The organism is Mycetocola sp. Y719 (assembly GCF_056713205.1).
In genome coordinates, this window is the sequence record NZ_JBWYGY010000001.1 from 684711 (window position 1) to 741461 (window position 56751).

Annotated in this window: 52 protein-coding genes, 2 tRNA genes and 1 riboswitch (2 of these 55 running past the window's edge); of the genes, 21 read left to right on the top strand and 33 right to left on the bottom strand. The window is 66.8% G+C overall.

Going from position 1 to position 56751, the window contains the following annotated elements:
- On the bottom strand, nt 1-216 hold the 5' end (the start) of the coding sequence (locus AC1M0F_RS03135) for a mycothiol-dependent nitroreductase Rv2466c family protein (protein WP_480236738.1). The gene continues 411 nt to the left of window position 1, outside the view; only the first 216 of its 627 coding nucleotides appear in the window; its start codon is at nt 214-216; its stop codon lies beyond the left edge, outside the window.
- Nucleotides 217-351: 135 nt separating this feature from the next.
- Here AC1M0F_RS03135 and pepN point away from each other — a divergent pair, with 135 nt between their 5' ends.
- The 6 genes from pepN (at nt 352) to AC1M0F_RS03165 (ending at nt 9398) form a co-directional block, all read left to right on the top strand.
- On the top strand, nt 352-2898 hold the full coding sequence (gene pepN / locus AC1M0F_RS03140) for an aminopeptidase N (RefSeq protein WP_480236739.1): 2547 nt from the start codon (nt 352-354) through the stop codon (nt 2896-2898).
- 129 nt (nt 2899-3027) lie between these two features.
- A complete protein-coding gene (locus AC1M0F_RS03145; protein ID WP_480236740.1) occupies nt 3028-4044 on the top strand; it encodes a mechanosensitive ion channel family protein in 1017 nt (338 codons plus the stop codon).
- The gene (locus tag AC1M0F_RS03150; RefSeq protein WP_480236741.1) at nt 4041-4436 is read left to right on the top strand and encodes a globin; all 396 of its coding nucleotides are present in this window, start codon (nt 4041-4043) and stop codon (nt 4434-4436) included. The genes AC1M0F_RS03145 and AC1M0F_RS03150 overlap by 4 nt, the downstream gene beginning before the upstream one ends.
- Nucleotides 4437-4514: 78 nt before the next feature.
- Nucleotides 4515-6182 (top strand): FAD-binding dehydrogenase, encoded by a 1668-nt coding sequence (locus AC1M0F_RS03155; protein WP_480236742.1) that lies wholly within the window; start codon nt 4515-4517, stop codon nt 6180-6182.
- Between the two features lie 124 nt (nt 6183-6306).
- Entirely contained in the window at nt 6307-8466 is a 2160-nt protein-coding gene (locus AC1M0F_RS03160) for an elongation factor G-like protein EF-G2 (protein WP_480236743.1), read from the top strand.
- 44 nt (nt 8467-8510) lie between these two features.
- Nucleotides 8511-9398, top strand: a complete 888-nt coding sequence (locus AC1M0F_RS03165) for an aminoglycoside phosphotransferase family protein (RefSeq protein WP_480236744.1) — start codon at nt 8511-8513, stop codon at nt 9396-9398.
- Nucleotides 9399-9416: 18 nt separating this feature from the next.
- Here the strand turns inward: AC1M0F_RS03165 and AC1M0F_RS03170 are convergent, their stop codons facing one another.
- Complete coding sequence (locus AC1M0F_RS03170; RefSeq protein ID WP_480236745.1) at nt 9417-10154, bottom strand: VOC family protein; 738 nt, start codon at nt 10152-10154, stop codon at nt 9417-9419.
- 49 nt (nt 10155-10203) lie between these two features.
- The gene (locus AC1M0F_RS03175; protein WP_480236746.1) at nt 10204-10860 is read right to left on the bottom strand and encodes a DUF8185 domain-containing protein; all 657 of its coding nucleotides are present in this window, start codon (nt 10858-10860) and stop codon (nt 10204-10206) included.
- Between the two features lie 69 nt (nt 10861-10929).
- Here AC1M0F_RS03175 and AC1M0F_RS03180 point away from each other — a divergent pair, with 69 nt between their 5' ends.
- The gene (locus tag AC1M0F_RS03180; protein ID WP_480236747.1) at nt 10930-11832 is read left to right on the top strand and encodes an acyl-CoA thioesterase; all 903 of its coding nucleotides are present in this window, start codon (nt 10930-10932) and stop codon (nt 11830-11832) included.
- Here the strand turns inward: AC1M0F_RS03180 and AC1M0F_RS03185 are convergent.
- From AC1M0F_RS03185 to AC1M0F_RS03200, 4 genes are all read right to left on the bottom strand, one after another.
- Nucleotides 11816-12289 carry an acyl-CoA thioesterase gene (locus tag AC1M0F_RS03185; RefSeq protein ID WP_480236748.1) on the bottom strand — a complete coding sequence of 158 codons (474 nt, stop codon included), beginning with the start codon at nt 12287-12289 and terminating at the stop codon, nt 11816-11818. The genes AC1M0F_RS03180 and AC1M0F_RS03185 overlap by 17 nt on opposite strands.
- Entirely contained in the window at nt 12289-13971 is a 1683-nt protein-coding gene (gene ettA / locus AC1M0F_RS03190) for an energy-dependent translational throttle protein EttA (protein WP_480236749.1), read from the bottom strand. The genes AC1M0F_RS03185 and ettA overlap by 1 nt, the downstream gene beginning before the upstream one ends.
- A gap of 4 nt (nt 13972-13975) precedes the next feature.
- The gene (locus AC1M0F_RS03195) at nt 13976-14449 is read right to left on the bottom strand and encodes a DUF6993 domain-containing protein (protein ID WP_480236750.1); all 474 of its coding nucleotides are present in this window, start codon (nt 14447-14449) and stop codon (nt 13976-13978) included.
- A gap of 81 nt (nt 14450-14530) precedes the next feature.
- A complete protein-coding gene (locus tag AC1M0F_RS03200) occupies nt 14531-15088 on the bottom strand; it encodes a single-stranded DNA-binding protein (protein ID WP_480236751.1) in 558 nt (185 codons plus the stop codon).
- A gap of 243 nt (nt 15089-15331) precedes the next feature.
- Between AC1M0F_RS03200 and mgrA the strand changes: the two genes are divergently transcribed.
- The 3 genes from mgrA (at nt 15332) to AC1M0F_RS03215 (ending at nt 17612) form a co-directional block, all read left to right on the top strand.
- Nucleotides 15332-16339 (top strand): L-glyceraldehyde 3-phosphate reductase, encoded by a 1008-nt coding sequence (gene mgrA, locus AC1M0F_RS03205; RefSeq protein WP_480236752.1) that lies wholly within the window; start codon nt 15332-15334, stop codon nt 16337-16339.
- Nucleotides 16340-16522: 183 nt separating this feature from the next.
- Nucleotides 16523-16819 (top strand): hypothetical protein, encoded by a 297-nt coding sequence (locus tag AC1M0F_RS03210; protein ID WP_480236753.1) that lies wholly within the window; start codon nt 16523-16525, stop codon nt 16817-16819.
- Between the two features lie 76 nt (nt 16820-16895).
- Nucleotides 16896-17612, top strand: a complete 717-nt coding sequence (locus AC1M0F_RS03215; protein ID WP_480236754.1) for a hypothetical protein — start codon at nt 16896-16898, stop codon at nt 17610-17612.
- Between the two features lie 80 nt (nt 17613-17692).
- Here the strand turns inward: AC1M0F_RS03215 and nadE are convergent, their stop codons facing one another.
- The 3 genes from nadE to AC1M0F_RS03230 form a co-directional block, all read right to left on the bottom strand.
- Nucleotides 17693-18517, bottom strand: a complete 825-nt coding sequence (nadE, locus tag AC1M0F_RS03220; RefSeq protein WP_480236755.1) for an ammonia-dependent NAD(+) synthetase — start codon at nt 18515-18517, stop codon at nt 17693-17695.
- A 63-nt stretch (nt 18518-18580) separates the two neighbouring features.
- Entirely contained in the window at nt 18581-19090 is a 510-nt protein-coding gene (locus AC1M0F_RS03225) for a DUF427 domain-containing protein (RefSeq protein WP_480236756.1), read from the bottom strand.
- Between the two features lie 168 nt (nt 19091-19258).
- Nucleotides 19259-19334 (bottom strand) — tRNA-Arg (locus tag AC1M0F_RS03230).
- Between the two features lie 112 nt (nt 19335-19446).
- Here AC1M0F_RS03230 and orn point away from each other — a divergent pair.
- The 4 genes from orn to AC1M0F_RS03250 all read left to right on the top strand — a co-directional run bounded on the left by orn (nt 19447) and on the right by AC1M0F_RS03250 (nt 21891).
- Nucleotides 19447-20067, top strand: a complete 621-nt coding sequence (gene orn / locus AC1M0F_RS03235; protein ID WP_480236757.1) for an oligoribonuclease — start codon at nt 19447-19449, stop codon at nt 20065-20067.
- 49 nt (nt 20068-20116) lie between these two features.
- Nucleotides 20117-20192: transfer RNA gene (locus AC1M0F_RS03240), tRNA-His, on the top strand.
- Between the two features lie 58 nt (nt 20193-20250).
- Nucleotides 20251-20601: a metallopeptidase family protein gene (locus AC1M0F_RS03245; protein WP_480236758.1), complete on the top strand. Its 351-nt coding sequence runs from the start codon at nt 20251-20253 to the stop codon at nt 20599-20601.
- Nucleotides 20602-20658: 57 nt separating this feature from the next.
- Nucleotides 20659-21891, top strand: coding sequence for a D-alanyl-D-alanine carboxypeptidase family protein (locus tag AC1M0F_RS03250; RefSeq protein WP_480236759.1), 1233 nt, complete (start codon nt 20659-20661; stop codon nt 21889-21891).
- Between the two features lie 18 nt (nt 21892-21909).
- Here the strand turns inward: AC1M0F_RS03250 and AC1M0F_RS03255 are convergent, their stop codons facing one another.
- From AC1M0F_RS03255 to AC1M0F_RS03285, 7 genes are all read right to left on the bottom strand, one after another.
- A complete protein-coding gene (locus AC1M0F_RS03255) occupies nt 21910-22479 on the bottom strand; it encodes a nucleoside/nucleotide kinase family protein (RefSeq protein WP_480236760.1) in 570 nt (189 codons plus the stop codon).
- Nucleotides 22472-23254 (bottom strand): energy-coupling factor transporter transmembrane component T family protein, encoded by a 783-nt coding sequence (locus AC1M0F_RS03260; RefSeq protein WP_480236761.1) that lies wholly within the window; start codon nt 23252-23254, stop codon nt 22472-22474. The genes AC1M0F_RS03255 and AC1M0F_RS03260 overlap by 8 nt, the downstream gene beginning before the upstream one ends.
- A complete protein-coding gene (locus AC1M0F_RS03265) occupies nt 23251-24753 on the bottom strand; it encodes an ABC transporter ATP-binding protein (protein WP_480236762.1) in 1503 nt (500 codons plus the stop codon). Before AC1M0F_RS03265 ends, AC1M0F_RS03260 begins: the two co-directional genes overlap by 4 nt.
- Complete coding sequence (locus AC1M0F_RS03270; protein ID WP_480236763.1) at nt 24750-25400, bottom strand: ECF transporter S component; 651 nt, start codon at nt 25398-25400, stop codon at nt 24750-24752. Before AC1M0F_RS03270 ends, AC1M0F_RS03265 begins: the two co-directional genes overlap by 4 nt.
- A 26-nt stretch (nt 25401-25426) precedes the next feature.
- Nucleotides 25427-25537: riboswitch (TPP riboswitch) on the bottom strand.
- Nucleotides 25538-25554: 17 nt separating this feature from the next.
- Nucleotides 25555-25914, bottom strand: coding sequence for a hypothetical protein (locus tag AC1M0F_RS03275; RefSeq protein WP_480236764.1), 360 nt, complete (start codon nt 25912-25914; stop codon nt 25555-25557).
- Between the two features lie 51 nt (nt 25915-25965).
- Nucleotides 25966-27219: a DNA polymerase IV gene (locus tag AC1M0F_RS03280; protein WP_480236765.1), complete on the bottom strand. Its 1254-nt coding sequence runs from the start codon at nt 27217-27219 to the stop codon at nt 25966-25968.
- A 91-nt stretch (nt 27220-27310) separates the two neighbouring features.
- Complete coding sequence (locus AC1M0F_RS03285) at nt 27311-27550, bottom strand: hypothetical protein (protein WP_480236766.1); 240 nt, start codon at nt 27548-27550, stop codon at nt 27311-27313.
- Nucleotides 27551-27608: 58 nt separating this feature from the next.
- Between AC1M0F_RS03285 and AC1M0F_RS03290 the strand changes: the two genes are divergently transcribed.
- Complete coding sequence (locus AC1M0F_RS03290) at nt 27609-28040, top strand: VOC family protein (RefSeq protein WP_480236767.1); 432 nt, start codon at nt 27609-27611, stop codon at nt 28038-28040.
- 21 nt (nt 28041-28061) lie between these two features.
- Here the strand turns inward: AC1M0F_RS03290 and AC1M0F_RS03295 are convergent, their stop codons facing one another.
- The 4 genes from AC1M0F_RS03295 to gatC form a co-directional block, all read right to left on the bottom strand.
- Complete coding sequence (locus tag AC1M0F_RS03295) at nt 28062-28655, bottom strand: hypothetical protein (protein WP_480236768.1); 594 nt, start codon at nt 28653-28655, stop codon at nt 28062-28064.
- A 114-nt stretch (nt 28656-28769) separates the two neighbouring features.
- Nucleotides 28770-30284 (bottom strand): Asp-tRNA(Asn)/Glu-tRNA(Gln) amidotransferase subunit GatB, encoded by a 1515-nt coding sequence (gene gatB, locus AC1M0F_RS03300; RefSeq protein WP_480236769.1) that lies wholly within the window; start codon nt 30282-30284, stop codon nt 28770-28772.
- Nucleotides 30284-31795 (bottom strand): Asp-tRNA(Asn)/Glu-tRNA(Gln) amidotransferase subunit GatA, encoded by a 1512-nt coding sequence (gatA, locus tag AC1M0F_RS03305; protein ID WP_480236770.1) that lies wholly within the window; start codon nt 31793-31795, stop codon nt 30284-30286. The genes gatB and gatA overlap by 1 nt, the downstream gene beginning before the upstream one ends.
- A complete protein-coding gene (gatC, locus tag AC1M0F_RS03310; RefSeq protein ID WP_480236771.1) occupies nt 31795-32094 on the bottom strand; it encodes an Asp-tRNA(Asn)/Glu-tRNA(Gln) amidotransferase subunit GatC in 300 nt (99 codons plus the stop codon). The genes gatA and gatC overlap by 1 nt, the downstream gene beginning before the upstream one ends.
- A gap of 109 nt (nt 32095-32203) precedes the next feature.
- On the opposite strand from gatC, the gene AC1M0F_RS03315 reads away from it, so the two are divergent.
- Nucleotides 32204-33919: a long-chain-fatty-acid--CoA ligase gene (locus AC1M0F_RS03315; protein ID WP_480236772.1), complete on the top strand. Its 1716-nt coding sequence runs from the start codon at nt 32204-32206 to the stop codon at nt 33917-33919.
- Between the two features lie 103 nt (nt 33920-34022).
- On the opposite strand, the gene ligA is transcribed toward AC1M0F_RS03315, so the two are convergent.
- From ligA to AC1M0F_RS03335, 4 genes are all read right to left on the bottom strand, one after another.
- Nucleotides 34023-36344, bottom strand: coding sequence for an NAD-dependent DNA ligase LigA (gene ligA, locus AC1M0F_RS03320; RefSeq protein WP_480236773.1), 2322 nt, complete (start codon nt 36342-36344; stop codon nt 34023-34025).
- A gap of 53 nt (nt 36345-36397) precedes the next feature.
- Nucleotides 36398-37663 carry an MFS transporter gene (locus tag AC1M0F_RS03325; protein WP_480236774.1) on the bottom strand — a complete coding sequence of 422 codons (1266 nt, stop codon included), beginning with the start codon at nt 37661-37663 and terminating at the stop codon, nt 36398-36400.
- A 257-nt stretch (nt 37664-37920) separates the two neighbouring features.
- On the bottom strand, nt 37921-39045 hold the full coding sequence (mnmA, locus tag AC1M0F_RS03330; RefSeq protein WP_480236775.1) for a tRNA 2-thiouridine(34) synthase MnmA: 1125 nt from the start codon (nt 39043-39045) through the stop codon (nt 37921-37923).
- Nucleotides 39046-39090: 45 nt separating this feature from the next.
- Nucleotides 39091-40311 (bottom strand): cysteine desulfurase family protein, encoded by a 1221-nt coding sequence (locus AC1M0F_RS03335; protein ID WP_480236776.1) that lies wholly within the window; start codon nt 40309-40311, stop codon nt 39091-39093.
- A 56-nt stretch (nt 40312-40367) separates the two neighbouring features.
- Here AC1M0F_RS03335 and glgX point away from each other — a divergent pair, with 56 nt between their 5' ends.
- Together glgX and ybaK are read left to right on the top strand one after the other, a co-directional pair.
- Nucleotides 40368-42422, top strand: coding sequence for a glycogen debranching protein GlgX (glgX, locus tag AC1M0F_RS03340; protein ID WP_480236777.1), 2055 nt, complete (start codon nt 40368-40370; stop codon nt 42420-42422).
- A 2-nt stretch (nt 42423-42424) separates the two neighbouring features.
- The gene (ybaK, locus tag AC1M0F_RS03345) at nt 42425-42913 is read left to right on the top strand and encodes a Cys-tRNA(Pro) deacylase (protein ID WP_480236778.1); all 489 of its coding nucleotides are present in this window, start codon (nt 42425-42427) and stop codon (nt 42911-42913) included.
- A 24-nt stretch (nt 42914-42937) separates the two neighbouring features.
- On the opposite strand, the gene glgP is transcribed toward ybaK, so the two are convergent.
- Nucleotides 42938-45502 (bottom strand): alpha-glucan family phosphorylase, encoded by a 2565-nt coding sequence (glgP, locus tag AC1M0F_RS03350; protein ID WP_480236779.1) that lies wholly within the window; start codon nt 45500-45502, stop codon nt 42938-42940.
- A gap of 129 nt (nt 45503-45631) precedes the next feature.
- On the opposite strand from glgP, the gene AC1M0F_RS03355 reads away from it, so the two are divergent.
- On the top strand, nt 45632-47683 hold the full coding sequence (locus tag AC1M0F_RS03355) for an alpha-1,4-glucan--maltose-1-phosphate maltosyltransferase (protein WP_480237353.1): 2052 nt from the start codon (nt 45632-45634) through the stop codon (nt 47681-47683).
- Nucleotides 47680-49944 (top strand): 1,4-alpha-glucan branching protein GlgB, encoded by a 2265-nt coding sequence (gene glgB / locus AC1M0F_RS03360; RefSeq protein WP_480236780.1) that lies wholly within the window; start codon nt 47680-47682, stop codon nt 49942-49944. Before AC1M0F_RS03355 ends, glgB begins: the two co-directional genes overlap by 4 nt.
- Nucleotides 49945-50037: 93 nt before the next feature.
- Here the strand turns inward: glgB and AC1M0F_RS03365 are convergent, their stop codons facing one another.
- Nucleotides 50038-50991 carry a co-chaperone YbbN gene (locus tag AC1M0F_RS03365; protein ID WP_480236781.1) on the bottom strand — a complete coding sequence of 318 codons (954 nt, stop codon included), beginning with the start codon at nt 50989-50991 and terminating at the stop codon, nt 50038-50040.
- On the bottom strand, nt 50991-52832 hold the full coding sequence (locus AC1M0F_RS03370) for a DUF8094 domain-containing protein (RefSeq protein ID WP_480236782.1): 1842 nt from the start codon (nt 52830-52832) through the stop codon (nt 50991-50993). The genes AC1M0F_RS03365 and AC1M0F_RS03370 overlap by 1 nt, the downstream gene beginning before the upstream one ends.
- Before the next feature lie 203 nt (nt 52833-53035).
- On the opposite strand from AC1M0F_RS03370, the gene AC1M0F_RS03375 reads away from it, so the two are divergent.
- On the top strand, nt 53036-54082 hold the full coding sequence (locus tag AC1M0F_RS03375) for an AI-2E family transporter (protein ID WP_480236783.1): 1047 nt from the start codon (nt 53036-53038) through the stop codon (nt 54080-54082).
- Nucleotides 54083-54100: 18 nt separating this feature from the next.
- Here the strand turns inward: AC1M0F_RS03375 and AC1M0F_RS03380 are convergent, their stop codons facing one another.
- The 5 genes from AC1M0F_RS03380 to AC1M0F_RS03400 all read right to left on the bottom strand — a co-directional run.
- On the bottom strand, nt 54101-54814 hold the full coding sequence (locus AC1M0F_RS03380) for an alpha/beta hydrolase (protein ID WP_480236784.1): 714 nt from the start codon (nt 54812-54814) through the stop codon (nt 54101-54103).
- Between the two features lie 10 nt (nt 54815-54824).
- The gene (locus tag AC1M0F_RS03385) at nt 54825-55121 is read right to left on the bottom strand and encodes a hypothetical protein (protein WP_480236785.1); all 297 of its coding nucleotides are present in this window, start codon (nt 55119-55121) and stop codon (nt 54825-54827) included.
- 92 nt (nt 55122-55213) lie between these two features.
- Nucleotides 55214-55888: an aggregation-promoting factor C-terminal-like domain-containing protein gene (locus AC1M0F_RS03390; RefSeq protein WP_480236786.1), complete on the bottom strand. Its 675-nt coding sequence runs from the start codon at nt 55886-55888 to the stop codon at nt 55214-55216.
- 55 nt (nt 55889-55943) lie between these two features.
- Nucleotides 55944-56495 carry a DivIVA domain-containing protein gene (locus AC1M0F_RS03395; RefSeq protein ID WP_480236787.1) on the bottom strand — a complete coding sequence of 184 codons (552 nt, stop codon included), beginning with the start codon at nt 56493-56495 and terminating at the stop codon, nt 55944-55946.
- A 43-nt stretch (nt 56496-56538) separates the two neighbouring features.
- Nucleotides 56539-56751: the final stretch of a phosphatidate cytidylyltransferase gene (locus AC1M0F_RS03400; RefSeq protein WP_480236788.1), read on the bottom strand. 795 nt of this gene lie beyond the right edge of the window; only the last 213 of its 1008 coding nucleotides appear in the window; the start codon falls outside the window, past its right edge — the gene reads right to left on this strand; the stop codon is at nt 56539-56541.

Sequence of the window (56751 nt, forward strand, 5' to 3'; positions counted from 1 at the left end):
GTAACGAAGGGCACGAGGGAAGAACGCGCGGTACTCCTCAGACACGTCCTGATCCTCATTGAGCACCGCGAGGCTCATGATGTGCCAGGTGACGTCGAGGTTGCGGAGACCAGCGACCTCGTCGACCAAGCGGGATGTCATCCACGCCCACGGGCAGGACGGGTCGAACCAGAAGTCGACGGCGGTCGGGGCGGAAGCGGCGGTATCGGTGGTCATACCTCCAGCCAACCACGGAAACGCCTCCGGGCATTCCCTGGGGCTCCGGCGGCGCCGGAACACGAACGACTACGCTTGCAAGTCGGACACGATCCGATCGATCTGTACCGTCCCATCGCACAAAGGAGTTCAGCGTTGCCCGGAGAAAACCTCACCCGCGCCGAAGCACAGGAACGAGCATCGCTCGTCTCCACCCAGAGCTACGAGATCGCCCTCGACCTGACCACAGGACCTGAGACCTTCCGCTCGACGACAACGGTGCGGTTCAGTGCCACCCCCGGCGCGTCCACGTTCATCGACGCGATCACGCGCACAGTGCACTCGGTGACCCTCAACGGGACGAGCCTTGACCCGGCCGCCGTGAGCGACGGCATCCGCATCGCCCTCGACGATCTGCAGGCCGAGAACGAGCTCGTCGTCGACGCCGACATGATCTACATGAACACCGGAGAGGGTCTTCACCGTTTCGTCGACCCGGTGGACGACGAGGTCTACCTGTACAGCCAGTTCGAGGTCCCCGACTCCCGCCGTATGTATGCGGTGTTCGAGCAGCCGGACCTCAAGGCGACGTTCCAGTTCACCGTGACCGCGCCTGAGCATTGGGAGATCATCTCCAACTCCGCGACGCCTGAGCCCGTGCCCGCCTCCACAGGGAGCAAGACCTGGGCGTTCGAGCCGACCGACATCATGTCGAGCTACATCACGGCGATCATCGCCGGACCGTATGCCTCGGTCCGCAGTGAGCTCACCTCCAGTGACGGCCGCACCATCCCGCTCGGCGTGTTCTGCCGCAAGAGCCTGTCCGAGTACCTCGACGCCGATTACATCTTCGAGAAGACCCGCCAGGGTTTCGAATACTTCGAGTCCAAGTTCGACTACCCGTACCCGTTCCCGAAGTACGACCAGCTGTTCGTTCCCGAATACAACGCTGGCGCCATGGAGCACGCCGGCGCTGTCACATTCACCGAGGCGTACATCTTCCGGTCGAAGGTGACGGATGCCATCAAGGAGCGTCGCGTCGTCACGATCCTGCACGAGCTCGCCCACATGTGGTTCGGCGACCTCGTCACGATGAAGTGGTGGAACGACCTCTGGCTCAACGAGTCGTTCGCGGAGTGGGCGTCGACCATCGCCGTCGCAGAGGCCACGGAGTGGACCGGCGCATGGACCACGTTCAACGCCATGGAGAAGAGCTGGGCGTACCGCCAGGACCAGCTTCCCTCCACCCACCCGATCGTCGCGACCATCAACGATCTCGAGGACGTGCAGGTCAACTTCGACGGCATCACATACGCCAAGGGCGGGTCGGTGCTCAAGCAGCTCGTCGCCTGGGTCGGAATCGATGCCTTCTACGCCGGTGTGTCCGCCTACTTCAAGAAGCACGCGTGGGGGAACACCGAGCTCGTCGACCTGCTCACCGAGCTCGAGACGGCATCCGGTCGCGACCTCAGCGACTGGGGCAAGCTGTGGCTCGAGACGGCCGGCGTGAACACGCTGCGTCCGGAGATCAGCGTTGACGACTCCGGTGTTCTCACCGCGTTCACCGTGCTGCAGAGCGCGGTGCCCGAGTACCCGACGATCCGCCCGCACCGTCTGGCCATCGGCTTCTACAACCTCGTCGACGGCAAGCTGGTCCGTGAGGACCGGCTCGAACTCGACGTCGACGGTGAGCGCACGGATGTTCCCGAGCTCGTCGGCAAGAAGCGCCCGGACCTCATCCTCCTCAATGACGACGACCTCGCCTACGCCAAGATCCGTCTCGACGACGCCTCCCTCGCTGTGGCCACCGAGTCGCTGTCCGCGATCGAAGACCCGCTGGCGCGGTCGCTTGTCTGGGCCGCTGCCTGGGATGCCACGCGCGACGCCGAGACGCCGGCACGCGACTACATACGACTCGTCCTCGGCAACATCGCCACCGAGAGCGAATCGACGACGATCCGGACCACGCTGAACCAGCTCGTACTCGCCGCGACCCAGTACGTCGCTCCTGAAGCCAGGGAACACGTTCTCACCGAAGTCGGCGACGCCCTCTGGCAGCTCGCCCAGAGTGCAGAGGCCGGCTCGGACGCCCAGTTCCAGTTCGTGAAGTTCTTCGCGGGAGTCGCATCCACCGGCACGCACTTCGACGTGATCCGCGCACTGCGCTCAGGTGAGAGAAGCCTCGACGGGCTCGAGATCGACACCGACCTCGACTGGGAGCTGCTCACAGCGCTCACGGCCGGTGGAGCCGCAACCAGCGACGACGTCGACGCCGCACTCGCCGGGGACAACACGGCGAACGGCGCGAAGGCTGCTGCACTCGCCCGAGCCGCGATCCCGACCCTCGAAGCGAAGCGTGCCGCATGGGCATCCGTCGTCGACACCGACACGGCCCCCAACGCGATCGTCCAGTGGACGGGAATCGGATTCCAGCGGGCTCGCGACAAGGACGTCCTCGCGTCCTTCATCCCGGACTACTTCGGGATGCTGCAGCGCATCTGGGACTCACGCAGCTACAAGATCGCCGAGTACCTGGCGGTGGGTCTCTACCCGGCGCCCCTCGCGAACGCGGAGCTGCGCGACGCGACCGTCGCCTGGCTGGAGACGAACGACGAGCCGCCCGCGCTGCGCCGGATCGTCGTCGAGAACCTCGCGGGGGTCGAACGCGCCATCAAGGCGCAGGAGCGCGACGCTCAGGCGTAACCGCCCGCGAGTTGCCGGGTTTGCAGGGGTCAGGACGCGTCCGCACCACTGCAAACCCGGCAACTCGCGTTTAACTGACGGGCCGGGCCTCCAGCATCCGTCCAGTAGCCCGCCCCTAGACTTGAGGCAATGAATATGACTGAATTCTGGGCCGCTGTCACCGTGTTCTTCGCGACACCGCTCGGCACCCTTGTCGCCATCGCCCTCATCATCGTCGGCGCGTTCATCGCGGCGTGGCTGATGCACTTCGTGATCCGCAGGGTCGTGAACCAGATCGTGTCCGGGGTGAAGAAGAACCAGGGCGCTGAAGACACGCAGGCGCTCAACGTCTCCCCTCTCGCGGCCGTGCGCCTGGTGCAGCGCACCCGCACCCTGGGCACGGTGCTCGGCAACATCGTCAACGTCACCGTCGTGATCATCGCCATCGTGCTCGTGGTGAACCAGATCGACCAGAACATCATCGGCTCGCTCGCACTCCTCACCGCCGCTCTCGGCGCCGGCCTCGGTTTCGGCGCCCAGAACATCGTCAAGGACGTGCTCAACGGCCTGTTCATGGTGATGGAGGACCAGCTCGGCGTCGGCGACGTCGTCGACCTCGGCCCTGCGACCGGTGTCGTCGAACGCGTCGGCATCCGCATCACCCAGGTCCGCGACGTCAACGGAACGCTGTGGTTCGTCCGCAACGGTGAAATCCTCCGAGTCGGCAACATGTCCCAGGGCTGGGCCCGGGTGATCATCGACCTTGCCGTCCCGTACGACGCCGATGTCGAGGCTGTCCAGGACCGGATGCTCGACGCGGCGTCATCGCTCGCCCAGGACCCGAAGTGGCGCAGCCGCATCCTCGAGCGCCCTGAGCTCTGGGGCATCGAGTCCATCTCCGAAGAGGCCCTCGTCATCCGCCTGGTCATGAAGACCCGCCCGCCGGCGAAGGATGACGTCGCCCGCGAACTCCGAACGAGGCTCAAGGCCGCAACGGACGAGCTGGGTATCCAGCTGCCGACGCTCAAGAGCGTCGTCCTCGAGGGATTCGACGGAGCGGCATCCGTCACCGGTGCCCGCCCGCCGCGGACGAAGCCGCTCAAGGTCGTCAACCAGGCGCCTCACGCCACGAAGAAGGCCTCGAAGAAAGCCCCGCAGACGCCATGAGCGACCTCCTCTCCTCCAACACCTTCTACGAGGAGGTCGGCGGGCGCGCGACCTTCGAGAAGCTCTGCCGCGAGTTCTACAAGGGCGTCGCCGCCGATCCGGTCCTCAAACCGATGTACCCCGAAGAGGATCTCGGACCCGCCGCCGAGCGTCTCACGATGTTCCTCGAGCAGTATTGGGGAGGACCGTCGACCTACAGCGAACAGCGTGGCCACCCGCGCCTGCGAATGCGGCACATGCCGTTCAAAGTCAATCCGGACGCCCGTGACCGCTGGCTCCTCCACATGCGCGCAGCAGTCGACACGCTCGGGCTGTCGCCGCTGCACGAGGCCACGCTCTGGGACTACCTCGAGCGAGCCGCACAGGCCATGGTCAACACGTTCGACGAGTAACACCAGAGAGGCCGGGTGATCTCCTACGATGGGGGAACCCGGAGGGCGACGGAGCCTCACGGATGAAGGAGTTCCCGGATGCCCTCACCCACACCGACCTCAGCCGATGCCATCGTCGTCGGCGCCGGACTCGCCGGTCTCGTCGCTGCAGCCGAGCTGGCGGATGCCGGCAGGCGCGTGATCATCGTCGAGCAGGAGCCTCAATCGTCACTCGGCGGTCAGGCGCACTGGTCGTTCGGCGGCCTGTTCCTCGTCGACACGCCTGAGCAGCGCCGAATGGGCATCCATGACTCGCACGAACTCGCCTGGCAGGACTGGCAGGGATCGGCCGGCTTCGACAGGCCGGAAGACGACTGGGCGAAACGGTGGGCGGAGGCATACGTCGACTTCGCCGCCGGAGACAAACGGTCCTGGCTGAACGAACAGGGTGTCGGCTTCTTCCCCATCGTCGGCTGGGCGGAGCGCGGCGGGTACACGGCGAACGGGCACGGGAACTCGGTGCCGCGGTTCCACATCGTCTGGGGCACCGGCCCTGCCATCGTCGAGCCGTTCCTCCGTCGCGTCCAGGCGGGGATGGGAGCCGGCCGGGTGCACATCCTCCACCGGCACCGCGTCGACGACCTCGTGCTGACCGACGGGGCCGTCACCGGCGTCAGCGGCACCATCCTGGAACCCTCGACGGCGAAACGCGGCGAAGCCAGCTCCCGCAAGGTGAGCGGCGAGTTCGAGTTGTCCGCGCAGGCGGTCGTCGTCACGACCGGAGGAATCGGCGGCAACCTCGACCTGGTGCGTGAGAAGTGGCCGGCCAGACTCGGTGCTGCCCCTGCATCGATGCTCGCCGGTGTGCCCGCCCATGTCGACGGGCGCGGGCTGGGAATCGCCGAGCGAGCCGGAGCCCGTCTCGTCAACGGCGACAGGATGTGGCACTACACCGAAGGCATCACCAACTGGGATCCCGTCTGGGCCTCACACGGCATCCGGATCCTGCCAGGGCCGTCGTCGTTGTGGCTCGACGCCACCGGCGCCCGCCTCCCCGCGCCTCTGTTCCCCGGCTTCGACACTCTCGGCACCCTCGAACACATCCTCGCCACCGGGCACGACCACAGCTGGTTCGTCCTCACCCAGAAGATCATCGAGAAGGAGTTCGCCCTCTCGGGAAGCGAACAGAACCCCGATCTCACCGACAAGAACCTCAAGCTCCTGCTCAAGCGCGTCGCGCCCGGCGCTCCTGGACCGGTTGAGGCATTCAAGGAGAAGGGCGAGGACTTCGTGGTCGCCGCGAACCTGCCTGAGCTCCTGGCCGGAATGCAGCGGCTCTCAGGGGATGCCGCGCTCGACACGGTGCGCGTCGAGCGGGAGATCCGGTGGCGCGATGCGCAGCTGGACAACGACTTCTCGAAGGATGCCCAGATCACCGCTATCCGCGGCGCACGGTCGTACCGCGGAGACAAGCTGATCAGGGTGGCCAGCCCGCACAAACTGCTCGATGCGAAAGCCGGGCCGCTCATCGCCGTGAAGCTGCACATCCTCACCAGGAAGAGCCTCGGCGGCATCCAGACCGACCTCTCCGGGCGGGCGCTGGCCGGGGACGGTAGCCCTGTCCCCGGGCTCTACGCAGCGGGTGAGGCCAGCGGATTCGGCGGAGGCGGGGTGCACGGATACCGCGCACTCGAGGGCACGTTCCTCGGCGGATGCCTGTTCACCGGCCGCACGGTTGGTCGGGCGATCGAGGCGCAGCTGCGCTGAGTTCGACGCCCGCGGTCCCCGCTGCTCGCGCCGAACCCATGTCGACCTCTTGCCGTCGGCCGTCCCGATGGTGTCGAATCGACTCAGGCCGTGCGAACGGTGCGGGCGACGCAGGGAGTTCCTCATGTCGGCAAAGGGTACGAACGCCCAGGCGAAAGGCGCTGGCCGGACCAGCTCGGAGCGGGTGGAGGCGTCGCCGGGCCTGTCGGCCACCCGTCCGGAGAACATCCGCAACATCGCGCTTGTCGGCCGTTCCGGGTCGGGCAAGACGATCCTGACCGAAGCGCTGCTCGCAGCGACAGGCGTTCTCACGCGCATGGGGTCGATCGTCGACGGCACGACCACGAGCGACTCGGACCCGTCCGAGATGCACCAGCAACGGTCTGTGGCGCTGTCGGTTCTGCCATTCGCGGTGGGCGACATCAAGGTGAACCTGCTCGACACCCCCGGCTACTCGGATTTCATCGGCGACCTGCGCGCAGGGCTGAGGGCAGCGGATGCCGCACTGTTCGTCGTCTCGGCGGTCGACGGTGTCGACGCGGCCACGACCGCCCTGTGGGCAGAGTGCGATCACCTGGGGATGCCGCGCGCCGTCGTGATCAGCCGCATCGATCACCCGCGGGCCAACTACGACGCCGTCCTGTCCGCCTGCCAGGACGCCTTCGGCACCGCGGTTCTTCCGCTTTATCTCCCCGTGCGCTCCGCCGGAACGATCAGCGGGCTGCTCGGCCTGCTTTCCCGCACCGTGTCGGACCACAGCGCCGGACCCTCGCGAGTGTCCCGAACAGCGGATGCAGGCGAACTCGCCGAGTCGGAGAGCGCCAGGGGCGAACTGATCGAGGGCATCATCGCTGAGAGCGAAGACGAGACCCTGATGGACCGTTATCTCGACGGAGAAGAGATCGACCTCGACATCCTCATCGCCGACCTCGAGAAAGCGGTCGCAGGCGGGGCCTTCTTCCCGGTCTTGCCGACCTCGGCCGAGACCGGCGTCGGCATCACGGAACTCCTCGAGCTGATGACCGGCGCGTTCCCGTCGCCGACGGAGCGCCCAGTCCCTCCGGTGACCGATCTTCGCGGCAAGCCGGCAGGACGCCTGAGCTGTGACCCGGACGGACCACTCGTCGGCGAGGTGGTGCGGACGACCATCGACTCGTTCCTCGGCCGCGTCTGCCTGGTGCGGATCTTCTCCGGAACACTGCGCGAGAACTCGAACATCCACATCGGCGGTCACGGACTGGCGGATCGCGGTCACCAGGACCACGACAGCGACGAACGGGTCACTCACCTGCAGTCTCCACTCGGTTCCCGTCTGCGTGCCGTGTCGTACTGCGTGGCAGGTGACATCTGCGCGCTTACCAAGCTCAGCGGCGTCGAGACCGGCGACACGGTCTCCGACCGGGAACGGCCGCTCCTCGTCGCGGCGTGGGACATGCCTGAGCCGCTGATGCCCGTCGCGGTTCAGGGTGCGACGCACGCAGACGAGGACACCCTCGCCAGGAACATGGGGAAGGTGGCGGCCGTCGACCCGACGCTCCGCGTCGAACGCAACGCGGAAACGCACCAACTGATCCTGTGGTGCATGGGTGAGGCGCACGCGGAGGTCGTGCTCGACCGACTGCGCGGCCAGGGCGTCAAACTGCAGACCGTCGACGTTATCACGCCACTTCGAGAGACCTTCACCGCGCCGGCATCCGCCAGGGGACGCTACGTCAAACAGTCCGGCGGACACGGCCAATTCGGCATCTGCGACATCGAGGTCGAACCGCTCGAACGAGGCGCCGGGTTCGAGTTCGTCAACCAGGTGGTTGGCGGAGTCGTCCCTGGGCAGTTCGTCGGCTCGGTCGAGAAGGGGGTCCGTGAACAGATGCAGAGGGGCCTGTCCGCCGGGTTTCCCGTGGTGGACATCCGGGTGAGACTCGTCGGAGGGAAGGCTCACAGCGTCGATTCATCGGATGCCGCGTTCCAGGCCGCCGGCGCGCTGGCACTGCGCGAAGCAGCGTCCACCACCACGATCCAGTTGCTCGAGCCGGTCTCCACCGTCACGATCAGCGTTCCGGACAGTTACGTGGGCGCTGTGATGACCGACCTGTCCTCCCGCAGGGGCCACATGACGGGAACGTCGTCGATCGGCAGCCACACCGAGATCAGCGCCGAGATCCCGGACGCCGAGCTCTTGCGATACGCGATCGAGCTCCGCGCCCTGACCGCAGGCACCGGGAATTTCCGCCGGAGCTACCTGCGGCACGAGCCCGTCCCGTCGAAGACGGCAGCGAACGCCTGATCCGTGCGCTCCGCCGTCTGCCCGGCCGTTGGCATACTGGTGGGATGGCCACGACACCACCCGCAGAGGTCGAGACCTCGCCGGACCTCGTTCGTCGCCTACTGGAGGCGCAGCATCCCGACTTGGCCGGCAAGACGATCGAGCTCGTGGCCTCCGGCTGGGACAACGCGATCTATCGGCTGGGCACGGACCTGCTCGTTCGACTCCCCCGGCGCCTGCTGTCGTCTCAGCTGGTGCTGAACGAGCAACGCTGGCTTCCCGGAGTCGCGCACCGCGTCACGGTGAACATACCCGTTCCGGTGCGGGCCGGCGTGCCGACGGACTTCTATCCCTGGCCGTGGAGCGTCACGCCGTGGTTCCCCGGCGATGTCGTCGCCCTCCGACCGCGAAAACAGCGGGCGGATCTCGCCGAACCGCTCGCGGTCTTTCTCGCCGAGTTCGCTGAGGCCGCCCCCGACGACGCACCGGAGAATCCGTGGCGCGGTGTTCCGCTCGCCGAACGGGATGTCAGTGTCCGGGAGCGTATCGCCTCGGGGCTGGTACCCGAAGCGGATGCTGCATCCCGGCTGTGGGACCACGCGATCAGCCAACCGGTGTGGAACGGCCAGCGGCTGTGGGTCCACGGCGACCTGCACCCGGCGAACCTCGTCGCCGTCGACGGGTCCCTGGCCGCGGTCCTGGACTTCGGAGACCTCACCGCAGGTGACCCGGCCACCGACCTCGCGGCCGCGTGGCTCGTCTTCGACGCGCCCGGTCGCACACGATTCCGGGACGCCGTCGACCGTTCCCGCAACATTGACGCAGCGACCTGGATCCGCGCCGAAGGTTGGGCGCTCTGCCTGGCGTCGGCGCTGCTGACCGCCTCGGACGATTCTCCAGCGCACCGGCGGATCGGTGAGGAGACCCTGGCTGAGCTTCTCGCCGGGTACTGACCGGCCAGAGCAGACTCGTCAGCGCGGGGCGAGGACGCAGAAGTCGTTGCCTTCGATGTCGGTGAGGACCCGCCACGGCACATCGCCCTGGCCGATGTCCGCGTCTGAGGCGCCCAGCGCCTGCAGTCGCGCCACCTCGTGGGTCTGGTCGTCGCCCGGGTACGGCATCACGTCGAGATGGACACGGCTGCGGGTGCTTCCCCCACCTGGCGCGCGAACGAATTCCAGGTACGGCCCGACACCCGCGGCTGAGCGCAGGCTCGCATGCTCGTCGGTCACCTCGTGCAGGGTCCAGTCCATCGCCTCGTGCCAGAACCTCGCCATGGCCCGAGGATCCGCGCAATGGACGACCACCGCGGCGATCGGCCCGGTGTCCTGATAGACCGGCCGCGGCTCCAGCACGCAGAAGACGTTTCCCTCCGGGTCGGCCAGAACCGTCCACGGCACGTCTCCCTGCCCGACGTCGGCGGCTGTCGCGCCGAGATCCATCAGCCTCGCGACGAGCTCAGTCTTGTGCGCCGCCGACGTCGTGGCCAGATCGAGGTGCACACGATATCTCACGGTTTCGGGGTCAGGGACGGAGACGACATCGATGCATACCGCGGACGGGTCAGGCCAGACGAAGCCCGTGGGTTCGACGTTCGTCACGCCCGGCCCCTCACTGGAGACACCCCAGCCGAGAGCATCCGCCCAGAACCGGCCGAGCGCCGCGTCATCCCGAGCCTTGACGTTCACCTGTACGAGTCGCAGAGCCATGGCGCACGAGCCTACTCCCCCGGGAAGTGCCGATCCGTGCAGACACGGGCTACAGGCCGCGGCCGGTCCTGACGAGCACGTGACCGCGAACCGGACTGGCCCTCAGCCAGCCTCCAGACGCGAACAGCGGAATCTCTTCGTCGCCGACGAGGAAGCCGAGACTGGCCGCCGCGAAGGCGAGTCCTGATGGAACGTTCGCCTGACCGTCGAGCGGGCGCGACCAGACGTCCGAGCGGACACGCTGGACGATCAGATCTCCGGTGTTCTCGGGAACCGCACGCGCGACCTCGCCCGCGCCGTCGCGGGCGACGAGCTCGAGAGCGAGAGAGTTGAGGGAGGCGATCTTCTCCCAACCGCCGCGTGGTGGCGCGATCCCCGACCAGCTGGTGCGGACATCCGCAGCGGGCAGCGGCACGGTCGGAGTGTCGTCGCCGGGGTCGAGCAGGGCGAGCCGATCCGACATCGCCGCGGGGGGAATGACGCGATCGAACGTGGCCCCCGAGACCTCGGTGAACGTCCTCAGTCCGAGGATGGTGGGGCTGGTGTCGAGGAGACCGCGCGGGTGAAGCACGGCCGAATACACGGCGAGGACTCCCCCGCCGGCGATGAGCCGTACCGCTGTGTCGTCGACGAGCCTCGCCCGCGCGAGGTACACCCTGAGGTCGGCGGCGGCGTGGGCGTCCTGGAGCGTGATCACGTCATTCATCTGCTGTCTAAACTACCTAACAGGGCGGTGCGATCCCGACCATGCCCGGCCAGCCACGATCGGAGAACGATGACCGACCCCCTCGCTTCGCTGCTTCACGCACTCGACCTCTCGGACACGGGTGCCAGAACGAGTGAGGACATCTTCACCGGTCCGTCGCAGTGGATGCCCGGTGGGCGAGTCTACGGAGGCCAGGTCCTCGCCCAGTCGGTCATGGCGGCCTCGATGACCACGGAAGAGCACCGGGTCGTGCATTCGATGCACGGCTATTTCCTCCGGCCGGGCGACGTCAACCAGCCGATCACCTTCAGCGTCGACCGAATCCACGATGGCCGGTCGTTCTCGACCCGAAGGACCCAGGCGTACCAGAACGGCCTCCCGATCCTCTCGATGATCGCGTCGTTCCAGGACATCGACGAGGGACTCGACCACCAGGCACCGATGCCTGAGGGTTACCCGGACCCTGAGGATCTGCCGTCGACCGCAGATCTCCTGGCGCACATCGACCACCCCGTCGCCCGGTCCTGGGCGGGAGACCGGCCGTTCGACATCCGTCACGTGCCTTCGCCCATCTACCTGTCGGTGGAGGGCGAGCACACCGCGACCAATGCCGTCTGGGTGAAGGCGATCGGTGACCTTCCCGACGACGAGAGCCTGCATCGCGCCGCTCTCGCCTACGCCAGTGACTACCCTCTGCTCGAGTCCATCCTGCGTCGCCACGGTTTGCCGTGGATGACCCGCGACCTCAAAGTCGCCAGCCTCGACCATGCCATGTGGTGGCACCGCCCGGTGCGGGTCGACCAGTGGCTGCTCTACGTCCAGGAGTCCCCGAGTGCGTCAGGCGGGCGCGGTCTCGCGCAGGGCCGGTTCTACACCCGCGAGGGACAGCTCGTCGCGAGCGTGGCTCAGGAGGGCATGGTCAGGGTGCCGCCGGCGCTGAGCGACGGCGGACCGGCTAACGGCGCTTCGTGAACGGGACGGGATCTTCGAGGTAGCGTGTCCAGGCCGTCCGCTCCTCATCGGTGATCCGGCGGGGGCGTGAGGTGGCCGCATCGACGAGGACGATCGTGCTCGACGCACGCGCATACAACGGCTGGTCGCCGCCGGCGGGACCGTACACTTCGTAGTCCACCTCGAGGCTCGCGCCGCCGAGGTTCCCGATCCAGACCTGCACGTCGAGCGGTTGCCGCTGGTACGGAATGGGCGCCACATATTCGACCTCGTGCCTGGCGATGAGCGTGATCGTGTTCGATCCCGCTTCCGCCTCGATCAGGGCCATCCCCGAATCGATGTCGCCGCCTTCACTGTCGTCGCGCCAGAAGACGCGGACACGCGCTTCCTCGAGCAGTCGCATCAGCTCCACGTTGTTGACGTGGTTGTACGCGTCGAGGTCGCCCCAGCGGAGGTGGATCGGGACGTGGACCCGCATCAGTCCCTCGTGAGCTTCCGGTACGCGGAACGGTGCGGTTTCGCGGCGTCGGGTCCGAGGCGCTCGATCTTGTTCTCCTCGTACGACTCGAAGTTTCCCTCGAACCAGTACCAGTTGCCCGGGTCATCCTCCGTGCCCTCGTAGGACAGGATGTGGGTGGCGATGCGGTCGAGGAACCACCGGTCGTGGGTGATGACCACGGCACAACCGGGGAACTCGAGGAGCGCGTTCTCGAGGCTTCCGAGCGTTTCGACGTCGAGGTCGTTCGTCGGTTCGTCGAGGAGCAGCAGGTTGCCGCCCTGCTTGAGGGTCAGGGCGAGGTTGAGCCGGTTGCGCTCACCACCGGAGAGCACACCGGCCTTCTTCTGCTGGTCAGGACCCTTGAATCCGAACTGGGAGACGTAGGCGCGGGACGGGATCTCGGTCTTGCCGACCTGGATGTAGTCCTGGCCGTCTGACACGACCTCCCAGAGGTTCTTGTTGGGGTCGATGCCGCCGCGGCTCTGGTCGACGTAGGAGATGTCGACCGTGTCGCCGACCTTGAGCTCGCCGCCGTCGAGCGGCTCGAGGCCGACGATGGTCTTGAACAGCGTGGTCTTACCGACACCGTTGGGGCCGATGACGCCGACGATGCCGTTGCGGGGAAGGGTGAAGCTGAGGTCGCTGATGAGGATCCGCTCGCCGAAGCCCTTCTGCAGCTTCCGCGCGTCGATGACCTGTGAGCCGAGACGGGGTCCGACGGGGATCACGATCTCTTCGAAGTCGAGTTTGCGGGTGCGCTCGGCCTCGGTCACCATCTCTTCGTACCTGGCGAGGCGGGCCTTCGACTTGGCCTGGCGGCCCTTGGCGTTCGAGCGGACCCAGTCCAGCTCCTCGGCGAGACGCTTGGAGAGTTTCTGGTCCTTCTTGCCCTGGATCTGGAGGCGTTCCTGCTTCTTCTCGAGGTAGGTCGAGTAGTTGCCCTCATAGGGGTAGAGGTGTCCGCGGTCGACTTCGGCGATCCACTCGGCGACGTGGTCAAGGAAGTACCGGTCGTGGGTGACGGCGAGGACGGCGCCCGGGTATTTCGCCAGGTGCTGCTCGAGCCACAGGACGCTTTCGGCGTCGAGGTGGTTGGTGGGCTCATCGAGGAGGAGGAGGTCGGGCTTCTGCAGAAGGAGCTTGCACAGCGCGACGCGGCGCTTCTCACCACCGGAAAGGTTCGCAACGTTGAGGTCGCCCGGCGGCGTGCGCAGGGCGTCCATGGCCTGCTCCAGCTGCGAGTCGAGGTCCCAGGCGTCTGCGTGATCGATCTCTTCCTGCAGGGTGCCCATTTCAGCGAGCAGCGCGTCGAAGTCGGCGTCCGGTTCAGCCATGGCTGCGGAGATCTCGTTGAAGCGGTCGACTTTGCCCTTGATCGGCCCGACGCCCTCCTGGACGTTCTCGAGGACGGTCTTCGTCTCGTCGAGCTCCGGCTCCTGCATGAGGATGCCCACCGTGTAGCCGGGAGTCAGCTTCGCTTCACCGTTGCTCGGGGTGTCGAGCCCGGCCATGATCTTGAGGATCGTGGACTTACCAGCACCGTTAGGACCGACGACGCCGATCTTCGCACCGGGGAAGAACGACATCGTGACATCGTCGAGAATGAGCTTGTCGCCGACCGCTTTGCGGGCGCGCACCATGGAGTAAATGTATTCAGCCATATTGCTACCAGTCTATTGGCCTTGTACTGCCGATGAGACATGTGCCCGTCCCCAGCAGCGGGGCGACCGTCGAGTGGTAGCCGCCGACCGCCGCGCCGTTCTGACCGATCAGGCAGGATTCGCCCCACTTGACCGAGAACTGGATGGAGTCTGCCGCGTTCCCGATGGTCGTCGTGTCTGAGGTCACTTCCATGGCGGTCTTGTCGAAACCTGCTGCGACGAGGCCGTCGATGAACGCGCGGCCGTCAGCGGCCGCGTTCGCGGTGAGTGTCGCCGTGTTGACGGTGTCGAAGAACACCACCGCTTCGTCTGCGGGGGCGTCGGGGTCGAAGGTCGGTGCCGCGGAAGGAGTCGACGTCGGTGTCTTCGTCGTCGGCGCGGGCGTGGCCGCAGGCGGTGTCGACGAACACCCCGAGAGGAGACCGACCAGGAGCGCGCCCGCTGCCATGCCGCCGGCACTGCTGATCCGTGTCCGCATCCCTGATCTCCTCCGACTGTCACAAGGGGCACCGGTCGCAGCGCCCCTCCTCGATAGTAGGCGGACGGCGGTCGGCGGATGTCAGAACGGTGTGTCGGTTGCCTGTGCGGATGCCCCGAATCCGCCGGCGGCGGAGCCGGGAGCCGCCGCCGCCCACGTCTCGGTACGCTCCGCCCCGCCGGGTCCAACGCTCGCCTGCTCGCCGACGGCTTCCTGCCCGGCGGCATCAGGCGCACCCGATCGTCCCTCCTCGACGGAGCCGTCGGCCGGGGCGGGCTCGCGCTGAATCGTCCTCACGTAGTGGGCTGTGCCCCAGACGAGATCGTGACCGATGCTGTCGGCTTCGACGTCGACGGACGTTCCGGTCTTCTCGCCGGATTCCCAGCGCCGGACTTTCAACCGACCGGTCACGAGCACGCGGTCGCCCTTGTGCACCGATGTTCCGGCGTTGACCGCCAGTGCCCGGAACGCCGTGACGGTGTACCAGTTCGTCTCACCGGCCACCCACTCGGACGTGCGCCTGTCGAAATATCGCTGATTCGAGGCCAGACGGAAGCTGGTGAACGGGACTCTGTCGTCGCTGCTGACCACGTGCGGCACGGTCGCGACAAGGCCGGTCAGGGTGATGGTGTCGGTCATGGGGTACTCCGTCCTCAGAAGACACGCGCGGCGGCTCCGGCGTGCAGATGGTCCCGGGGCCGACCCTCGTGCCGGACCGCCGGCCCCGGAAACCACAGCACGAGTGTGCCCTCGATTCCGGAGCGGGCGACTCGCGCGCCACGATCGGTGGGGAACGACACCGGCGAGGCCGGGTGTGGAGGGCGCGGCGAGCGTCGCCGATCGCGACGGATCGGTAAGTGACCCAGTCACTAGCATTGCCTCATGACTTACGTTGCCGATGAGAACCGTTACGACACGATGCAGTACGCCAGGACCGGCAAGAGCGGCTTGATGCTTCCCCGCGTCAGCCTCGGTTTCTGGCACAACTTCGGCGACGCCCGCGGCTGGGAGACCCAGCGAGCGATCGTACGCAGGGCATTCGACCTCGGAATCACCCACTTCGATCTCGCCAACAACTACGGCCCGCCTCCCGGATCGGCCGAACGGAATTTCGGTCGCATCCTGGCCGATGACTTCTCGTCGCACCGCGACGAGATCGTCGTGTCGACCAAGGCCGGATACGACATGGCCCCTGGCCCGTACGGCGAGTGGGGTTCCCGCAAGACGCTCCTCTCATCGCTCGACCAGAGCCTCGGGCGTCTCGGGCTGGACTACGTCGACATCTTCTACTCCCACCGCCCGGACCCTGACACCCCGATCGAGGAGACCATGGGCGCCCTGGCGACCGCGGTCAATTCCGGCAGGGCGCTGTACGCGGGCATCTCGAACTACTCGCCGGAGCAGACCAGGCAGGCCGCTGCAGCACTGGCGGAACACAAGATCCCGCTCCTCATCCACCAGCCGAGTTACTCGATGTTCAACCGCCACGTCGAGAACGGACTCCTCGAGGTCCTCGACGAGGTCGGCGCCGGATCGATCGTCTTCTCCCCGCTCGCCCAGGGAATGCTCACCGACCGCTACCTCGACGGAACCGTCCCGAGCGGCTCCCGTGCGGCGACGAGCCATTTCCTGTCACCCGAAAAACTGAGCGAGACATATCTCGAGCGCGCCCGTGCCCTCAACGGCATCGCGCAGGGTCGCGGGCAGTCGCTCGCCCAGATGGCGCTGACGTGGGTGCTCAGGCATCCTCAGGTCACCTCGGCGCTGATCGGCGCGAGCTCGGTCGCCCAGCTGGAACAGAACGTCAAGGCGCTCGAGGCCGCTCCCCTGAGCGATGAGGAACTCGCCGCCATCGAGCCGTTCGCCGTCGACGGGACCGGCCTGAAATAGGCCAGCACCTTCTCGTCCTCCCAGGCATCGCGTCAGCCCGGTCGTCCCCGCCATCCGGCGCGGTTCGGCCGGGCTTTCGCGTGTCGGCGCGCCCACGTCCCTCCTCGCCGGTCGGATGTCAGTGGTGCCGCTTAACCTCGGAACACGAGATGATCCGGGGCAGGCCACAGGCGAGGAGGAACGATGACCACCACGATGACGACCACCAGACCAGCGGGCTCGGCGACACCGGCACGGCCGATCGCCACCGCTTCCGGCACGGCACGGCACCGCACCGGGCTCAGCCTGGTCCGCGTGAAAGACGACCTCTGGCGCGCGACCGTCGCCGACGGGCGAATCCTCGGCCACATCGAGCGCCGCGACGACGACGACGGAACGACCTATGTCGCGAAGCGACTGGTACCAGCCCAGGCGCGGTTCCACACGCTCGGCGAGTTCTGGGAGATCGACGACGCCATGGATTGCCTGCACTCTCTCTGACCCCGCCAGCGCCTGAAATGCGCGACACGGCTCGGGCTCCGCTGCTGGGTGACACTTCGCGGGTAATCTTCGGCACATGGAATTGTGGAATGAATTCGTAGCCTGGCTTACCGCAACCGACACGCGACCGGTCATCTTCACCGTGATCGTCGTCGCTGTCGCCATCCTCGTTTCGGCGCTTCTCGCAGCCGCAGTGACGAAGGCATCCGTCCGGCGCCTGCTCGAGCAGCGTGACCGCGACCTCAAGGCATCCGCTATCGCCGCGCTCGTCGACGCCTCCACCGAGGCCGCCGTCTGGACGTCGCTGACGCCACAGGAACAGGCGATCGCCGACCGCTCAGCCGGTCAGGCCGACATCCAGCTGCGTCTTCTGCCGGTCAAGGGCGCCGCTGTTGCGGCAAACTGGGCCGCGCACCAGCTCGCCGAGATGAAGCGGAACTCGGCCACCTTCGGTTTCGAGCTCGCTCCAGCGCAGTCGGAGTTCCGCGATCGTCTCGTCGAATGGCAGGCTCGTCCGTCGCGCACACGGCGCGTATTCGAGAGCGACCTCGAGCGCTGGAAATTCGAGAACACCGCGACCGAGAAGACTCTCCTCGCCGAACAGGACGCATGGGCTGCCCGCCAGCACCGCGAACAATTCACAACAACCGACGCAGGCGAGCCCGCCGTCCAGCCCGCGGCATTCACCAAGGCGGACACAACCACCCAGAAGCTCATCGACGATGTCGCTGCAATGGACGTCAAACGGGCGGCCACGGAATCCGAAGCGGAAGCCGAGAAGAAGCCGGCCTGACCGGTTCCCGAACGATAGAGGCGGTGCCAGCGTGAAGCGGCACCGCCTTTGTCGTTGTGTGACGTCCTGCTCTCAGCGGGTCAGGAACGCCACCACGTGTCGACGGGTGTGACCGGGGTTGCCCGCTTGTGGCGCGTGGCGAGGAATCGGTTCTCGATGGCGTCAGCGATGTCGTCCGGCACGCTCTTGCCCTCGAGGAAGTCGTCGATGTCTTCGTACTCGAGCCCGAGGTTCGCCTCGTCGGTCTGGCCGGGGTTGTGGTCGAGCAGGTCAGCGGTCGGCAGCTTCTCGTAGAGCCGTTCGGGAGCGCCGAGGTGGATGAGCATCTGCCGCCCCTGCCGCTTCGACAGCCCGCTCAGGGGAAGGATGTCTGCACCACCGTCGCCGAACTTCGTGAAGAAGCCGGTAACCGCTTCCGCCGCGTGGTCCGTGCCCACAACGAGGCATCCCTCCTGGCCGGCGATCGCGTACTGCGCGATCATCCGGGTGCGGGCCTTCACGTTCCCCTTGTGGAAGTCGGTGAGCTGTTCGCCGGCCACTTCGGCGTACTCGTCCTCGACGGCGTCGACCGCCTGGTGGACGTTGAACGTGATCACGCGGAGCGGGCGTATGAAGTCGAGCGCCAGCTGGGCGTCGTCCTCATCCCGCTGCACCTGATACGGGAGCCGAACGGCGATGAAGGTCGCCGGCGTGCCCGACGCGGACAGCCGGTCGACGGCGAGCTGGCAGATACGTCCGGCCAGCGTCGAATCCTGTCCGCCGCTGATACCGAGGACGAAGCCCTTGACGCCGGTCGTCCTGAGGTAGTCGACGAGGAAACCCACCCGCCTGTCCACCTCGGCGGCCGGGTCGATGCTGGGCTGGACGTCCAGCTCGGAAATGATCTCCTGTTGAAGCGCTCGCATGGCGTTAACCTACCGTCGTCGCGTTACGGATGTGTGTCCGCCGGGTGAGGTGCTCGAAGCGCGCTACCAGCCCATCGTCCCCGGGCCGCCTTTGAACGGTCCGACGATGCGGGAGGTCACCCAGCCTCCGTAGAAGCCACCCTCCTGAGGCACGACCTCTTCGTCACCGACCTGGCAGGAGTCCATCAGCCCGGGATAGAGGGCGACCATGCCGACCAACTGTTCGAAGCCCTCTCGCGGTTGCGGGTAGTGCCATCCGCCACGCTGGACGATGCGGTCCCCGACCGACAGGTCGACGTATGACGCCTTGCCCTTGAACTCACACCACGTGACTCCCCTGCCCGGCGAGAGAACTCCGGCGTCGAATGACGACATCGGGACGTAATACACCGGCGGATGGCTCGTCTCCAGGACCCGCAGTGCCCCGGTCGTCTGTGCGATCACCCGGCCGCCCAGCCGCACGATCACCCGATCGCTTGTCTCCTCGACCCGCGGCGGCCGCGGGTAGTCCCAGACAGACTCCTGACCGGGGCCTGGCGGGATGGGAACGGGGCGGCGGAACAGTGGTGTCATGGCTCCATCCTGTCCGGGCCGGCTGGAGGATCGCCGTGCGAGGTGCCCCCGGCAGGATTCGAACCTGCGACCAAGAGATGAGAAGCACCGCGAGGTTCCTGAACTGGTGCCCCCGGCAGGATTCGAACCTGCGACCAAGAGATGAGAAGCACCGCGAGGTTCCTGAACTGGTGCCCCCGGCAGGATTCGAACCTGCGACCAAGAGATTAGAAGGCTCCTGCTCTATCCCCTGAGCTACGGAGGCGGGCAGTCCCAGAATACCGTAGCGACCCCGGCACTCTCGCGCCGCGACATCCATGGCGACAGCATCCGGATGAGCGGCGGGGAGCGTCGCCGGTCACAAGTAGCATGGGGGCATGAGTAATGTGAGCGACCTCCTGGTATGGATCGACTGCGAAATGACCGGGCTCGACCTCGCTGTCGACGAGTTGGTGGAGATCGCCGTCGTGATCACCGATTTCGACCTCAAGCCCGTCGATGAAGGCATCAGCATCGTCATCAAGCCAGACGCGTCCGCGCTCGAGAACATGGGCGAGTTCGTGACGAACATGCATCGTTCCTCCGGTCTGCTCGATGAGATCCCGAACGGTGTCAGCCTCGCGGATGCCGAGTACCAGGCGCTCGAGTACATCCTCAGCCATGTCCCCGATGAGCAGAAGGCTCCTCTCGCTGGCAACTCGATCGGCACCGACCGCGCGTTCCTCGCAAAGTTCATGCCGCGACTCGACGGTCACCTGCACTACCGCAACGTCGACGTCTCCTCGATCAAGGAACTCGCCCGACGCTGGTACCCGCGGATCTACTTCAACGCCCCCGCCAAAGACGGTGGGCACCGGGCCCTTGCCGACATCCTCGAGTCGATCCGCGAACTCGCCTACTACCGCGAAGCCGCTTTCGTCCCGCTCCCCGGGCCGACCTCCGACGAAGCAAAATCCGTCGCGGCGTCCGTGGTGCACAACTACACCCCAAGTGTGTAATAGACTCTCATAGTTGCAATCGCACGGTCCCGATCGTGAGATGCGCATGGTGGGTATAGCTCAGTTGGTAGAGCGCCTGGTTGTGGTCCAGGAGGTCGCGGGTTCAAGCCCCGTTACTCACCCCAAGTAGCAGACACCGTGTCATGGTGTTTGAGCCCGAGTAGCTCGGAACGGTGCACAGACATGGTCGACATGGATGCCGACACGTTCGAAGCCCTCGTCGGTGACGTTTTCGACACCCTGCCCGATGACATGGTCGACGGGCTCGAGAATGTCGCCATCGTCATCGAGGATCGGCCGGAGGATGGCTCACTCGATCTCCTCGGCCTGTACCACGGCACCGCCCTGACCGACCGCGACCAGTACGGCTTCGGCGAGCTCCCTGACCTGATCAGCATCTATCGCGAACCGCTCCTTTCGATCGTCGACGACGATGCCGAGCTCCGTGAACAGATCCGGATCACGCTTGTCCACGAGATCGCGCATTTCTACGGAATCGATGACGACGAATTGCACGACCTCGGCTGGGGCTGACGGGCAAACGCCATCGGTCGGGTTAGCCTGAGGCGTGACGATTTCAGGTGGCAAGCAGTGGGTGTAGCGCGTGGACTCGGAGTCCTGGTCGGCACCGTGGTGATCCTCGGCCTCGGCGCGTACGGCCCGGCAACCCTCCTCGGCCCGCTCCCCGCGGCATCCGTCACACGGGTGGAGCTCGCCGACCCCGTCGCCGCTGTCCCGCCCGCTCTCCCGGAGACCGGCTCGAGCGCCGTCACCGACTCCCCCACGTCGGCGACACTCGCCAGGGCCGGGGGAACAGAGGCCGTTCCGATGGCCGGGATCACCAAGACGATCACTGCCCTCGTCGTCCTTGACAGGCATCCGATCTCCGAGGACGCCCCTGGCGCCACCGTTCCGATCACGAGTGCGGACTATCTCTCATACGTCGACTATCAGAAGGCCGGGAAGCGCACGGTGTCCGTCTTCACGGCCGACGCATGGACCGAACGGGAGATGCTCCAGGCCATGCTGCTCGGCTCGAGCAACAACCACGCGGATACCCTGGCCCGCTGGGCGTACGGCTCCGTCCCTGAGTACGTCGATGCCGCGAACGCCTGGCTCAGCGAGCAGGGCATGTCATCGACGATCGTCGTCGACGCGACCGGCCTGAGCGAGCAGAGTGTCGGAACCGCAGCCGACCTCGCACGGCTGTCCGCACTCGCGCTCGACACACCGGTGATCCAGGCGGTCCTCGCCGAGCCGGTCACTGGACTCCCGAGCCGACGCGGCATCACGAACACCACGACGTACCTTCCCGAGAGCGGCGTCACCGGAATCTCGCGCAGCTACACGGACGCCGCTGGCATCTGCCTCCTCTTCGCGCTCGATGTGGTTCCGGAGGGATCGACGGAACCGTTCAGGGTCTACGGAGCGTTTCTCCGGCAGCCGGACTGGGCTGCCCTCGAAGCCGGCGTCCTCGCGCTCGTCGAGAGTGCACGACTCGGCGTGACTCCTCTTCCTGCGATCGCCGAGGGCACTCCTGTCGTCGAGTTCAGCACCGAGTGGGGCCAGACGGCATCCGGAGTCGCCGGCCTCTCCCCCGACCGCGTCCGGTGGGGCCAGACCACACCGGAACTGACCGTCGACGCCGACCCTGTGACGATCGCGGGTGCCGGCACGAAGGTCGGTACGATCAGTGTCGACGACGGATCGGGCGATGAGCGCACGGTTACGCTCAAGCTGGGTTCGTCGCTCCACGACCCGGGGGTGTTGTGGCGGCTGTCGCATCCGTTCCCCGTGATCGGTGCCCTTCTCGACTCCCTCTGACCGAATTCTGCGACGGTGTCAGGCGAGACAGAGTCGGACATCCGCGTGTGCAGAGGGCCTCTCACCGGTGAGAAATGCTCCGTACTGGGAATCCCATTCGTCCCAGTGTGCGTCGAATCCGCCACGGTCGCGCGCGAGAGCGCGGTGCTTCCGTACGAGGTCGTCGGCATCCAGCCAGATCCGCAGCGTCGCCAGCGGCGCGTTCGACCGGGTGAGGACTCCGCACCCCTCGACGATGAGCGACCGGTTCGCCGGCACAGGATGCCACTCGGCAGGCCTGCCGCTCTCCCAGTCGTGGCGGCGCCACCGGGCCTCTCCGCCACTGTGCCTCGGAGCGAGAAGGTGCTCATGAACGTGTGCGCTGCCGGCAGCGAGACCGCCCCAGCCGGGGTAGAGGTTGTCCATGCGGACAAGAGTCACCGCTCCCGGCCAGCCGTCGACGAGAGCGTCGGCCAGCGTGGACTTACCCGCGCCGCTCGGGCCATCGAGAAGGACGGTTTCGACGGCACCCGAGCAGCGGGCGAGAATCACGGCAACCGCTTCGTCGATGTCGATCTCTCCCGGGAGGTCGCTCGTCGGCTCAGTCAAGGATGAAGCTCCAGGTCCCCGCCATGACGGCGGCGGTGACCGCTGCGCAGGCGATCGCCAGCCCGATGAGGATGAGGACGCCCTCCGCCAATCCGAAGCGCGAAGGACGGGCCCACGTGCGCGGAAGATCTGACCCGAAGCCTTTGGCCTCCATGGCGGTTGCGAGCTTGCTCCCGCGACGGATCGCCAGCACCAGCAGCGCGAATCCCTGCGTGCCGAGCCGGGCGAGGACGTTCGCATCCCCGACGCCTCGTGCCCTGCGCGCCTGCCCGAGCGCCCGCCAGTCGTCGATGAAGAGCCCGATCATCCGCATGCCCGCCAGTCCGCCGAGCACGAACCTGGCCGGGAGGTGCAGCACCTGGGCGAGGCCGTCGGCCAGGTCGGTGGGGTCGGTGGTCGCAAAGAGCACGATGCTCGGCAGGCCGATGGCGAGCACCCTCAGGGTGATCGCGAGTCCCAGGGCCGCGGAACCCTCGGTGATCGACACCGGACCCCACTCGGCCAGCACTGCGCCGCTGTCTTCGCCGTAGAGCACGGTGGTGAGCCCGGCGAACGGGGCGGCGAGCCAGAGCGGCGCCGTCCGCAGCCAGAACTGCCGTGCGTCGAGACCGGACCAGAACAGGAGGATACCGACGAGCAGCAATGCCACCGACGCCGAGACGACGTCGATCGACAGCAGGAGGGTGACGCTGAGGAGGACGGCGACGGCCAGCTTCGCGACCGGGTTGATCCTGGCGATGGCCGAGTCCCGGATCTCGGGGAGCAGCGCACTCATGTCAGGACCTCGCTGCCCGACCCGAGGGTCAGTTCGTGATCGGCGAATGCGGCGACGAGGGCGAGGTCGTGGGTCACGGTGACGACGGAACTCCCACCATCGACGAGCTCGCCGAGAAGGGAGACCACTTCGCCCCAGGTCACGGCGTCCTGTCCGAATGTCGGTTCGTCGAGAAGGAGTACTCGGGGCCGGGTGGCCAGCACCGTCGCGACGGACAGCCGGCGCTTCTCACCGCCGGAGAGCGTGAACGGGTTCGCATCGGCGAGGTGGGTCAGACGCAGCCGGTCGAGCAGGTCGTCGACACGGGAGTCGACCTCGTTCGGTGCGAGTTTGAGGGCGAGCGGCCCGACCGCGAGTTCGCGCCGTACGGTCGACGCCAGGAACTGATGCTCGGGCTCCTGGAACACCGTTCCCAGCCGCGTGAGCAGATCGCGGGACTTCCAGCGGATCGGCGACGGGGAGAGCCCTCGCGCGAGCGCGGGCGTGGCGGCGAGGTCGCCGCTGACGGGGGGCAACAGTCCGGCGAGGGTGAGCGCGAGTGTGGACTTCCCCGCGCCGTTCGGGCCCGTGACAGCCGTTCCAGACCCTTCCGAGAGCACGAGGTCGAGACCGGATGCCGCCACGACGGCGGACTTCGTCGCGAACGGCGTACGCCCCACGGCCAGATCGCGGGCCTGGAGGAGGCCGACGCCCGCTGAACCCCGGAGGGGTCGTGGGGCCACGGTCGGCGGGATTCCGGGAACCCAGACACCCGCGGCGGCGAGTCTCGGGCCTTCACGGTCGAGAACGTCGCCCGGCGGTCCGTCTGCGAGCACGCCACCGGACGGGTCGAGAACGATGACCCTGTCCACGACGTCGCGCCAGACCGCGACCCGGTGTTCGACCACGATGAGCGTTGCCCCGGACTCCGAGACGACGCTGTCGACCACGTCGCGGATCTCACGGACGCCATCCGGGTCGAGATTCGCGGTGGGCTCGTCGAGCAGGATCAGACCCGGCCGCATGGCGAGCACGCCGGCGAGGGCAAGCCGTTGCTTCTGTCCGCCGGACAGGTTGGAGGAGGAGTGGCCGAGCGGCAGGTCGAGGCCGACGGCACGCAGTGCCCATCGGACCCGTTCCCAGATCTCGTCCCTCGGCACACCAAGGTTCTCGCAGGAGAAGGCGACATCGTCACCGATGCGTGCGAGAACTATTTGCGAGTCGGGGTCCTGGAGGACGAGACCCGCGCGGCCGCGAGCATCCGCCGGTCGTCGGCCGTCGAGGAGGAGCGCTCCGAACTCGTCGCCCTCTTCCTCCCCGCCGAGCACACCGGCGATGGCCTGCAGGAGAGTGGACTTGCCTGCCCCCGACGCACCGAGGAGGAGGACGCGCTCCCCCGGTTCGATGTCGAGGGTCAGCGAGGACACGGCCGCGTTACTGCGGCCGGCATGGCGCCAACCCCAGTCCCTGGCACGCACGTGCACGCCAGGGACGGGGCGGGAAGAGACCAAGTCGATCATCGACCGCCGGCGTCCGCCACAGTCCTGGCCTGTCGGCCCGAGGCGAACCTGCTCAACGCTCCGGTCGCGGCAAGACCGCGCACGGCGAACCACGAGAGAAGTCCGGCGATGAACACGCCCGAGACGATGGCGCTGACGATGTAGGTGACCTTCGCGCTGACCTCGAGGGCCGCGTAGCTCGTGAACGTGGTGTCGAGCAATCCGACAGCAAGACCGGTGCTTGCGCCGGCGAGCAGCGCGACACCGAGGCGCCAGTTCGCGTAGAAGAACAACGCGAAGACGAGTTCGGCTCCGAGACCCTGCACGAGGCCCCAGATCAGCGTCTCAAAACCCCACACGGTGCCGATCAGTGCGGAGACCGCCGCGGCGACGAGCTCCGTGTAGAGCGCGGCACCCGGCTTGCGGATCACCAGGCCGCCGAGCACGCCGGCGAAGAGCCAGCCGCCGGCGAGGAGGCCGCCGAGTCCTGGGGTGAACGCGAGCGCCGCGCTGAGCGGCCCCCACGCAAGGCCCCAGGCCCAGAAGATGACCCCGGAGGCGACACCGATGACACTGGCCACGACGATGTCGACGACCCGCCAGCGGAGATTCCGCCTGGCTGTGGCTGCAGGAGCAGCCGTCGTCGATGGAGAGATTGTTGAATGCACGATACGCGCCCTTTCGTGGGCACGGGTAGCGAGATGGTTTGCCTCCCTGCGCTGGCATTACCCAGATCAGGTTCGACGGTCGAAGATTATGGAATCTTCCTCTCAGCCCGGTTCACCGGACTCCCGTGTTACTGCAGCCAGTCTAGGCGATTCGCTACTTCTTCAGTGCGCGGATGACGAGCGACAACGCTTTTCCGACCGCCCAGACGAACGGGATCCCCACCGCGACGAGAGAAACGACGTTCGGTTCGAAACGGAGCCCCTGCCTGGTCTTGATGTAGGCACCGATCGGAAGCGCGAAACCGCCTCCCCCTCCGCCCGACCCCGCGCCGTGTCCGGCGTTGGACTTCGATGCGGTGTCTGCTTCGGCTTCTCCTTCGCCGGCGCCGAAGCCGTACCAGGCGAGAGCGACGGGGATGAGCTTCTCACCGTCCACGTCGACAGCGTCGCCGTACACGGTGGTGACTCCGACAGCCTTGAATTTGTCAGCCAGTTCGAGCGCGAGTTTTGTCATACCGCCACGCTATCGGGCTGCACCGGACGAACCAAGGGGTTGCGCCGATACTCACTCACGCGGGTATCGTGTTCCTCCCGCTGTGCTCCCCCGCCCGCGGCCGAGCAGCGACGCACGTCGGACCGCTTCTCCGCCGAACCGGGCCCGGAGGGAGTCGATGGTCGTCTCGGCCTCGCGCCATTCCTCATCCGGGTCCCAGAGCGATGCCATCGCCCCGTCGCCGTCGAGCAACTGCTCAGCGCGCACGCCGACGAGCCGGACGGGTCTCCCGTCGACCTCCAGTGCGGTGAACAGGTCGTTGGCCTCCTCATAGAGGCGGCGTCCGACGTTGGACGGCTCCGCGAGTGTGTGCGAACGTGTGAGCGTCGTGAAATCGTCGAATCGGACCTTGATCGCGACCGTCCGTGCTGAGAGGCCCGCCTTCCGCAGCCGGACGGCGACCTGGTCGGCGAGTCGCAGGAGCTCGAGGCGTAGTCGCGTCGGATCGGCGATGTCCTCGTTGAACGTCACCTCATGGCCGATGCTCTTCTCCGCGGTTGCTGTGACGACCGAGCGTGCGTCTCGTCCATTCGCGAGTTCATGCAGTTTGACGCCGGTGGCATCGCCGACGGCTTTGCGGAGCGTGGCGAGTGGTGTGTCTGCTACGTCGCCGACGGTGTGGAGACCGATACGAAGCAGGGCCTCCTCCGTCTTCGCCCCGACGCCCCAGAGGGCACGGATCGAGAGCGGATGAAGGAACGCCAGGGTCTCTGCGGGAGGGATGACGAGCAACCCGTCGGGTTTCGCCCGGCCGGATGCCACCTTCGCGACGAACTTCGTGGCTGCGGCGCCCACGGAACAGGTCAGCCCCGTCTCCCGCTGGACACGGTCTCGGATCAGCTGGCCGACCTCGGCGGGCGAACCGATGAGACGCCGGGCTCCTGAGACGTCCAGGAACGCTTCGTCGATGCTCAACGGTTCGACGAGAGGTGTGGCATCCCTGAAGATCGACATGACCTGTCGCGAATAGTTCGTGTACCGCTCGTGGTGCGGCGGAAGGACGACGGCTTGAGGACACAACCGCATCGCCTTCGACACGGGCATCGCCGCCGTCACCCCGAAGCGCCTCGCCTCATAGGTGGCGCTGGTCACCACCGAGCGGCCCTCTGCGTGCCCGATGATCACCGGTTTGCCCCGAAGTTCCGGGTGGTCGAGAAGCTCGACTGATGCGAAGAACGCGTCCATGTCGATGTGCAGGATGTGTGCGCCCTCGTCGTTGCTGAGGTCGGCAGTGACCTGCCTCGCGCTGCCGTCCTGCCTGCTCATGAGTCGATTCTCCCACAGGAGGCCGACACGCTCCCGACATTCTGTTCGGAAATAGGGTTCGCTGGGCGCGGGTATCCTTCGAAGATTCCACCTACACGGTGAGGCGCGGCCCTGAGTCCCCTGCCGACGCCCGTTCGTCGGCGGCACGACGACGGTAACGACTCAGCAGGAGCACCTCCACCGGGGCGGTGAGGCCGATCGCGAGCAGCACGGCGAACCAGTTCCCGGTGGCGATGCTGACCCACAGCCCTGCTCCCAGGATCAGGGCCGAATATCCGGATGCCAGGATCCAGACCACAGGGGTGGACAGTCGCGACTGGTGAGGACTCATTGCGTCAGCTTAGGCCGATCTCTTGAAGTCGGCGTGCCTGGCCGACAGGCTGGACCACATGGACCCCACCATTCACTTCATCACGGTCGCAACGGGCAACCTTGACGCCGCCCGTTCGTTCTATCAACGCGGTCTCGGCTGGCGCCCGCTCGCGGATGTCCCTGGTGAGATCATCTTCTTCCAGACCGGTCCGTCGCTCGTTCTCGGGCTGTACGACAAGGCGGCTTTCGCCGCCGATCTCGGTCGCCCGGCCAGCGAGACGCGCATCGACGGGCTGACCCTGTCGCACAACGTCGAAAGCCCCGGCGCGGTCGACCGCACGGTGGAACGGATGCTGTCGGCGGGCGCCACCTTGATCTCATCGCCCCGCCACGCGGCATTCGGCGGTTATCACGGCCACGTCACCGACCCCAACGGTGTCGTCTGGGAGATCGCGCACAACCCCGGCTGGCACGTCGACGACGACGGGAAGGTGACGCTCGGCACGTGAGTCCCCCTGAGAAGGCCACTCTCAGACCAGGGCGATGACGACCGGTTTCAACCACTCGCGAAACGCTTCGGGATCGTCCCGGAGCGTCTCGCTGATAATCACGGTATCCGGTGCGACGACCCAGGCGCCCGAGCCGCGCACCGGAAGGACCTCGAGGTCGAGTCGGAACGATCCCGTCTGACGACGCAGTTCGAATTGACGCCGCTGCACCAGTTCGTAGGCGTCTGCCAGCGGATGGACCCGAGCGTCGACCGCACGCTGGTACTCCACGTGGCGTTCTTCTGCCCAGGCCATCGCCTGGGCGTAACAGTTGTAGACGAGCTCCTGCAGTTCGAGTGCCCGGTCGAACACCTCGAAGTGCGGCGGTCGCACCTGGCTGATGAACGGCCTCGTTGCACGCATAACGATGCCGGCCCACCAGCCGCGCCACTGCGCTGCCAGCTCGTTCCGGTCGAGGTCGGGCAGGTCCACCGGCTCGAGCGGAGGATCCACCGGCGGAATCTGCTCTTCGCAGATGTCGGTGAGTCCGCCGAGATCCCGGAAGGCGAGGGCGAGCAGCAGGTCCCAGGGACAATCCTCTGTGATCTGCCAACGAATCGAGCCCTCGACCAGCATGGCAGCATCGTACTGCCGAAAATCGGGTCACGGAAGTTCCCGTTTCGGCTCCCCGCGTACGCGGGGAGGTCGGATGTCCGCCGGATCAGACCCGGCGGACATCCGGCCATCGCATCAGCCTGCGGCTCGCTCCAGGACCAGTTCGCGAACGCGCGCGGCGTCCGCCTGGCCCTTCATGGCCTTCATGACGGCGCCGATCACGGCGCCTGCTGCCTGCACCTTGCCGTCGCGGATCTTCTCGAGCACGTCAGGCTGCGAGGCGAGCGCTTCGTCGATGGCTGCGATGAGCGCTCCGTCGTCGGACACGACGGCGAGCCCACGAGCGTCGACGACTTCCTGAGGCGAACCCTCACCGGCGATGACTCCCTCGAGCACCTGGCGGGCGAGTTTGTCGGTCAGTGTCCCGTCTTCGACGAGCACCGCGAGTGCTGCGACGTTTTCCGGGGAGACGAGCGAGGATGCTTCGACTCCGTTCACGTTCGCCACACGGCTGATCTCACCGGTCCACCACTTGCGGGCAGCTGCCGGTGTGGCTCCTGCCGCAACGGTCTCAGTGATCTCGACGAGCAGACCGCCGTTGACCACATCCTGGAACTCCAGGTCCGTGAAGCCCCAGTCCGACTTGAGTCGGCGACGGCGAGCCGCCGGCGGTTCAGGGAGGGCTGCGCGGAGTTCCTCGATGAGTTCGGCGCTCGGCTCGACCGGGAGCAGGTCTGGCTCGGGGAAGTACCGGTAGTCGTCAGCATCGCTCTTCGGCCGTCCGGCGCTCGTGCGGCCGGTGTCCTCGTGCCAGTGCCTGGTCTCCTGCGTGATCGTGCCGCCTGAGGCAAGGATGGCCGCCTGGCGCTGGATCTCGTAACGGATCGCACGCTCGACCGAACGCAACGAGTTCACGTTCTTCGTCTCGGTGCGGGTTCCGAGCGGCGCGGGAGGCTGACCCTCCGGCGTACGCGGACGGAGCGAGATGTTCGCGTCGCAACGCAGGTTGCCGCGCTCCATTTTGGCGTCGGAGATCCCCAGTGACACGACGATGTCGCGGATGGTGGACACGTACGCCTTGGCCAGTTCAGGAGCATCCGCTTCGGCTCCGTAGATGATGTCCGTGACGATCTCGACCAGGGGCACGCCAGCCCGGTTGTAATCGACCAGCGAGTATTCGGCACCCTGGATCCGCCCGGTTGAACCACCGACGTGCGTGAGCTTGCCGGCGTCCTCCTCCATGTGCGCGCGCTCGATGGACACGGTTACGAGGCGGCCGTTCGGGAGTTCGACGTCGACTGATCCGTCGAAGGCGATCGGCTCGTCGTACTGGGAGATCTGGTAGTTCTTCGCCAGGTCGGGGTAGAAGTAGTTCTTGCGTGCGAACCGCGACGACGGCGCGATCGAGCAGCCGAGGGCGAGGCCCAGGCTGATCGAATAGCGAACGGCCTGCTCGTTGACGACCGGCAGCGCGCCGGGCAGTCCGAGGCACACCGGTGTGACGTTGGTGTTGACGAGCGAACCGAATTCGTTCGGCGCATGCGAGAACATCTTGGTCTTCGTGTTGAGCTCGACATGCACCTCGAAGCCGAGCACCGGCTCGAACAGTTCGAGGGCCTTGTCGTAGTCCATCAGGGCGTCTTTTGCCATTATTTGCCTCCCAGTGCCGGAGCCTGCGAGATCAGCGTGTGACCCCACTGCTGCTCGAGCAGAGCTTCGATTGCCGCGCCGACGCGGTAGAGCCTGGCGTCCCCGCGGACCGGCGCCATGATCTGGATGCCGACCGGCAGCCCGTCTTCGGGGGCGAGCCCGATCGGGACGCTGATGCCGGGCACGCCAGCGAGGTTGGCAGGGATCGTGGCGATGTCGTTGAGGTACATGGCCATCGGGTCTTCGAGCTTCTCGCCGAACTTGAATGCCGTCGTGGGCGCGCTCGGGCTGACGAGGACGTCGACCTGTGCGAACGCCGCGTCGAAGTCGCGCTGGATCAGCGTGCGCACCTTCTGCGCGCTTCCGTAGTAGGCGTCGTAGTACCCGGCGCTGAGAGCGTAGGTGCCGAGGATGATCCGGCGCTTGACCTCTGGGCCGAACCCGGCCTCGCGCGTCGCGGCCATGACCTGCTCGACGGTTCCGCCACCCTCGGGCTGCACCCGCATACCGAACCGGACGGAGTCGAACTTCGCCAGGTTGGAGGAGGCTTCGGCCGGGAGGATCAGGTAATAGGCCGAGACGGCGTACTCGAAGTGCGGTGCGCTGACTTCGACGATCTCTGCGCCCTGCTTCTGCAGGAGGGCGACGGTTTCGTCGAACCGGCTCTGGACGCCGGCCTGGAAGCCTTCGCCGGAGAGTTCACGGACCACACCGACCTTGAGTCCTGTGAGCACGTCGCCGCGGGCACCTTCGCGAGCGGCATCCGCCATCGACGACCAGGTGTCCGTGAGAGACGTGGAGTCGAATGGGTCGTGCCCGCCGATGACGTCCTGCAGAAGACCGGCGTCGAGAACGGTCCTCGTCACCGGGCCGACCTGGTCGAGGCTCGAGGCCAGTGCGATCGCGCCGTAGCGGCTCACAGCACCGTAGGTCGGTTTGACGCCGACGGTGCCGGTTACGTGTGCCGGCTGACGGATGGATCCACCGGTGTCGCTCCCGAGAGCCAGCGGTGCTTCGAAAGCAGCGACGGCTGCGGCCGATCCGCCTCCTGAACCGCCGGGGATGCGGCCGAGGTCCCATGGGTTCCTGGTCGGTCCGTAGGCCGAGTGCTCCGTCGACGACCCCATGGCGAACTCGTCCATGTTGGTCTTGCCGATCGGGATGAGCCCTGCGGCACGCGACCTCGAGACGACCGTCGCGTCGAACGGCGACATGTATCCCTCGAGGATCTTGCTTCCGGAGGTGGACGGCATGTCGGTCGTGACGAGGACGTCCTTGACGGCGAGGGGCACGCCGGCCAGTGGGCCGAGTTCCTCACCGGCGGCGCGGCGTTCGTCGATGCGCCTGGCGGTACCGATGGCGTGGTCGGACACATGGAGGAACGCGTGCACGTCGGTGTCCACGGCCGTGATGCGGTCGAGGTGGGCCTGGGTGGCTTCGACGGCGCTGATCTCGCGGCTCTGTAGCTTCTGCGCGAGGTCGGCGGCGGTCAGACGGATGATGTCGCTCACTACTGCTCCTCCCCCAGGATCGCCGAGACCTTGAACCGGTTGTCGGCTTGCTCTGGCGCATTCTGAAGCGCCTGCTCGATCGTCAGCGTCTCGCCCACGACGTCGGGGCGGAAGACGTTCGACAGCGGAACGGGGTGGCTCGTCGCCGGAACGTCCGGGGTCGCCACCTGCTGCACCTTGGCGATGCTGTCGACGATCTGGTCAAGTTCGGTGGTGAGACTCGAGATCTCTTCTGGGGTGAGGGCAATACGGGCGAGGTTCGCCAGATGCGCCACCTGCTCCTCAGAAATTTCAGACATGGGACTCCGTCAGGTAAGTACTGGGGTGTCCTCCCATTCTATTGGGCGACGCACCGCCCGCCCGCCCGTGCGGCGCCGTGCTCAACGCTCCGCGATTAGAGTAAGGCGAGTGACCGACACCTCTCCGCGTCCCTGGCTGAACAATTACGCACCGAACGTGCCGCACGACATCCCCCGGCAGGATGGATGTCTGGGTGACCTCGTCGACGCGTCAGCAGAACACCACCCCTCGTTCGTCGCCCTCGAGTTCTTCGGCGCGACGACGACCTACCGCCAGCTCCAGCACGCGATCCACCGCGTGGCCGAGGGACTGCGCGAGCTCGGTGTATCCAAGGGCGACCCCGTCGCGATCGTCCTGCCGAACTGCCCGGAGCACATCGTCGCGTTCTACGCCGTGCTGCGTCTCGGCGCCGTCGTGGTCGAACACAACCCGCTGTACACGCCGCGTGAGCTGCGGCACCAGTTCGAAGACCACGGAGCGCGCGTCGCGATCGTCTGGAGCAAGGTCGTGTCGACCGTCCAGGATTTCCCGGAGGACATCGCGGTCGACTCCCTCATCTCCGTCGACATCACGAGGTCGATGCCCGCCGGTATGCGGCTGGCGCTCTCCCTCCCGGTGAAGAAGGCCCGCGAGTCGCGCGCTGCGCTCACCGCGAAGACGCACAACACCATCACCTGGTCGAAGCTCAGTTCGTCGCGGACGATCGACTCCTTCCATCCGCGTCCCGAGTCGACGGATGTGGCGATCATCCAGTACACGTCTGGCACGACTGGCGCCCCCAAGGGCGCCGTGCTCACCCACGCGAACCTGCTCGCGAACGCCGCCCAGGCGCGGGCCTGGACTCCCACGATCAAACACGCCGGGTGCACCGTGTACGCCGTCCTGCCAATGTTCCACGCTTACGGTCTGACGCTGTGTCTCACCTTCGCCATGAGCCTGGGCGCCCGCCTGGTGCTGTTCCCGAAGTTCGACCCTGACCTCGTCCTGGCTGCCGCGAAGAAGCATCCGCCGACCTTCCTGCCCGCCGTGCCGCCGATCGCCGAGCGCCTGCTCAGCAGGGCCACGGAGAAAGGCGTCTCGCTTCACGGTCTCGAGATCGGCATTTCGGGCGCGATGGCCCTTCCAGACGAACTCGTCGTTCCGTTTGAAAAGGCAACGGGCGGTTACCTCATCGAGGGTTACGGTCTGAGCGAATGTTCCCCAGTGCTGATGGCGAATCCGGTATCGGAGGGACGCAAGGCCGGCACGGTCGGGCTGCCGCTGCCGAGTACCGAGATCCGGATCGTCGACCCGGAGAATCCGACCGCAGACGTCGACCCGGGTGCCCCTGGAGAACTGATCGTCCGCGGCCCGCAGGTCTTCTCCGGGTACTACCGCAAGCCCGAGGAGACCAGCGCTGTGTTCGTCGACGGCGACTGGTTCCGCACCGGTGACATCGTGACGATGGATGCCGACGGGTTCGTCAGCGTCGTCGACCGGATCAAGGAACTGATCATCACCGGCGGATTCAATGTCGCGCCGACCGAGGTCGAGAACGCACTCCGCCAGCACCCGGCGATCCTGGACGTCGCCGTCGTCGGCATGCCGAGCGCCCACTCCGGTGAGGACGTCGTCGCCGCGGTCGTCCTGCGCGCCGGCGAGAAGCTGGACAGGGAGTCGATCCGCCAGTTCGCGCGAGACAACCTCACCGCGTACAAGGTGCCACGCCGCATCGTCGCCATCGACGAGCTGCCGACGTCGCTGATCGGAAAGGTCCTGCGCAAGCAGGTCCGCGAGCAGCTTCTCCAGAAGGAGACCGGCCGCCAGGCCGACATCGTACGCTGAGGGCGGTCGGCGCTCAGGCCGCGACCGAACGACCGTTTGAGGCAACTCGATCGCCTGAACGCCAATTACGGGTACCTCGGCACGACCGGGGTCGAACCTGAGGTCAGTCGGCGTCCGGATCTCCGGTCGAGTCGACGGCGCCGTCGAGCGCACTCGGGCCCTGGGTGACGAGCACGGCGAACTGTGCGGCATCGATGATCCGCAGCCCGAGCTCCTCGGCCTTTCCGAGCTTGGACCCTGCGCCGGGCCCGGCGGCGACGAAATCGGTTTTCTTCGACACGCTCGACGCTGCCTTGCCCCCTGCGGCGATGATCGCCTCCTGGGCGCCTTCACGGCTGTATCCCTCGAGTGAACCGGTGGCGACCACGGTGAGTCCGGCGAGAACCCCTCCTGCCTCCCCCGCTGCTCCTGGACCCGGGTGGCCCGGAGTCGAAAATTGCACTCCTGCTGCCGTCCACCGGTCGATGATCTCGCGGTGCCAGTCGATCTCGAACCAGTCGAGCACGGCATCCGCGATAATCCCGCCGACGCCGTCGGTCTCTGCCAGTTGCTCCCTGCTGGCTGCACGGATCGCATCGAGCGACCCGAAGTAGTCGGCCAGCGCTCGAGCAGCGACCGGTCCGACGTGACGGATGTTGAGTGAGACGAGGATGCGCCAGAGCGGTTTCGTCTTGGCCGACTGCAGGTTCTGCAGGAGTTCGACAGCGCCCTTCGACGGAACCGATCCCTCGTCGCCGAAGAACTCGGCGGCATCCGGGTCGAATGCGCCGTCTTTCTTGACATTCCTCTTGCGCCTGAACGGCGTGACGCGCTTGACCTGACCGTCGTCGGCGAGTTTGGCGAGTCCGGTCTCGATGTCGTAGACGGTGACCGTGACCGGGAAGAGGTCCTCGATGGTCAGGTCGAACAGCCGTGCCTCTGAGACGTCGCCGTTCTCGTCGGCGAGCGGTGCGGCCGACGGACCGAGGGGCTGGGTCAGCGCTGCGGCGGCGACCTCACCGAGACCCTCGATGTCGAGTGCTCCACGGGATCCGACGTGTTCGACTCGACCGCGCACCTGCGCAGGGCACGACCGGGAGTTCGGGCAGCGGAGATCCTTGTCGCCTTCCTTGGCCGGCCGAAGCGGGGTGCCGCAGGACGGGCAGTTCTCGGGCATGACGAACGCCCGCTCGGTGCCGTCACGGAGTTCGACGACGGGGCCGAGGATCTCGGGGATGACGTCGCCGGCCTTGCGCAGCACGACGGTGTCGCCGATGAGCACACCCTTCGCCTTCACGACGTCCTGGTTGTGAAGGGTGGCCTGGCTCACGGTCGATCCGGCGACACGGACAGGCTCGACCTGAGCGAACGGAGTGGCACGGCCCGTCCTGCCGACGCTGACGACGATGTCGAAAAGTTTCGTGTTCACCTGCTCTGGCGGGTACTTGAATGCCGTCGCCCAGCGGGGGGCGCGACTGGTTGCGCCGAGTTCGTCGTGCAGGGCGAGCTCGTCGACTTTGATCACGATGCCGTCGATCTCGTGCTCGACGCTCGCGCGGTTCTCGCCGTAGTGCTCGATGAATCCGATGACGCCGTCGATGCCGTCGAACACGCGGAAGTGGGTCGAGGTCGGCAGCCCCCACTCGGACAGGAGGCCGTAGACCTCCGATTGCGCCGAGACGGGAGGGTTCGGCCATGCGCCGATGCCGTGCACCAGCATCCGGAGCCTGCCGAGGCGGTTGTTCATCAACTGCAGCTGGGCCGCGTTCTTACTCTCGGCCTTCTGTCGGAGGCTGCCGCTCGCGGCATTGCGCGGGTTGGCGAAGACCTTCTCGCCCGCAGCGAGCTGAAGTTCGTTGAGTTCGCGGAAGGCCTCGACCGGGAAGAAGATCTCTCCCCTGACCTCGACGAGAGCGGGGTGCCCGGATCCGGCGAGCCTCGTCGGGATCGAGCGGATGGACGCGACGTTCTCGGTGACATCTTCGCCGACGACACCGTCACCCCGGGTGGCCGCGCTCACGAGGCGCCCGTTCTCGTACCGGAGGTTCACGGCGAGGCCGTCGATCTTCAACTCGGTGAGGTAGTGCACCGAGCGGGCGGAGGCGCGTTCGACGCGCTCGCTCCATCCGCGCAGCTCGTCGGCGGAGAAGACGTTGTCGAGGCTCAGCATCCGTTCGGCATGCGTGACCGGGTCGAACAGTGAGGCCTGGGCCCGACCTCCGACCGTCTGGGTGGGGCTGTCCTGCCCCTGCAGTTCGGGGAAGAAATGCTCGAGCAGTTCGAGCCGGTGCATCATGGCGTCGTAGTCGGCGTCTGAGACGAGGGAGGCGTCCTGCTCGTAATACGCGTCACGGAGTTCGAGGATCCGTGTCGTCAAGGCGGCGGCCTCAGCCGCGGCCTTCTCGAGGTCTTTCGGCGTGGTCTGCTGGTCGATGCTCTCTGTCACTCGCCCAGTCTAGGGAAAGCCACCGACACGGCGAGAGGGGTAGCGGCGGGCGGTCAGCGCACCGATCGGACGGGGATGATCGCGAGCGCCCCGAGGATGGCGGCGACTCCTGCGGCGACGAACAGCGCCGCGAATCCCCCTGACGCGGCTACGACGAACGCCCCGAGCAGCGGCGCGAACGCCTGAGGCACCGCCGTGGCGATGTTCATGATCCCGAGGTCCTTGCCGCGGTCCTCCTGCGCTGGGAGGACCTGCGTCGCGAGCGCCTGGTCGACGCAGAGGAAGCATCCGTAGCCGAGACCGAGCATCCCGGCCGCGACGAGCGCCGCGCTGAAGCTCGGTACGAACGCGAGGACGAGAGCGGCGAGGCCCTGCAGCGCCGCAGCGGCGAACACGAACGACTTCCGCCGTCCGAGCAGGTCGGACAGGCGCCCCAGGAACACGGCGGCGAGGATGACGAAGAGCATGTAGACGAGCGTGAGGAGGAGCAGGTCGTCCTCCGGTTCATCCACCCGCAGGCCGTACTGGAGGAAATAGAGCAGGAGGGTCGTACCGAGGGCGTTGCCGATGTTCACGAGGATCCGGCCGAGAAGCGTCCAGCCGAAGTCCGGGTGTGTACGCGGGTTGATCCAGAAGCCGGCGATGAACGCCGCAGGGGTGAGCGGTCGCCGTGACTCCCTGGGCAGCACCTCGTCGCGCAGGGCGATCAGGAACGGGAGCACGAGGAGCACGAGCGCGACGGAGACGACGAGGTAGCCGACGAGCTGGCCGAGCGACAGGAGTGTGACGAGGGCGACGCCGAGGATGATCCCGATCGCCTGCGGTGCGCTCATCCAGCCGGACACCGTCCCCCGCTGGTTCACAGGCACCTGGTCGGAGATCACGGCGGTGAGGGCTGCGGTGAGCATGCAGAAGCCGGTGAGCGCGAAGCACCAGGCTATGCCGACGGCCACGATGTCGGTCTGGAACCCGAGCAGGGCGAGGGACGCGGCGAAGACCACGGTCCCGGCTGCCATCCACGGCCGACGCCTACCGAAGCGGGAGGTCGTCCGGTCGGAGAGGGCGCCGGTGAGCGGGTAGGCGACCAGCGCGCAGAGTCCGGCGATACCGGAGATGATCCCGAAGGCAACGACGCTGTCGATCCAGTCGTCCGGATGGACGGCGGCGTCGACCTGCAACGGCAGCAGGAGCTGGATCGGCGTGAGCTGTGCCATCCAGATGCCGAGCCACGCTGCTGCGAACAGCGCGATCCAGCGCGCAGGAACGCGGGTGGTGGGTTCTGTGACCGGTGCGAGCGGTCCTTCGGTCGTCGTGGCCACGGGAGTCAAGATACCGCAGGCTCTGCCCGCGTGGGGCGGATGCGTCACCCCCTGTTCGCGTCCGCCGCTGCGCGTCGGCCTGCTCGTCGTGCCGTCGATGTCGGTCGATCGGGCCCGCATGCGGCCCGCGCCAGCGAATCACCACAAATCGCGGTCGACATCGGCGAGTCGCCACAACGTGCGGTCCACAGGTCCCCCGAACGTCCATTCGTGGCGAGTCAGGCGGATACCACCCGCGGCGCGACTCCGAATGGGCGTCAGGCGGTGGCCGGGACGGCGCTCACTGTGCGATCGATCGTGCACTGCCCGAGCACGCGCGTGCCGACGTAGACGACCGCGGTCTGGCCGGGTGCGACACCGTCGAGCGGCGTCTCCGGGCGGATCATCAGCTCGGGCTCGCCGGTCTCGGCGTGCGGCTGCACGACGGCGACCGCTGGGACAGGGTCGGCGTGGGCGCGGATCTGCACGTCGCAGTCGAAGGCGACGTCGGGGTGCTCAGGAGCAAGGCCGGCCCAGGTGAATCGTGAACCGGCGATCTCGGCGATGGCGAGCGCTTCCTTCGGCCCCACAACCACCTCATTGGTCTTCGGCCGGACCTCGAGCACGAACCGCGGGCGGCCGTCAGGGTCCGGAACGCCGAGGTTGAGCCCCCGACGCTGTCCGACGGTGAACGCCGCAGCACCCTCGTGTGATCCGACGACGGATCCGTCGCGGTCGAGGATCTCGCCCTTCTCGGCGCCGACCCGTTCAGCGAGCCAGCCGCGGGTGTCCCCGTCAGGAATGAAGCAGATGTCGTGGCTGTCCGGCTTGTTCGCCACGCTGAACCCGCGCGCTGCGGCCTCGGCACGGACCTCCGCCTTGGACGGCGTCGCGCCGAGGGGGAACATCGAGTGGGCGATCTGCTCAGAGGTGAGGACACCGAGCACGTAGCTCTGGTCCTTCGCCCACGCGCTCGCGCGGTGCAGTTCGCGGTTGCCGTCGGCATCCGTGACGATCGTCGCATAGTGGCCGGTGCAGACGGCGTCGAAGCCGAGGTCGATCGCCTTCTCGAGGAGCGCGGCGAACTTGATCTTCTCGTTGCAGCGCATGCACGGGTTCGGGGTACGGCCTGCGGCGTATTCGGCGATGAAGTCGTCGACGACGTCGAGCTTGAACCGTTCGGAGAAGTCCCAGACGTAGTAGGGGATGCCGATGATGTTGGCCGCGCGCTGGGCGTCCATCGAATCCTCGATCGTGCAGCAGCCGCGACTGCCTGTACGGAGCGTCCCTGGCATCCGACTGAGCGCGAGGTGCACGCCGACGACCTCGTGGCCTGCCTCGACGGCGCGCGCAGCGGCGACTGCGGAGTCGACGCCACCGGACATTGCTGCTAAAACCTTCACCGGAACAGTGTACGCGCCGGTTCCTGATCGCGCCCTGTTGCCCGGTCAGGCCCCGAGAGTGGTCTGCCGGTCGGCGAGCCCCGCCCGCGACGCCTGCGCGTATGCCGACGGAAGCGCAGACAGGAGCGCATCGATGTCTGCGTCCGTCGTCGTGTGGCCGAGAGTCACGCGGAGCGCGCCCCTCGCCTCCAGTTCGTTCCTGCCCATCGCCCTGAGCACGTGCGACGGTTCGGGGATCCCCGCCTGGCAGGCGGAGCCGGTGGAGACGGACACTCCGGCCATGTCCAGCAGGAACAGGAGCGAGTCCCCCTCGCAGCCGGCGAATGCGACGTGGACGTTGCCAGGCAGACGACCGGAACCAGAAGGTCCGTTGAGTCGCGCAGAGGGAACGGCAGAGAGGATGCCGTCGATGAGCCGGTCGCGCAGGGCGGACAGCCGGACGGCCTCGGCGGTCCGGGAAGCGGCAGCGTGCCTGGCTGCGACCGCGAACGACACGGCGCCGGCCACGTCCTGGGTACCTGACCGCACCTGCCGTTGCTGGCCGCCCCCGTGAAGCAACGGCTCCACGCTCGCCGAGCGGGAAAGAACGAGTGCGCCGACACCCACAGGCCCGCCGATCTTGTGCGCCGAGACGCTCATCGCGACAAGCCCCGCGCCCCCTACACTTCCGGATGCGGCGCGAACAGCGGCGAAGTCGGTGTCGAGATACCCATATGCAGCGACAGCGTCGAGGTGAACGGGGACGCCGTGCGCGGCAGCGAGCGCCGAGATCGCACTCACGGGCTGAATGCTGCCCACTTCGTTGTTCGCCCAGAGGAGGGTGATGAGCGCGACCCTGTCGCCGTAGCTCTCAAGCGCGCCGACCACGTCGTCCGGCCGGACCAGTCCGTCGTCATCGAGCGGGAGCCAGCCGATCTCGGCTCCCTCATGCTGTTCGAGCCATTCGAGGGTGTCGATCGTGGCGTGGTGCTCGCCGCCGGGAGCGAGGATCACCGGGCGGTCCGCAGCGCGGTTCCGCGACCACCAGATCCCCTTGAGGGCGAGGTTGACCGCTTCGGTTCCGCCGGAGGTGAGGACCACTTCGATCGGGTCGCAGCCGACCGTCAGAGCGATCTGCTCGCGTGCCTCCTCCAGCATCCGTTTGGCGGCCTGCCCCTGGGAGTGGATCGATGCCGGATTGCCGACGACACCGAGCGCGTCGGCGTATGCGGCGATGGCTTCGGGGAGCATCGGCGTCGTCGCCGCATGGTCAAGATAGACGACCATCCCGCTCTCCTTCCGCCGGTACGCGCACGTGGTACGCACTCACTACTCTAGAACGCATGACTCCGACCGATTCCCTGCACGATCTCGGCGTCCGAGTCACGTCTCACGGTGGTGAGTTGCGCGTCTGGTCGGCAAGTGCCGACTCGATGGAACTCGTCATCTTCGACGACACCGACCCGAACTGGGTGACGAAGACTGTACCGATGCACCGGAACGCCGAAAACGTGTGGGTGGGCCGCTCGCGGACCCTCCGCGCCGGCACCCGCTACTCGATCCGCGCATCCGGACCGTCCTCCCCCACCGCCGCATTCAATCCGTCGCGCTTGCTCATCGACCCGTATGCGCGCGGTCTTGTGCGCGTGGCAGCCGGCCAGTACCGGTCCGCCGTCGTCGACACGGACTTCGACTGGGGTGACGTGGCAAAGCCGGCCGTTCCCCTCGACCGCACGGTCATCTACGAGGCGCACGCCAAGGGCCTGTCGAAACTCAACCCGCACGTGCCTGAGGCGCTTCGCGGAAGCTACGCCGGTCTCGCCCACGAAGCGTCGATCGGGTACCTCACCGACCTCGGCGTCACCGCGGTCGAACTCCTGCCCATCCACGCCTTCGTCTCCGAGCAGCGGCTCATCCGGCAGGGGCTCACCAACTACTGGGGATACAACACCCTCAACTTCTTCACCCCTCACGCTCCATACGCCTCGAAGACGGCACAGGCGAAGGGGCCGGATGCCATCCTCCGCGAATTCAAGGGAATGGTCAGGCTGCTGCATGAGGCGGGCATCGAAGTGATCCTCGACGTCGTCTACAACCACACCGCCGAAGAGGGCAGGGGCGGGCCGACCACGAGCCTCAGGGGCCTCGACAATGACGCTTACTACCGGCAGAACGCCGCAGGCGACTACATCGACGTCACCGGCTGCGGCAACAGCCTCGACACGTCCCACCCCGCCGCAAGACGCCTCGTCATGGATTCCCTGAGGTACTGGGCGAACGAGGTCCAGGTCGACGGCTTCCGGTTCGACCTGGCCGTGACACTCGGCAGGGACGAGCAGCACGCGTTCTCTCCCCACCACGAACTCCTCACCGACATCGTGTCGGACCCGGCGCTTGCCGGAGTGAAGATGATCTCGGAACCGTGGGATGTCGGCATCGACGGCTGGCAGACCGGCAACTTCCCGACCGGCTGGATCGACTGGAACGACCGGTACCGCGACAGGGCACGCAACTTCTGGCTGTCCGATGTCGACTACGCCAGACGTGCGAGCACCGCCCCGGTCGGGATCGGCGGCTTCGCCACCCGCCTGGCCGGGTCGAGCAACACGTTTTCGGCGGAACGGGGACCGCTGGCATCCGTGAACCTCATCACGGCCCATGACGGATTCACCCTCGCGGACCTCGTCTCCTATGACGTGAAGCACAACGTGGGCAACGGGGAGTCGAACCGCGACGGCACCGACAACAACCGTTCGTTCAACCACGGGGCTGAGGGACCGACCGCGGACGCGAGCATCCTGGCCACCCGGCGGAAGGCGATGCGGAACCTGCTCGGCACCCTGCTGCTCTCGGCGGGTGTCCCGATGCTCACCGCTGGAGACGAATACGGCCGCACCCAGCGCGGAAACAACAACGCATACTGTCACGACTCCGAACTCACCTGGCTGAGCTTCCCGGTCGACAAGTGGCAGCACAACCTGCGGGCGCACACCCGCCGCCTGATCGAGCTCAGACGCGAGAACCCTGCCCTCCGGCCGGTCCGCTTCGGCCGGTTCGGTGAGACCGTTCCGAGTGCGAGCCAGATGGACTGGTACGACCAGTCAGGACAGACGATGAGCGAAGACGATTGGACGAGTGCACGCAACCGCACGATCCAGTACGTTGCGGCGAGCACCCCTGAGGTGGAGGAGTTCAACCGGATCCTGCTCATCGTCCATGGCGTGGAGTCCGGGGTCACTGTGACGCTTCCCGCCCACGACGCCGTCACCAGATACGAACTTCTCTGGCGGAGCGACGATGAACTCCCGATCGACACCGTGTCCGAATTCGCCCCAGGCGACACCGTCGACGTCGCCGCCACCTCGATGCAGCTGTTCCGCGCGGTGTCCGGGGAGTAGCCGTGGCGAAGAAGACCTCGGCGGGCACGCCGGCGACCGCGGCTCTCACCGCACGGGGCATCAAGTTCACCCCCCACCCGTACGAACACGACCCAGCCGCCCCAAGCTATGGTCTCGAGGCGGCCGACGCACTCGGCGTCGAGGCCGACCGGGTCTTCAAGACGCTACTGGCGGATGTGGACGGGGCCCTCGTCGTCGGGGTCGTCCCTGTGACCGGGCAGCTGGACCTCAAGGCGCTGGCGTCGACCGTGGGCGGCAAGCGTGCGAGCATGGCGGATCCGGCCGTCGCCGAACGCAAGACCGGCTACGTCATTGGCGGGATCAGCCCGGTCGGCCAGAAGACCCGTCTGCGCACGGTCGTCGATGAAACGGCGACACTCTTCCCCACGGTCTTCGTATCCGGCGGGCGCCGCGGTTTCGACATCGAGCTCTCCCCCGATGACCTGGTCCTGGTCACGGGGGCGTCGTTCGCCCCGATCGCCAGGCCCTGACCCGCCTGGCGTCGTGCGACCGGCTCAGGCGACCGCGATGAGCCCCAGTTCTGCCGGGCTGGCAAGAAGAGGATTCTTCGGAACCACGCGCACGCTGTAGCCGAAGCCGCCGGGGCGGTTCAGGCTCACCGTTCCTGCGAACAACCACTCGCCCGGGTCGGACGAGTCCGTCCCTTCCGTCTCCGCCTCGAGGTCGGCCGTCTGCACATCCTGGAGATCGTCACCGTTCGCGCCGCTCCGCCCGTAGACGACCTGGACCGACACGTCGTCGGGTGTGAGGCTGCCGAGGCGCACGATGGCGCGGAGATGAAGTTCCTCTCCCACCTGCGGTGTGAGGTCGAGACCGCCGGATTCGACGTGCGCGATGGCGACGCCAGACCAGGCCTCCGTTACGCGGGCCTTCCACTCGGCGAGCTGCCTGGCGTTCTTGAATCCATCCTCACGCAGCACCGTGTTGCTGGCGAACGCAGGGCGGTAGAGCGACTCCACGTACTCACGGACCATGCGGTCGGCGCTCAGCTGCGGAGAGAGCGTCGACAGGGTGTGCCGGATCCTCCGCAGCCAGTCGACCGGCAGCCCGTCTGAGTTCCGGTTGTAGAAACGCGGAGCGATCTGGTGCTCGATCAGGTCGTACATGGACTCCGCCTCGAGCCGGTCGCGTTCCTCCGCGTCCGCAGTGACCGCAGACGGGATGGCCCAGCCGTTGTCGCCGTCGAAGAACTCGCTCCACCAGCCGTCGAGGATCGACAGGTTCAGCACGCCGTTGAGCGCTGCCTTCATCCCGGAGGTTCCGCACGCCTCGAGCGGGCGCAAGGGGTTGTTGAGCCAGACATCGGTGCCCGGATAGAGCTTCTGCGCCATCGAGATGTCGTAGTTGGGCAGGAAGACCATGCGTTCGCGGATCTGCGGATCCTTGGCGAACTCGACGATCTTCTGGATCAGCCGCTTGCCCTCGATGTCGGCGGGATGCGACTTGCCGGCGATGACGATCTGCACGGGCCGATCCGGATCGAGCAGGATCTTCCGCAACCGGTCGGTGTCGTGCAGCATCAGGGTCAGCCGCTTGTACGTCGGTACCCGTCGCGCGAACCCGATGGTCAGGACACGCGGGTCGAGGAGCGTCGAGATCCAGTCAGGGGCCACGCCACCCGGGTTCTGCTGACGCCATGCGCGCTCGAGCCTCCTGCGAGCATCGGTGACGAGTTCCTGGCGCATGTCGTTGCGGACGGACCACAGGTCGGCGTCCGACACCGACGGGTTCGCCCAGTCGGCGTTCGCGGTGTCTGCGGTGCCGAGGTTGCGGATCGCGAGGCCGGTCAGCTGCGGGGCGGTCCAGCTCGCCGGGTGGACACCGTTGGTCACCGAGGCGATCGGCACGTCTTCGGTGTCGAAGCCGGGCCAGAGGTCACTGAACATCTGCCTGCTCACCTCACCGTGCAGCTGAGAGACGCCGTTCGCCCGCTGTCCCAGCCGCAATCCCATCACGGCCATGTTGAATGCGCCGTTCTCGCCTGCGCCCGGCTCGCGCCCGAGGGCGAGCACGTCTTCCACTGCGACCCCAGGCAGAAGGTCGGTCTCGAAGTACCGGCGGATGAGGCCGGCGTCGAACCGGTCGATCCCAGCGGGAACCGGCGTGTGCGTCGTGAACACGGTCCCTGCGCGCACCACCTGGAGCGCTTCGGTGAAGCTCAGGCCGCCGCGGATGAGGTCACCGATCCGCTCGACGCCGAGGAATCCGGCGTGACCCTCATTGGTGTGGAAGACCCGGGGCGGCTGGACCCCTGCGCGCTCCGCCCAGGCGCCGATCGCCCGGACTCCGCCGATGCCGAGCAGGAGTTCCTGCTGCAGGCGGTGCTCCTCGGACCCGCCGTACAGTCGGTCGGTGACGTGCCTGAGATCGTCCGTGTTCTCCGGGATGTCCGAATCGAGCAGGAGAAGGGTCACCCGCCCGACGCGTCCCTGCCAGACGCGGGCGCTGAGCACCTCGTCGTCAGGGAGCATGAGGGTGACGATGACCGGGCTGCCGTCCGGCTGGCGGAGCACGCGAAGCGGGAGCCCGTCCGGGTCGAGGATCGGGTACGTCTCCTGCTGCCAGCCGTCCGGGGACAGCGCCTGGCTGAAGTATCCGGCGCGGTAGAACAACCCGACGGCGACGAGCGGGACCCCGAGGTCCGAAGCACTCTTGAGGTGGTCGCCTGCGAGGATTCCCAGACCGCCCGAATACTGGGGCAAGGCGGCAGCGATGCCGAACTCGGGCGAGAAGTAGGCCACGAGCTCGGGCTTGTCCCCCTCGAGCCCCTGGTACCAGCGTGGCTCGGTGAGGTACCGGGAAAGATCGTCCCTGAGCGCGTTCGCGCGTTCGACGAAAGCGTCGTCAGCCGCCAGCTGGTCGATGCGCTCCTGGGTGATCTGCCCGAAAAGGCTGATCGGATCGTGCTGGAACTCGCGCCAGGCATCCGGTGCGATCTCGGAGAACAGATCCTGGGTGGGTTCATGCCAGGCCCAGCGGAGGTTGCCTGCGAGTTGCTCGAGTGCTGACAACCGCTCAGGGAGCGCCGGGCGCACTGTAAAACGTCGAATCGCCTTCATTCGTTCAGCCTAGGCGAGCGGGGTGAGCCGGGAGCAACACTGCGGCCATATTGGCTCGGCGGAGTTTGGTCAAGGCAGCGACTCTCGTCGCCGATTCGGGGTACGGTCGGACGTGTGGCGAAGAAAGCAATGAATACTGCGGCCGGACCTGTCAAGGCCGCGCCCGCTCAGTCAAACGTTCGCACGGCCCAGGGAATCGGAAGGATTCCCGTACTCGGCCTCTCCCCTGTCGTATCCTGCGGCCGATGGCCCGCTCGCGGCTTCGTCGGTGAGGTGATCCCCTTCCGAGCGACCGCGTTCAGGGAAGGTCATGACGCAATCGGGGTGGAGCTCCTGCTCACCGACCCCGCCGGCGTGACGACACGGCATCCCATGCACATCATCACCGTCGGACTCGACGATTATGAAGCCCTCGCCCGAGTCGACAAGCAAGGCACGTGGACCTTCAAGGTCCGCGCCTACTCCGACGATTTCGAGACCTGGCACCACAATGCCGCGATCAAGATCCCAGCAGGGCTGGACGTCGAGCTGATGTTCACCATCGGAGCCCAGCTGCTGGAGCGTGTCTCCGCCGAGGCCTCCCGTCCGGCAGACGAGCGAGCATACCTGGCGCAGAAGGCCGCGGTCCTCGCCGCGACGGATGCCCCGCTCGATGAGCGCACCGCCGTCCTCGAGGACGCACGCCTGCACGACATCGCCAGGCGGCGGCCGATGACGACGATCTCGAGCGTGTCAGAAGAAGCGGTGGTCCGCGTGGAGCGGACGCGCGCAGGCCTGGGTTCCTGGTACGAGTTCTTCCCCCGGTCAGAAGGAGCGAAGAAGAATGCGGACGGGTCCTGGACGTCCGGGACGTTCCGCACCGCTGCCAAGCGCCTCCCCCCTGTCGCCGCGATGGGCTTCGACGTCGTCTACCTGCCGCCGATCCACCCGATCGGGAAGACCTTCCGCAAGGGCCCCAACAACACACTCACCCCCGGCCCGCACGACCCCGGCTCCCCCTGGGCCATCGGTTCTGCCGACGGTGGTCACGACGCCATCCACCCCGAACTCGGGACGGTTGCGGACTTCCGCTACTTCCTCGGCCAGGCCGCGAAGAACAACATCGAGATCGCGATCGACCTGGCGCTGCAGGCCTCCCCAGACCACCCCTGGGTCACCGAACACCCGGAGTGGTTCACGACCCTCCCCGACGGCACCATCGCGTACGCAGAGAACCCGCCGAAGAAGTACCAGGACATCTATCCGATCAACTTCGACAACGACCCGGAAGGCATCCGTGCCGAGGTGCTCCGGATCGTCCGGTACTGGGTCTCTCTCGGGGTGAAGATCTTCCGCGTGGACAACCCGCACACGAAGACCGTCGAGTTCTGGGAATGGCTCATCGCCACGGTCAACGCCGAGGACCCCGATGTCATCTTCCTGGCCGAGGCCTTCACCCGCCCGGCCATGATGCAGGCTCTCGCGCGCGTTGGCTTCCAGCAGAGCTACACCTACTTCACCTGGCGGAACACGAAGGAGGAACTCGAGGAGTTCTTCACGACGATCAGCAGCGAGACGGCCGACTTCCTCAGGCCCAACCTCTTCGTCAACACCCCGGACATCCTCACCGAATACCTCCAGTTCGGCGGGCCCGCCGCGTACACGATCCGTGCAGCTCTCGCGGCTACCGCTGCTCCGGTCTGGGGCGTGTACTCCGGATTCGAACTGTTCGAGAACGTTGCACGCCCCGGCGCCGAGGAGAACATCGACAACGAGAAGTTCGAGTTCAAGCAGCGCGATTTCGACGCCGCGGATGCCGCAGGAAGATCCCTGTCCCTGTACCTCGGGATGCTCAACGGGATCCGCCGCGAACATCCCGCGCTGGGGCAGCTGCGCAATCTGCACCTCCACTCGAGCGACGACGATTCGATCCTCGTGTACAGCAAGCACCTCGCCGCCGAGTTCACCGACAGCGGCGAATCCGACACCATCCTGGTCGTCGCGAACGTCGACCCGCACTCGGTGCGGGAGACCACGGTACACATCGACAGTTCCGCGTTCGGCCTCGGACCAGGGACCCCGTATCAGGTCACCGACCTCATCACCGGCGCGAGCTGGACGTGGGGCGAGCACAACTTCGTGCGCCTCGACGCGTTCACCGAACCGGTCCACATCTTCCACGTTCAGGAGGCCACCCAGTGACCGATCCCACCACACCCGCAACGACTCCTTCACAGAGCACGACCCCGCCGAAGGCAGCCGCCGCCAAGGCGACACCGCCGACGCAGGCATCCGCGCCCCAGGCGCCGTCGCAGCACGTCCTCGACTCCGTCGCCACCGGCTCGTACTACGACCCGCACTCCGTCCTCGGACAGCACCCGTACGGCGACCGGACCGTCGTCCGCACTCTCCGGCCGCTTGCCCGGACGGTCACAGCCGTCCTCGACGGCGGGGAGAGGGTCGAACTCAGCCACCTGCACAACGGCATCTGGGAGGGCAAGCACTCCGCCGGCTTCCCCGACTACGCCGTCGAGAGCGACTACGGCGACGGTGTCCTCTGGACCACGGATGACCCGTACCGGTTCTCCCCCACCATCGGCGAACTCGACCTCCACCTGATCGGTGAAGGACGCCACGAGCAGCTCTGGGAGGCGCTCGGCGCGCACCTCGTCGAACACTCCGCCGGAGGGGCAGCCGTCGCAGGCACCGCGTTCAGCGTGTGGGCACCGCACGCGCAGGCCGTCCGTGTCATCGGCGAGTTCAACGGCTGGGACGGGCGCCTTCACTCCCTCCGCAACATGGGGCCGACGGGCGTCTGGGAGCTTTTCGTTCCCGGGCTGGCCGCAGGAACCCTGTACAAGTTCGAACTGCTCGGAGCCGACGGCAACTGGGTCCGCCGCGCCGACCCCATGGCGCGTTTCACCGAGACGCCGCCTGCGACGGCATCCGTTGTCGGCGAGTCCAGCCACGAATGGGCGGATGCCGCGTGGATGGATCACCGCGCAGCCACAAACCCGCACGACGGACCGATGAGCATCTACGAGATGCACCTCGGCTCGTGGCGCCCAGGACTCGGCTACCGTGACGTCGCGGACCAGCTGATCGAGTACCTCCGCGCCCTGCACTTCACGCACGTCGAGTTCATGCCCCTGGCGGAGCATCCGTACGGCGGTTCGTGGGGATACCAGATCACCGGGTACTTCGCCCCGACGAGCCGGTTCGGCCACCCGGACGACCTCAAGTATCTCATCGACCGACTGCACCAAGCCGGCATCGGCGTGCTCATGGACTGGGTGCCAGGACACTTCGCGACGGACGAATGGGCGCTGGCACGTTTCGACGGCCAGGCGCTGTACGAGCACCCAGACCCTCGCCGCGGAGAGCACAAGGACTGGGGCACGTACATCTTCAACTTCGGCAACAGTCAGGTGCGCAACTTCCTCGTTGCCAACGCCCTGTACTGGCTGGAGGAGTTCCACGTCGACGGCCTCCGGGTCGACGCCGTCGCCTCGATGCTCTACCTCGACTATTCGCGCGAAGAGGGCGAGTGGTACCCGAACGAGCACGGTGGCCGCGAGAACCTCGAGGCCATCAGCCTGTTGCAGGAGGCGAACGCCACCGCATACAAGCGCAACCCGGGCGTCGTGATGATCGCCGAGGAATCCACCAGCTGGCCGGGCGTCACCGCTGCGACCTCAGCCGGTGGTCTCGGTTTCGGCATCAAGTGGAACATGGGCTGGATGCACGACTCGCTGCAGTACATCAAGCACGACCCGATGTATCGCTCGTACCACCACGGCGAACTCACCTTCAGTTTCGTCTACGCGTTCAGCGAGAACTTCCTCCTGCCGATCAGCCACGACGAGGTCGTGCACGGCAAGGGGTCGCTCCTCTCGCGGATGCCTGGGGACCACTGGCAGAAGCTGGCGAACATGCGCGTGTTCCTCGCGTTCATGTGGGCCCACCCGGGCAAGCAACTGCTGTTCATGGGTTCGGAGTTCGGCCAGCCGTCCGAATGGTCGGAGGCCCGCGGCCTCGACTGGTGGATTCTCGACCAGCCCAGTCACCAGGGCCTGTTCAGCCTGGTCGGCCAGCTCAACGGCCTCTACGGCGAGAACTCGGCACTCTGGGCCCGCGACAACGACCCGGGCGGTTTCGAGCTGCTCGACGGCGGCGACTCGGCCAACAGCGTCGTGTCGTTCCTGCGCAAGGATCACGACGGGAACACCATCGCGGCCCTGTTCAACTTCTCCGGCGCGCCGGTCGGCCCGTACCGCGTCGGCCTGCCTGAGTCCGGCGAATGGGAAGAGCTCCTCAACACGGACGCCGCCGAGTTCGGCGGCTCAGGTGTCGGGAATTACGGCACTGTCGTCGCCGTCGACGAGCCGTGGGCGGGGCGCCCGGCCTCGGCCGAACTGACTCTGCCGCCGCTCGGCGCGCTCTGGCTCAAACGCCGCCGGTAGGACGCCCGCACGTTAAAACACCCGCTCCGGTCGAGAGCATCAGTTGCAACTGGTGTCCTCGACCGGAGCGGGTGTTCTCGTTGGAGTCCGGCGCTAGAAGAGCAGGTTCGTCAGTCGCGCACGAGCGCGGACGACCCGCGGGTCGTCCAGCCCGGCGACCTCGAAGAGCTCGAGGAGCCGCGTACGGATGGTGTTGCGTCCGTCGGCGTCAGCGCCCTCGAACAGTGTCAGCAGCCGGTCGAAGGCGTCCTCGACGTGACCGCCGGACAGGTCGAGGTCGGCGACGTCGAGTTGCGCGTCGAGGTCGTCCGGCCCTGCGGCACCCGCTGAGCGGATCTGTTCGATCGTCTTCCCCTGCAGGCGATCGAGAAGGCTCACCTGGGCGAGCCCTGCGACGGCCATCTTGTCCGTGGGGTTCTGTGCGATCGCGGTCGTGTACGCACGGATCGCCCTCGGATAGTCGCCCTGCTCGATGGCGTCGTACGCCTCGGCGTGCAGCGGCGGCAGCGGTGGTTCGACCGGTTCCTCGGCTTCGACCGGTACCCCGGAGACGGATGCCGCCCCGGTGACGCCGCTCTGCGCGGCGGCCTCGAGCACCTGGTCGAGTACCTGCCTGACCTGGTCCTCAGGAAGCGCGCCTGCGAACAGCTGCAGGGGCCGCCCGCCGATGAGCGCGACGGCGGCTGGCACCGACTGGACCTGGAAGGCCTGGCGCAACTGCAGGTTCGCCGTGACGTCGACGGTGACCAGAAGGAGCCGGCCGCCGTAACTCCGCACGATGGTCTCGAGCTCAGGTGTCGGCGAGCCCGCCCACAGGTCGACGACGATCGGCACGTTCATCGACAGGTCGAGGAACTGGCTGAAGTTGGCGTCTGTGCCTTCGAGCACGAGCGAGGGAACGTCGACAGCGGCGCCTGGCGCAGGAGCCGCTCCGGGCCCTGCAGGCGCCGCGGGGCCCGCTGGAGCGCCCGGCTGGTTCCGGTTCACGAGGCTGGAGAGATCGACGGCGCCGCGCAGGTGTTCAGCGGCCGGCTGGATCCCATTCATCAGAGTTCCGCCGCCTTCGTCAGGCCCTGGCTGAAGCCCAGCAGGCGGATCTTCTCCGTGCTGCCGGCGGGCGGGACGTAGAACAACAACTGGTCACCGTAGGTCGACTGCACACCCTTCTCCGTTTCTGTCACACCGCTCAACGCCGCTACGGCGCCGGCGAGTTTGATTTTCGCACCGGCCTCGACCGGTTTCACCACTTCGGTCTCCACGATGTTCACCGCGACGATGGCGCCCGACTCGTTCGTGGCGAGGGCGATGGGAGACATCGTGCCTGCTGCCGTTGAGAACTCGATCGTCGCGGTCGTGGGGAGGGCCTTCTTCTTCGCAGCCCTGTCGGCGGTGATCGCCGTGCGCAGGGAGTCTCCCTCGGCGTCGAAGAGATCGAAGTACTCGCTCTCCTCACCGTTGGTGATCACGTCTGCGTATGCAGCCGCGAGCTGGTCGGGCGGAAGCACCTGGAACGTCGAGTCAGGCGGAAGCTGCGCCGTCCCGATCGTCGCAGGGGCGACATCCGGGATCTGGGCATCCGGTTCGAGCCGGACCGCCGACTGGATCTCGTAGTTGGCCCTCGGGCTGTCCTGAACGAGCACGATGGCGGTCGGGGCGATGGTCTCGTCCGACTGGTCGTGGACGACCGTCATGACGGTGCGCGGCCAGGTGTCCGTCGCCTGGGGCAGGGTGAGCCCGCCTGGCGCCGCGGGGATCGGGGTCGGCAGTGCGAAGTCCGTGATCGTGCCCCGAATGGCGTAGTTGGCCGTGCGTTCGTCGAGCGCAGGCCCAGCGAACCGGGTGCCAGCGAGTGCCGGGTCGAGTTCGGCGTCTGCTTCGAGGGCGACACCTGAGATCCGGGCAACGATGCGTTCGAGCTGCGGGGCGGTCACTGCGGGGGCCGGCTGGTCCTCGTCTGGGATGACGTCGGTGGGCGTGGGCGTAGCGCTGGGGTTCCCCGTACCGGAAAGATCAGGCCAGAACCCGGCCGAACAACCGCTGAGGGCCAGTGACGTCACCAGCACGACGGGCACGACCGCGATCATCGACTTGCGGCCCACCCGCTTGCGTTTCGGGGCACTGCCGTGCTGCTTGTCTGACTTGTACCTGGACGGCTTCGGCACCTTGGGCATCTTCTCCATTCCCGGTCCTGCGGAGATACTCTTCCGGCGAGGGCCGCGGGACTTGCGCATGTGGTGGATGCCGAGGAGGTAGAGCACGAGGCCGCCGATCAGCAGGATGATGCCGCCGACGATCAGCGGGCCTGCCCACGGCGTCGCATTGTTGAGCGGCCAGGAGACCTGGACGGTGTCCGGTGCCGGGTCGGTGCCGTTCGAGGCGATGATCACGGAGACGTCCTCAGGGACGCTGATGGTCGCGAGGACGGCGCCTTCCTCGGCGTATTCGGCGAGCCACAGGTCGCTGCCTGCGGGGTCGGCCAGTGCTTCTGCCGCCGCCTGCTCTTCCTCGGTCAGGGGCTCGCCATCCTCTCGCGGGTCGGTGTCGTCGGCGTCGACGACCTCGGGGGTGACGACGGATGCCGTGAGGCTCCCCTCTTCCGCCGTGTCGACCGAGAGTTCGTTGTACGACGACCCGTCCAGCCATGCGATGACGTCGGCCGTCCTGCCGTATGCGAGGAAGACATCGTCCGCTCCGGAGACGGTCAGCGATTGCTGACCCGGCTGCGACGCCAACTCCTCACCGCTGATGACGGTGTACGGCAATTCGCCTTTCACCGTCGTCTCGACGGCGTAGGTCGACGGGCCGAGGAAAACCGTGCGTTGGGCGATGCCCAGCACGATCATGGTCGCGGCGACCACAAACGCCAATATCGCGAAAACGAAGCGCACTACATCTCCTTCTGGGTTGCGACCGCAGGGGCGGTGCACCCGCAAATCCTCAGGATTCCGGGCCGGTAGCAACAGGACAGACGTTTCAGCGTAGTCGAAATCCCTGAGAGGCCGCTTAATGCGACCACCCGCCCTCGTGCGATGCTGTCGCGCGCCCACTGGCCAGTACGATTGGCTGACGTTGTGCGATGGAGGATCTGCAAGTGAAGATTTCGAACCCGTTCCGGGTCGGCCTGATCGGCACTCTCGGTGTCGGGCTCGGGCTGCTCATCATCGTCTCGGTGATCAGTCTGCAGACGATCCTCAGTTACATCGGCGCTGCCATCTTCATCTCCCTCGGCCTCGACCCGATCGTCTCGTGGCTCGAGAAGAAACGATTCCCCCGGTGGGCAGCACTCGTCACCGTCATCGTCGGCGTGCTCGCCCTCTTCGCCGGGCTGGTCTGGATGGTCGTGCCGATCATCATCGACCAGATCTCCGAGCTGATCAGGATCATTCCAGGATTGCAGGCGCAGTTCCAGGACTATCCGCTTGTGGAGGTCCTCTCCGACCAGTTCCCCGGCATCGACGTGCGGGCGATCATCGAGGACGCAGGCAATTTCCTCACCGACAACATCACGAACATCAGCTCGGGCGCCATCCAGGTCGTCCTGGCGATCGGCTCGACCTTCTTCGGCGCGCTGATCATCCTGATCCTCACCATCTATTTCACGGCATCCCTCGGCTCGATCCAGCGTGGCCTGTACCAGCTGATCCCCGCAACGCGTCGTGAGCGTTTCGCCGACCTCGCCGAGCAGATCACCGATTCCGTCGGCCGCTACGTCATCGGCCAGGTCAGCATCGCAGCGTGCAACGGCATCCTGAGCTTCATCTTCCTGTCGATCATCGACGCGCCGTTCCCGCCAGTGCTCGCGTGTATCGCGTTCTTCTTCTCGATGATCCCCCTCGTCGGAACGCTGACCGGGTCGATCATCATCACGCTCGTCTGCCTCATCCCAGGCCTGGGCTCGCCCGTCACGGCACTCTGGGCTGCGATTTACTACCTGATCTACATGCAGGTCGAGGCGTACGTGATCAGTCCGAATGTCATGAAGCGGGCGGTCGCCGTGCCCGGCGCCGTCGTCGTGATCGCCGCTCTCGCCGGCGGTGCGCTGATGGGGCTCCTCGGAGCGCTCATCGCCATCCCGACGGCCGCCGCTGTCCTGCTCATCATCAAGCAGGTCGTGATCCCGCGGGCCAACGAACTCTAGTCAGGCGACGCAGCGAACCTAGGCCCACTCTGTCGGCAACGGCAGCGCCTGGGGGTTCACGGCGCGCACGATCTCCTCGAGCACGCGCCTGGTCTGGTTCTCGCCCACCCAGAGGTGTTTCCCGCCCTCGACGGGGATGAGGGTCATGTCCGGAACACTCGCGAACCGTTCAGCAGCCTCATCAGGCCGCAGGTAGTCGTCGAATTCGGGGATGATCGCGATCAGCGGGCGGTCGTGACCGTGCCACGCGGCCACATCATCCGCCTGGGCCCGGTGCAGCGGCGGCGACAGCAGGATGGCCCCGTCGATGGGGTGTGCTCGACCGTATTTCAGGACGAGTTCCGTCCCGAACGACCAGCCGACGAGCCACGGGTGCGGGAGTCCTCGCTCGGCGACGAAAGCCATCGCGGCGTCGACATCGTGCTCTTCTGTGACGCCGTCGCCAAAGATTCCCTCGCTCTTTCCGCGCGGCGACGCGGTTCCGCGGGTGTTGAACCGCAGCACGGCGATGTCGGCCAGCGCGGGTAGCCTGGCCGCGGCCTTCCTGAGGATGTGGGAGTCCATGAAGCCGCCCGCGGTGGGCAGCGGATGCAGCGTGACGAGCGTTGCGGACGGCGTCCGGTCGATCGGGGTCGCCAGCTCGCCGACGAGGGTCAGGCCGTCTGCCGTCTCCAGCTCGATCTCCTCGCGAAGGGCGGGTAGTTCGACGCCGCCTCGAATCTCCAGGGTCATGGCATCCTTCCTATCCGATTCGCCAGCAGTGCGTGTGCCAGTGCCTGCGCGACGCGAGGTCGGCAGCATCGCCGAGCACCCCGTCAGCGCGCCAGATCACGAGGTGTGCCGTTCCGCGGGCAACGGTGAGCGAGCAGGCGGGACAGACGTAGTCCTTGACCGCTTTCGCCGCGCTCACGGGCTGGACGTGCCATTCGGATCCTCGCCGGGTCTCCGTACGTTTCCAGCCGCTCAGCAGGTGCGACAGGTCGTCGGCATCATCGTCCCGTTCGGGCCGGGTGCCGCGTGGTCGGTTGCTTCGGGGCATGAATTCATCCTAGGCAGAACCGCGTGGATGCGGCCTGCTCGCCGCAGTGTGGCTCAGACGCGCCAGGACGCGCGCGTGGGACGAGGGGCGGCTCAGTACCAGCCGACGGCCTGCGAGTGTCCCCAGGCGCCGCACGGCGTGCCGTAGCGACCGCTGATGTAGCCGAGGCCCCACTCGATCTGGGTCGCCGGGTTGGTTGCCCAGTCGCTGCCTGCGCTGCCCATCTTGCTCCCAGGGAGCGCCTGCGGGATGCCGTAAGCACCGCTCGACGGGTTCGCCGCGTTCACGCGCCAGCCGGATTCCTTGTTCCACAGGGCGACGAGGCAGGAGAACTGGTCCTCTCCCCATCCGCGGGCGAGGACCATGTCGTGCGCGATCGCCTGCGCGGAACCGGGGTCCGCCGTCACGCGAGGAAGCGAGCTTCCGCCACTGGATTTGCTCTCGGTCTTCTCTACGACGGGCTTGGGCGGCGGGGGCGGCGGAGCGGCGATGACGCTGTAGCCGTCGCGGGTGAAGCTGTTCTCGTACGCACCGCTGACCGCGAGTGCCTGGGTGTCCTTGCCGTCGTATCGCGCGGCGACCTGGAAGTACGGCGACGCAGTGGCGCCAGAGTACGGGTCGACCACGTTCACGGCGACTACGGCAACGGCCGCGGTGAACGCGAAGAGGAAGAGCGTGAACGGGCTTCGCGATTTGGGTCTCTCAAAAGCCCTTCTGACCTTCGGAGCTGGAGCAGAGGACTCGAGTTGCGCTACATGTTTACCCACGATTCGACGATTTTAGCCCAGAACAGGGGCAGAAGCGAGCCGACGGGCGGGCGCGTCACCGAACGGCGAGCATGACCTCGGTCACAGCGTCGAGCAGAAGATCGACCTGTGACTCGACGTAACCTCCGCGCTGAGCCCGGAATACCGCGGTTCTCACCGTGTCAGCGCTGATCGGTGCACCCGTCTCGAAATACGCCTTCAACCGCTGAGCAATTGCATCGACATCTTCGACCCGATACCCCTGTGCGAGGACGCTCGTGCGTGAAAAACGGTGCCCTTCGGGGCGGTTGAGACGGTTGAGGATGACCTGTGCGGTCTCCCGCGCCGAGCTCAGCCACTCCCCCTTGCCGCGCTGGGCGAATGCTCGCTGCCGTTCACGCAGCGCGAAGGCATCCTCGAGTCGTTCGAGTGCGGCATCGACCGCGTGGGTCGCGTACCCGCCACGGGCGAGCGAGAACGATGTCCGGCGGATGTCTGCCGCGGTCATCACGGGCGGCTCGCTGTCGTCGAGATCGTATGCAGCGCGCGCAGCCGCCAGGAACGCATCGACCTGCTCGCGGTTGTACCCGCGAGTGCGGCCCTGTGCGGTGGGGAATGTCGTGCTCACCGGTTCATCCTTTCAGCCTCTGGCTCACGTGTCGTCGCCGCGGTCAGCCGGCGATGGGTGCCCCGCTGAAGAGCAGGAACAGTCCGAGCGCGATCGGCGCAGACGGCAGCATGGAGTCCAGCCGGTCGAGGAAGCCCCCGTGCCCCGGCAGCCAGGAGCTCATGTCCTTGATGCCCAGGTCGCGCTTGATGAGCGACTCGGTCAGGTCACCCATGGTCGCGGTACCGAGGATCGCGAGGCCAAGGATGATGCCGAC

What these genes read in the sequence shown, in the direction of transcription:
- AC1M0F_RS03215 (WP_480236754.1), top strand. Translation starts at nt 16,896, where the DNA reads ATGGAATTGTGGAATGAATTCGTAGCCTGGCTTACCGCAACCGACACG.
- AC1M0F_RS03280 (WP_480236765.1), bottom strand. Translation starts at nt 27,219, where the DNA reads ATGAGCAGGCAGGACGGCAGCGCGAGGCAGGTCACTGCCGACCTCAGC.
- AC1M0F_RS03210 (WP_480236753.1), top strand. Translation starts at nt 16,523, where the DNA reads ATGACCACCACGATGACGACCACCAGACCAGCGGGCTCGGCGACACCG.
- AC1M0F_RS03290 (WP_480236767.1), top strand. Translation starts at nt 27,609, where the DNA reads ATGGACCCCACCATTCACTTCATCACGGTCGCAACGGGCAACCTTGAC.
- nadE (WP_480236755.1), bottom strand. Translation starts at nt 18,517, where the DNA reads ATGCGAGCGCTTCAACAGGAGATCATTTCCGAGCTGGACGTCCAGCCC.
- AC1M0F_RS03335 (WP_480236776.1), bottom strand. Translation starts at nt 40,311, where the DNA reads ATGGTCGTCTATCTTGACCATGCGGCGACGACGCCGATGCTCCCCGAA.
- AC1M0F_RS03160 (WP_480236743.1), top strand. Translation starts at nt 6,307, where the DNA reads ATGTCGGCAAAGGGTACGAACGCCCAGGCGAAAGGCGCTGGCCGGACC.
- AC1M0F_RS03365 (WP_480236781.1), bottom strand. Translation starts at nt 50,991, where the DNA reads ATGAATGGGATCCAGCCGGCCGCTGAACACCTGCGCGGCGCCGTCGAT.
- gatB (WP_480236769.1), bottom strand. Translation starts at nt 30,284, where the DNA reads ATGGCAAAAGACGCCCTGATGGACTACGACAAGGCCCTCGAACTGTTC.
- AC1M0F_RS03145 (WP_480236740.1), top strand. Translation starts at nt 3,028, where the DNA reads ATGAATATGACTGAATTCTGGGCCGCTGTCACCGTGTTCTTCGCGACA.
- AC1M0F_RS03225 (WP_480236756.1), bottom strand. Translation starts at nt 19,090, where the DNA reads ATGACACCACTGTTCCGCCGCCCCGTTCCCATCCCGCCAGGCCCCGGT.
- AC1M0F_RS03195 (WP_480236750.1), bottom strand. Translation starts at nt 14,449, where the DNA reads ATGCGGACACGGATCAGCAGTGCCGGCGGCATGGCAGCGGGCGCGCTC.
- AC1M0F_RS03155 (WP_480236742.1), top strand. Translation starts at nt 4,515, where the DNA reads ATGCCCTCACCCACACCGACCTCAGCCGATGCCATCGTCGTCGGCGCC.
- glgX (WP_480236777.1), top strand. Translation starts at nt 40,368, where the DNA reads ATGACTCCGACCGATTCCCTGCACGATCTCGGCGTCCGAGTCACGTCT.
- AC1M0F_RS03165 (WP_480236744.1), top strand. Translation starts at nt 8,511, where the DNA reads ATGGCCACGACACCACCCGCAGAGGTCGAGACCTCGCCGGACCTCGTT.
- AC1M0F_RS03260 (WP_480236761.1), bottom strand. Translation starts at nt 23,254, where the DNA reads ATGAGTGCGCTGCTCCCCGAGATCCGGGACTCGGCCATCGCCAGGATC.
- AC1M0F_RS03170 (WP_480236745.1), bottom strand. Translation starts at nt 10,154, where the DNA reads ATGGCTCTGCGACTCGTACAGGTGAACGTCAAGGCTCGGGATGACGCG.
- orn (WP_480236757.1), top strand. Translation starts at nt 19,447, where the DNA reads ATGAGTAATGTGAGCGACCTCCTGGTATGGATCGACTGCGAAATGACC.
- AC1M0F_RS03380 (WP_480236784.1), bottom strand. Translation starts at nt 54,814, where the DNA reads ATGACCCTGGAGATTCGAGGCGGCGTCGAACTACCCGCCCTTCGCGAG.
- AC1M0F_RS03385 (WP_480236785.1), bottom strand. Translation starts at nt 55,121, where the DNA reads ATGCCCCGAAGCAACCGACCACGCGGCACCCGGCCCGAACGGGACGAT.
- AC1M0F_RS03295 (WP_480236768.1), bottom strand. Translation starts at nt 28,655, where the DNA reads ATGCTGGTCGAGGGCTCGATTCGTTGGCAGATCACAGAGGATTGTCCC.
- AC1M0F_RS03175 (WP_480236746.1), bottom strand. Translation starts at nt 10,860, where the DNA reads ATGAATGACGTGATCACGCTCCAGGACGCCCACGCCGCCGCCGACCTC.
- AC1M0F_RS03185 (WP_480236748.1), bottom strand. Translation starts at nt 12,289, where the DNA reads ATGCGGGTCCACGTCCCGATCCACCTCCGCTGGGGCGACCTCGACGCG.
- gatC (WP_480236771.1), bottom strand. Translation starts at nt 32,094, where the DNA reads ATGTCTGAAATTTCTGAGGAGCAGGTGGCGCATCTGGCGAACCTCGCC.
- AC1M0F_RS03245 (WP_480236758.1), top strand. Translation starts at nt 20,251, where the DNA reads ATGGTCGACATGGATGCCGACACGTTCGAAGCCCTCGTCGGTGACGTT.
- AC1M0F_RS03285 (WP_480236766.1), bottom strand. Translation starts at nt 27,550, where the DNA reads ATGAGTCCTCACCAGTCGCGACTGTCCACCCCTGTGGTCTGGATCCTG.
- AC1M0F_RS03275 (WP_480236764.1), bottom strand. Translation starts at nt 25,914, where the DNA reads ATGACAAAACTCGCGCTCGAACTGGCTGACAAATTCAAGGCTGTCGGA.
- glgP (WP_480236779.1), bottom strand. Translation starts at nt 45,502, where the DNA reads ATGAAGGCGATTCGACGTTTTACAGTGCGCCCGGCGCTCCCTGAGCGG.
- mgrA (WP_480236752.1), top strand. Translation starts at nt 15,332, where the DNA reads ATGACTTACGTTGCCGATGAGAACCGTTACGACACGATGCAGTACGCC.
- ettA (WP_480236749.1), bottom strand. Translation starts at nt 13,971, where the DNA reads ATGGCTGAATACATTTACTCCATGGTGCGCGCCCGCAAAGCGGTCGGC.
- AC1M0F_RS03200 (WP_480236751.1), bottom strand. Translation starts at nt 15,088, where the DNA reads ATGACCGACACCATCACCCTGACCGGCCTTGTCGCGACCGTGCCGCAC.
- AC1M0F_RS03150 (WP_480236741.1), top strand. Translation starts at nt 4,041, where the DNA reads ATGAGCGACCTCCTCTCCTCCAACACCTTCTACGAGGAGGTCGGCGGG.
- AC1M0F_RS03180 (WP_480236747.1), top strand. Translation starts at nt 10,930, where the DNA reads ATGACCGACCCCCTCGCTTCGCTGCTTCACGCACTCGACCTCTCGGAC.
- AC1M0F_RS03265 (WP_480236762.1), bottom strand. Translation starts at nt 24,753, where the DNA reads ATGATCGACTTGGTCTCTTCCCGCCCCGTCCCTGGCGTGCACGTGCGT.
- AC1M0F_RS03355 (WP_480237353.1), top strand. Translation starts at nt 45,632, where the DNA reads ATGAATACTGCGGCCGGACCTGTCAAGGCCGCGCCCGCTCAGTCAAAC.